The sequence below is a fragment of the Martinezella rhizogenes genome, from assembly GCF_000799715.1.
GTDB lineage: Bacteria > Pseudomonadota > Alphaproteobacteria > Rhizobiales > Rhizobiaceae > Rhizobium > Rhizobium rhizogenes_C.
Genome location: NZ_JUHG01000003.1, coordinates 57124 through 114434, shown reverse-complemented (window position 1 = coordinate 114434; position 57311 = coordinate 57124). Strand labels below are relative to the sequence as shown.

Below are 57311 nucleotides of genomic sequence, written 5' to 3'. Positions count from 1 at the left end.
GGCCGCGTCGTCAAGGGCGTCAACTTCCTCAATCTCGTCGATGCCGGCGATCCGGTGGAAGCTGCCAAGGCTTATGATGCCGCCGGTGCCGACGAGCTTTGCTTCCTCGACATCACCGCCTCTTCCGACAATAGGGAGACGATCTTCGATGTCGTCGCCCGCACCGCCGAGCAATGCTTCATGCCGGTGACGGTCGGCGGCGGCGTTCGCGCCATCGCAGATATCCGCAAGCTGCTGCTCTGCGGCGCCGACAAGGTGTCGATCAACTCGGCGGCGGTGAACAATCCGGATTTTGTCGCTGAAGCGGCCGACAAGTTCGGCAATCAATGTATCGTCGTCTCGATCGACGCCAAGCGGCGGCGCACCGAGGCCCTCGGCGGCGACAATCAGAGCGCCTGGGAAATCTATACCCATGGCGGCCGTAACGCGACCGGCATCGACGCCGTCGATTTTGCCCGCAGGATGGTCGAGCGCGGCGCCGGCGAACTGCTCGTCACCTCGATGGACCGCGACGGCACCAAGGTCGGCTACGACCTGGAGCTGACGCGGGCGATTGCGGATGCGGTGCGCGTGCCCGTCATCGCATCGGGCGGCGTCGGCGATCTCGACGATCTCGTTGCCGGCATCAAGGAAGGCCATGCGACCGCCGTGCTCGCGGCCTCGATTTTCCACTTCGGCACCTATTCGGTCGGCGAAGCAAAACGGTATATGTCGGAACATGGCATCGCCATGCGGCTCGACTAGGGAGGACAACGACGGATGAGCGGATTTACCCTTTCCGACCTCGAAAGGATCGTCGACGAGCGCTCCAAGGCGCCGCCGGAGGAATCCTGGACGGCTAGGCTATGCGCCGCCGGCCAGCCGAAAGCCGCAAAGAAGCTGGGCGAGGAAGCGATCGAGGCCGTGATGGCCGCCGTGACCGGCGATCGCGACAATCTCACCTATGAGGCAGCCGATTTGCTTTATCATCTTATGGTCGTATTGAAGATAGCGGGCATTCCGTTGCAGAATGTCATGGGTGAGCTCGAAAGGCGCACCGCTCAATCCGGCCTTCAGGAAAAGGCAAGCCGGTAGAACGCGATGACAATAGCGACCAAAACCCCGACCACACCCGAGACGCTCGATATTTTTCAGGCGAAAGCCTATTCGCCCTATTACTTCTTCTCCACGGAAGAATGGGCGAAATTCCGGGCCGATACGCCGCTGACCCTGACCGCCGACGAAGTGACGCGGCTGCGCTCCATGGGCGACCCGATCGATCTCGACGAGGTCCGGCGCATCTATCTTTCGCTATCGCGGCTTTTGTCTTCGCATGTCGAATCCTCGCAGATCCTGTTCGAACAGCGCAACCGCTTCCTCAGCCTCAACGGTGTCGCCAAGACGCCTTTCGTCATCGGCATCGCCGGCTCGGTCGCCGTCGGCAAATCGACCACGGCCCGTATTCTGAAGGAACTGCTGCGCCGCTGGCCGTCGAGCCCGAAGGTCGACCTGATCACCACCGACGGTTTTCTCTATGCGAATGCCGAATTGCAGCGCCGCAACCTGATGCAGCGCAAGGGCTTTCCGGAGAGCTACGATACTGCCGCCCTGCTGCGCTTTCTCTCGGCGATCAAGGCCGGGCAACCGGATGTCAAGGCGCCCTGCTATTCGCATCTCGTCTATGACGTGCTGCCCAACGAATACAAAACCGTCGACCGGCCGGATATCCTGATCTTCGAAGGCATCAACGTGCTGCAATCGCGGCACCTGCCGGCGGACGGCAAGATCGTGCCGATGGTCTCGGACTTCTTCGACTTCTCGATCTATATCGATGCGGACGAAGATCTCATCCACAATTGGTATGTCACCCGCTTCATGCGGCTGCGCGAAACTGCCTTCCGCGATCCGCACTCCTTCTTCCACCGCTATGCCTCGATCACCGAGGAAGAGGCTCTCGGGATTGCCGAGGGGCTCTGGAAGAACATCAACCTGAAGAACCTGCGCCAGAACATCCTGCCGACCCGCCCGCGCGCCGACCTGATCCTGCGCAAGGGCAAGAACCATCTGATCGAACAGGTGGCGCTCAGGAAGCTTTAAGTCGCGGCTCTTCTGCCGCAACCGTCATTTCGGCGTCTGGCGACCGTTTGTCGCGCAGGATGCGTGTAAGCATCCATGCGGCGAGCCCCGCAGGTATCAGAACCCCGAGCGAAGCTATCTGCCCGGCAACCTGATGATTGAACAGCGGGTAAAGCCAGGCGATACCGAGAAAGACCAATGAGCTCCGGTAGTTGAAGAAAAAATACGCGATGGCGACACTCATGGGAATCATGTCGTAGGAATAGCCATAGGGTGTGGTGATCAGCGTCAAGATAGCGGTGAGGCAGACTTTGGTCGGATGATCGACGGCGGTCTTGCCGCGCCAGAGCCATAGGGTTGCGGCGATGGCGGCGACGGAAAAGACCGCTTGAAATGAGTAGGAAGCGGCAAGGCCGAGCCCCAGGGACCGTGCCAGCATGAAGAATGTCGTGGCGTTGACCTGATAGCCTTGCGGATAAGGCGCTTCCAGGATCGCCGTCATCAGCGGGCGCGTCTCGGTCAAAAACAGCAACCAGACATTGAAGCCGAATAGCAGGCCTGTCACGATCACCAGGACAAGCGCCGTCACGGCAGCCGAAAGAATGGCGCGGTAATTTCCGCTGGCAAGCAGGCAAAAAGGCACAAGGATGCCCAATTGCGGTTTGACGGTTAGCAGGCCAAAGAGAATACCGGCGATGATTGGCCGGCCCGGAGCAAGAAGCAGCCCGGATAGCAGAAGTGCTGCGGTCAGCGCGCCGTTTTGCCCGAAGATCGCGTCCATGACGGCCGCTGGCGAAACAATGATGAGCATCCGCGCCCACCAAGCCAGATTGAGCGGTTTCGTCGCCAGGAAGAGCAGGAACAGCGTTCCTAGTGTCCAGAAGAGATAGGCGACGAAAATCGGCAATCCGGCGAAGGGGATACCGATCAACAGCATGGAAGGCGGGTAGCTCCACTCTTGATTCGGCAACAGGGGCGACAGGAGCATACGAAGCTCCTGCCGATAGGCCTCGACATCAAAGAGATGGGCCACATCGCCCTTCAGCGCCATCAGCGTGCCAGCCCAGAGATTGGTGAAATCCCAATAAGGCAGACGGCCGGAGATGATGGAGAATCCGTCCGGCGTCAGGGTCCATTGGGATATCTCGAAATGAAGACTGCGCGCCAATCCCAGGACAACGATTAGAGCCGCAAAAATCAGCTCCGATCTTGTTCTCAACCTTACCACGATCGCCCCCAAATCGCTTCGTTTTTCAAATACGCTTATGAGGTCACTCGCCTTAACGTCAGGTTTATACGACCACCGCTTTTCAGTAGCGTCGAAGTTGCAGGATGGATGCGGTCGACGCCATGGAAACAGAGCCTGCCCTCGCCACCGAGGACGACAATATCGCCGCTGGAGAGCTTGAAGGATAGCGTGCGATCATTGCGGTTGAGCCCGCCAACGCGGAAGAGGCAGGTGTTGCCGAGCGAGATCGACAGCACAGGTGCCGCCAGATCCTGTTCGTCGCGATCCTGATGCAGGCCCATGCGGGCATCGTCATTGTAGAAATTAACAAGACAGGCTTCGGGCGGCTTTTCATAGCCGGCTATGTTGAACCAGAGATCGAGCAATTGCGGTGGCATCGCCGGCCATGGCTTGCCTGTTGCAGGATGGTTCGGCTGATAGCGATAGCCGCGCTGCTTGTCCGTCACCCAGCCAAGCGCCCCGCAATTGGTCATCCGCACCGACATCTCCTTGCCGGTGCCGGGCATTGCCGGCGTGTAGAGCGGCGCCTCGGCCACGACGGCGCGGATGGCTTCGACCAAGGCTTCCTGTCTGGGGCGGTCGAGATAGCCGGGCAGATGGCGAATTCCGTTGGGAAGAAGCATCGATGTGTTCCTGATGATGCCGGTCAGGTGAGTATGCCGACGCCGCACCTTTGTGCCTGGCCCCTCACCCCCGCCCTCTCCCCGCAAGCGGGGCGAGGGAGTCTATCTTGCCTCAAGCCAGTCTCACTATTTCGCACGGTCGTCCCTTCTCCCCGCGTGCGGGGAGAAGGCTAGGATGAGGGGCCAGGCAGAGAGTTGCGGTGACACAAGACTCACCTGACAAGCCCCTACTTTACCCCAGACAAACCAAAACCACAGCCCGAAAGCCTAGTCACCACCCGGCTTGCCACGCATCTTCTTGACTTCCGACCGGCCGGATTTTTCCTTCAGGCGCCGCTCGATCGAGCCTTTGGTCGGCTTGGTCTTCTTACGTGGCGGTGGCGGCGGAGCAGCGGCTTCGAGGATCAGCTCTTTCAGCCGTTCGCGCGCATCCTCGCGATTGCGGTCCTGGCTGCGGAAACGGCTGGCCTCGATCATCAGCACGCCGTCCTTGGAGACGCGGCGACCGGCGAGCCTGACGGCATTGGCCTTGACGCGATCGTTAAGCGACGGCGAATTCACGAGACCGAAGAAGAGCTGGACTGCGGTTGCGACCTTGTTGACGTTCTGCCCGCCGGGACCGCCCGCCAGAACGAATTGTTCCGTCAGTTCCCAGCCGGCAATGGTGATCCGGTCGTTGATGTAAAGCGCGTCGCTGGCCATGGTTTTCTCCGCGCCTGTCTATCCCATATTGTTCGGCGGTTGAAAACAGCATGGCCGCAAAATGAAACCCCGGCAGACCAGCTGCCGGGGTTTCACGTGAGTCATCAATGCGGTGCGACCGATTATTCCGCCGCGACAGGCATGCCGGGTGCTGCGTCGCGGACGTTTCCGTCGACGTGATCCTCGAACTTGGCGAAGTTCGACACGAACATCTGCACAAGCTTGGCCGCCTGCGCATCATAGGCCTGGCCGTCGGCCCAGGTGGAACGCGGGTCGAGAATGGCAGTGTCGACGCCTTCGACGGCGACCGGGACGGCAAAACCGAAATTCGGATCGATGCGGAACTCGGCGTTGTCGAGGTCGCCCTTCAAGGCTGCGGCCAACAGAGCGCGCGTCGCCTTGATCGGCATGCGGCGGCCGGTGCCGTAGGCGCCGCCGGTCCAGCCGGTGTTGACGAGCCAGCAACCGGCGCCATGGCGAGCGATCAGCTCCTTCAGCAGATTGCCGTATTCGGTCGGGTGGCGCGGCATGAAGGGGGCGCCAAAGCAGGTCGAGAAGGTCGCTTCCGGCTCGACGACGCCCTTTTCCGTGCCGGCAACCTTGGCGGTGTAGCCGGAGAGGAAGTGGTACATTGCCTGGTCTGGCGTCAGCCTGGCGATCGGCGGCATGACGCCGAAGGCATCGGCCGTCAGCATGATGATCGTCTCGGGATGGCCGGTCATGCCGGACGGCGAGGCGTTCGGGATGAAATCCAGCGGATAGGCGCTGCGGGTGTTTTCCGTCAGCGAACCGTCGTCGAGATCCGGTACGCCATGCTCGTCGAGCACGACATTTTCCAGCACCGTGCCGAAGCGACGGGTCGTTTCATAGATTTCAGGCTCTGCCTCGGCCGACAGGCGGATGGTCTTGGCGTAGCAGCCGCCTTCGAAGTTGAAGATGCCGTTTTCGCCCCACCCATGCTCGTCGTCACCGATGAGCGTGCGGGTCGGATCGGCCGACAGCGTCGTCTTGCCGGTGCCAGACAGGCCGAAGAAGATCGCGGCATCCCCTTCCGGGCCGACATTGGCCGAGCAGTGCATCGGCATGACGCCGCGCTCCGGCAGAAGATAGTTCAGCACGGTAAAGACCGACTTCTTCATTTCGCCGGCATAGGACGTGCCGCCGATCAGGACGATGCCGTTGACGAGGTCGCAGGCGATCACCGTTTCCGTGCGGCAGCCATGACGCTCGGGATCGGCACGGAAGCTCGGCAGGTCGATGATGGTCAGCTTCGGTGCGAAGCTTTCCAGCGCCGAGCGCTCGGGGCGGATAAGGAGGTTGCGGATGAACAGCGAGTGCCAGGCGAATTCGGTGACAACCCGCGTCGGCAGTGCGTAGTCATGATCGGCGCCGCCGATCAGGTCCTGAACGAACAGATCCTTGCCGTGCACATGCGCCAGCATGTCCTTGTGCAGCAGCGCGAAATGCTCCGGCGACATCGGCTTGTTGTTGTCCCACCAGATCTGGTCTTCGGTGGTTTCGTTGCGGACGACGAACTTATCCTTCGGCGAACGGCCGGTATGTTGCCCGGTCAATGCCCGCAGCGCGCCATGAGCGGTCAGATCAGCTTCACGCCGACGAATCGCTTCCTCGTAAAGATGGGACTCCAGGAGGTTATAGCGCACGCTGGCGGCGGCTCCCAAACCGATCGAGTCGAGTTCGATTGCGGGATTACGGACGCCGAATTGCTCCATCGCTTCATTCCTCTACAGGGCCGTGGCCGTTAAACTAAATGAAACCTAGTGGCGTCTTTTTAAAAGCACAAGAGCAAATATCGAGAAATATCGAATGATATCAGTCATTTAATCGATTTAGATAAATATCAATAATTTTAAATCGTTTGAATGTGCGCCATCGAGACGTTTGGTCGCACAACTCCAGGTCAGGGTTTTTCCCGTTCAACAATCCACCCCTTTATCTTTGCCACAATTTGTTCCACCTTTATCCCCATAAGCGCGCCAGGTTATCGCCAACCGAGCTGGCAACCCACCTGGGCTGGTTTCCAAATCCGGGAGACGCGCAATAATGACGGAGACGAACACCATGTTGACAATCGCGCTCGTAGACGACGACCGCAATATCCTGACTTCCGTGTCGATTGCCCTGGAAGCTGAAGGATATAAAGTCGAAACCTACACCGACGGCGCTTCCGCGCTCGATGGTCTGCTCGCCCGGCCGCCGCAACTGGCGATCTTCGACATCAAGATGCCGCGCATGGACGGCATGGAGCTTCTGCGCCGCCTGCGACAGAAGTCCGATATACCGGTGATCTTCCTGACCTCGAAGGATGAAGAGATCGACGAGCTCTTCGGCCTGAAGATGGGCGCCGACGACTTCATCACCAAGCCCTTCTCGCAGCGCCTGCTGGTCGAGCGCGTCAAGGCCGTGCTTCGCCGCGCCTCCGCCCGCGAAGCGGCAAACAATGCCGGCGGCAGCGCAGCGCCGAAGCCGGGCGCCACCCAGCAGGCCCGTTCGCTGGAACGCGGCCAGCTTGTCATGGACCAGGAACGCCATACATGCACCTGGAAAGGCGAACCGGTGACGCTGACCGTCACGGAATTCCTGATCCTGCACTCGCTGGCGCAGCGCCCAGGCGTCGTGAAGAGCCGCGATGCCCTGATGGATGCCGCCTATGACGAGCAGGTCTATGTCGACGACCGCACCATCGACAGCCACATCAAGCGGCTCCGCAAGAAATTCAAGATGGTCGATCTCGATTTTGATATGATCGAAACGCTGTATGGCGTCGGCTATCGCTTCCGCGAAGCTGCCTAGAGCCAGGTGATTTTAGGTCGAATAGACCTAAAATCTGAATCCGCTCTAGAGAAAAATAGAGCATGATGGCGTCCGAAAACCGCTTACACTTTTCGGCATCATGCTCGAATAGTTAACTGGACCATGCGGCAGGCAATGGAATAAGAGCATGCGGGCGGGATCGGCGATCCCGCTCTTCGAAAGGGCCGTTGGCTTGGCACAGCTGGTGCAGCACAGAGATATCGACGATGCGGAAAACTCGAGCGGTGCCAAAATCGCCCGCCGCCGGTGGACTCACCCCTTTACGCTGATCCGCCGTATCTTCGGTAATGCCGTCTTTTCCAGCCTGACGCGGCGCATCCTGTTTTTCAATCTTGCCGCTCTCGTCGTTCTCGTCGGCGGCATCCTCTATCTCAATCAGTTCCGCGAGGGCCTGATTGACGCGCGCGTCGAAAGCCTGCTGACCCAGGGCGAGATCATCGCCGGCGCGGTCTCGGCATCCGCCTCGGTCGACACCAACTCCATCACCATCGATCCGCAGAAGCTGCTGGAGCTGCAGGCCGGGCAGAGCATCACCCCCGTCCCGAACGACGAGGACCTGGAATTCCCGATCGATCCGGAAAAGGTAGCACCTGTACTGACGCGGCTGATCTCGCCGACGCGCACCCGCGCCCGCATCTTCGACGCCGACGCCAACCTGCTGCTCGACAGCCGCCATCTCTATTCCCGTGGCCAGGTGCTGCGCTACGACCTGCCGCCGGTCGACGACGAGAAGCAAAGCTGGTCGGACTGGTTCAGCGGCCTGCTCAACAAGATGCTGCAGCCGGGCAACCTGCCTGTCTATAAGGAAGCACCCGGCGGCGACGGCTCGATCTATCCGGAAGTGATGAATGCGCTGACCGGCGTGCGCGGTGCTGTCGTGCGCACCACGGAAAAGGGCGAGCTGATCGTTTCGGTCGCCGTGCCGATCCAGCGTTTCCGCGCCGTCCTCGGCGTGCTGCTGCTATCCACCCAGGCCGGCGATATCGACAAGATCGTCCATGCCGAGCGTCTCGCCATCATGCGCGTCTTCGGGGTAGCGACGCTGGTCAACGTTGTCCTGTCGCTGCTTCTGTCGTCCACCATCGCCAATCCGCTGCGCCGGCTTTCGGCCGCCGCCATCCGTGTCCGCCGTGGCGGCGCCAAGGAGCGTGAGGAAATTCCGGATTTCTCCGCCCGCCAGGACGAGATCGGCAACCTGTCGATCGCACTGCGCGACATGACCTCGGCGCTCTACGACCGTATCGACGCGATCGAGAGTTTCGCCGCCGATGTCAGCCATGAATTGAAGAACCCGCTGACATCGCTGCGCAGCGCCGTCGAGACGCTGCCGCTTGCCAAGAGCGACGATTCCAAGAAGCGGCTGATGGACGTAATCCAGCACGACGTGCGCCGCCTCGACCGGCTGATCAGCGACATTTCCGACGCATCGCGTCTCGATGCCGAACTCGCCCGCTCGGACGAGAAATCCCTCGACCTCGAAGTGCTGCTGCGCGACATGATCGATATTTCCCGGCAGGTCGGACACAGCAAGAAGTCGGTCGAGATCGAGTATATCGTCGACCGCAAGCCTGGGGCGAAAACCAAATTCACCGCCAACGGCCATGACCTGCGCATCGGCCAGATCATCACCAATCTCATTGAAAATGCCCGTTCCTTTGTCGCGAAGGAGACCGGAAAGATCACGGTCCGGCTGACGCGCACGAGAACGCGTTGCGTCATCTATATCGAGGATAACGGCCCGGGCATTCAGGCTGAGAATATCGACCGCATCTTTGAGCGCTTCTATACAGACCGGCCGGAAGTGGAAGATTTCGGCCAGAATTCAGGCCTTGGCCTGTCGATCAGCCGGCAGATCGCCGAAGCGCATGGCGGATCGCTGCGCGCGGAAAACATCGTCGACGGCGACGGCGCGACGCTGCTCGGCGCCCGCTTCATCCTGTCGCTGCCCGCCGAAACACCGGCATGAGCACCGAGACGACCAATATCCACGCGACCGCAATCGTCGTCGGCAAGACCGGCCTTCTGTTTCTTGGGGCCTCGGGCAGCGGCAAGTCTTCGCTTGCCTTTTCCTGCCTCGCAGCCGCCAAGCCGCTCGGCCTAGCTGCGGCCCTTGTTGCCGACGATCAGGTTTTTATCACGAGTCGGGACGGCGCCGTCATCGCCGAATGCCCGCCTTCGATCGCCGGCCTGATGGAGATCCGCTACACCGGTATCGTGCGGCTTCCTCATGTTTCCGAGGCCGAAATGCATTTCGCCATACGCCCGGTCGATCCGGCAACGGCCGAGCGGCTTCCGCCCGAGAATGAGCAGGTCGATGTCACCGGATCCATCCGCCTGCCGCTGATCCGGCTCTCGGCAATATCGATTAATCCGCTCGCCGCAATTATGGCAAAAATCGCTGTGGATTTAGATTAATCGGCTATTCTCGCCTCTACAGCCGCGCAATTATCGTATTTTAAGCTTGCACTTCGTCTTTTCATCGCCAAGATGTCCCCCCACTGGTGGACGACATTGCTGCATTGCGATATGGCCCACCTGTTTGCGTGTGCGATGGGAGCAGTAATATCATGATCGGACTTGTGCTTGTCACTCATGGCAAGCTAGCTGAAGAGTTTCGGCATGCGGTCGAGCATGTCGTTGGTCCGCAGAAGTTCATAGAGACGGTATCGATTGGTCCCGAAGACGACATGGACAAGCGGCGGCAGGATATCCTGCAGGCCGTGACCAGCGCTGACGATGGACATGGGGTCATCATTCTGACCGACATGTTCGGCGGTACTCCCTCCAATCTCGCGATCTCCGTCATGAATAGCGGCCATACCGAGGTCATTGCCGGCGTCAACCTGCCGATGCTGATCAAGCTCGCAGGCGTGCGCGGCGACAACAACATGGAGAGAGCCCTGGTCGAAGCTTCCGAGGCCGGGCGCAAATACATCAACGTGGCCAGCCGCGTGCTCAGCGGCAAATGACGAGACAAACATCCTACCCATGACCGCGCTCTCCCGGGAACTTCTGATCATCAACAAGCGCGGCCTCCATGCCCGCGCCTCCGCAAAATTCGTCCAGACCGTAGAAGCCTATGACGCCACCATTACCGTCTCGAAGGACGGGACCACGGTGGGCGGCAACTCGATCATGGGCCTGATGATGCTGGCGGCCAGCCCCGGCTGCAGCGTGGTGGTAACCGCCAGCGGCAAGCAGGCCACCGAAGCACTCGAGGCGCTGGACAGACTTGTCGCCGACAAGTTCGGCGAAGAGATGTAAACCCTTAGGGCTTAGCCCCACATTGGGATATAAAGACATAAAGACTTCTTTATATCATTATTGATTTCCGGCCTGAAGACTGCTACACGGCATCATCCTGCACGCAATAACGTGCAATTTTGTTGCCTTCGGCCGAGGTATTCGCCTTCGGTACGATTGCATCGTTCAGGCTGGAGACCCTTCATGAGCACTGAAAACGACTACGTCGTCGCGGATATCGGCCTTGCCGACTTCGGCCGCAAGGAAATCACGATCGCCGAAACCGAAATGCCGGGCCTGATGGCTTGCCGCACAGAATTCGGCGAAACGAAGCCGCTCAAGGGCGCGCGCATCACCGGCTCGCTGCACATGACGATCCAGACCGCCGTTCTCATCGAGACGCTGGTCGCTCTCGGCGCCGAGGTTCGCTGGGCCTCGTGCAACATCTTCTCGACCCAGGACCATGCCGCCGCCGCAATCGCCGCTTCCGGCGTTCCGGTCTACGCCATCAAGGGTGAAAGCCTCGAAGACTACTGGATCTACACCGACAAGATCTTCCAGTGGGCCGACGGCGGCCTCTCCAACATGATCCTCGACGATGGCGGCGACGCCACCATGTATATCCTGCTCGGCGCCCGCGCCGAAGCCGGCGAGGATGTCCTCTCCGATCCGCATTCGGAAGAAGAAGAAATCCTCTTCGCGCAGATCAAGAAGCGTCTGGCGGCATCGCCGGGCTGGTTCACCAAGCAGCGCGACGCCATCAAGGGCGTGACCGAGGAAACCACCACCGGCGTCAACCGTCTGTACCAGCTCAGCCAGAAGGGCCTGCTGCCCTTCCCGGCGATCAACGTCAACGACTCCGTCACCAAGTCGAAGTTCGACAACAAGTACGGCTGCAAGGAATCGCTGGTCGACGGCATCCGCCGCGCCACCGACGTGATGATGGCCGGCAAGGTCGCCGTCGTCTGCGGCTATGGCGACGTCGGCAAGGGATCTGCCGCCTCGCTCTCCGGCGCCGGCGCCCGCGTCAAGGTCACGGAAGTCGATCCGATCTGCGCGCTCCAGGCTGCCATGGACGGCTATGAAGTGGTTCTGCTCGAAGACGTCGTCTCCAGCGCCGACATCTTCATCTCCACCACCGGCAACAAGGACGTCATCCGCATCGACCATATGCGTGCGATGAAGGACATGGCGATCGTCGGCAACATCGGCCACTTCGACAACGAGATCCAGGTTGCGGCTCTGCGTAACCTCAAGTGGACGAACGTCAAGCCGCAGGTCGACCTGATCGAGTTCGCCAAGGGCAACCGCATCATCCTTCTGTCCGAAGGCCGCCTCTTGAACCTCGGCAATGCCACCGGCCATCCGTCCTTCGTGATGTCGGCTTCCTTCACCAACCAGACGCTGGCGCAGATCGAACTCTTCACCAAGCCCGACCAATACCAGAACCAGGTCTACGTGCTGCCGAAGCACCTCGACGAGAAGGTTGCGCGCCTGCATCTCGGCAAGCTCGGCGTGAAATTAACCGAGCTTTCTGGCGAGCAGGCTGCGTATATCGGTGTGACGCCGCAGGGCCCGTTCAAGTCCGACCACTACAGATACTGATCTAACGATCTATATCCACAACATCTTGTGGCCCCGGCATTGACAAATGCCGGGGCTTATTTTTTGGCCGGCTCCCTTCCCGGCGATTCCCTTAGGCAGTATTGTTTTTAGACTTGATTCGTGACGAACCGGGGCTTCCTCGGAGCCATGAAATGGGATGTCTTGTCGAGATGCGGCACATTATGGGACGGAGACAGACCGCTTATGTCTGAAGCGAACGACAACCTGCTTGAGTCGGCGATGCCCGAAAAGGCATCCGCGCGGCGGCGGCAGGGCGGCGCATATATGCTTTTACCGTGGATGAAGCGGCGCGGGGATATGCGCCCATTGGCCTCGTTGACGCGCCTGCTGCGCCTCAGCATTTTTGGTGGCATTGCGACCAGCCTGGCGGGTCCTGTTCTCGCACAGACCAGCACAGCTGCGCCGGCGGTGGTCCGTCTCTTCACCTCCTCCGAAATGGCAGTCTTCTCCGTCATCATAGGCGTGATCTCGGCAGCACTGCTGTCGACCGTCTGGATGGTCCGCCAGCGCGGCAATCTGGAAAGCGAGAGCCGCGAAATCCGCACGGCCCTTTCCGATGCCAACCAGCGCATCTCGCAATATCAGGCGCTGATCGCCGACAAGAACCGCCGCATCATCATCTGGGATGGCCAGAACGCGCGACCGGAGCTGCTGGGCCAGCTGCCCGTCGAGACCGGCGCGCCGCAGGACAACGAGTTTCTCGCGTTCGGCCGCTGGCTGAAATCCTGGTCGGCCGGCGAGCTGGAAAAGGCGATCGACAAGCTGCGCGGCAGCGGCCAGAGCTTCGACATCGTGGTCGAAACGAGCCGCGAAGAGATATTGGAGGCCCAGGGCCGCATCTCCGGCGGCCGCGCTTTCGTCCGCTTCATCGCGCTCAACAATCTGCGCGCCGAACTGGCCGAACTGAAGATCGAGCGCGAACGGCTGATGACCTCGATCTCCGCCTTCCAGAACCTGCTCGACGCCATCGACCTGCCGGTCTGGCAACGCGACGCCGACGGCCAGCTCAGCTGGGTCAACCATGCCTATGGCGAAGCTGTCGAGGCCGTGTCGCCGGATGTAGCCATTCGCGAAAGCCGCGAATTTCTGACCACCGTCGCCCGCGAGCGCATTCGCGCCTCCGCGACGCCGGAATCGCCTTTCCACGACAAGATTTCCACCGTCGTTCACGGTAACCGCACCTTCTTCGACGTCATCGACGTCAAGTTGCCGAACGGTTCGGCCGGCATGGCCATCGACGTTTCCGAGACGGAGACAGTGCGCGCCGAGCTGGAACGCACGCTGAAGAGCCACGCCGAAACGCTCGATCATCTGGCAACACCGGTTGCGATCTTCGACGGCGACCGGCGGCTGCAATTCTACAATCAAGCCTTCGTCCAGCTCTGGGAACTCGATATCGCCTTCCTGGAGAAGAAGCCCGACAATAGCGAGCTGCTCGACCGGCTTCGCAGCGCCAAGAAGCTGCCGGAACAGCTGAACTGGAAGACCTGGAAAGACGGCGTTCTCTCGGTCTACCGCGCGCTCGACACGCAATCCGATCTCTGGCACCTGCCGAACGGCCAAATCCTGCGCGTCTTCGCCACGGCCCATCCGCAGGGTGGCGCCACCTGGGTGTTCGAAAACCTGACCGAACAGGTCGATCTCGAAACGCGCTACAACACGCTGGTCAAGGTGCAGGGCGAGACCATCGACCACCTTTCCGAAGGTGTGGCCGTGTTCGGCCCCGATGGCCGCATTCGCCTCTCCAACCCGGCGTTCCGCATATTGTGGAACATCACCGAAGTTCAGGCAAAGCCCGGCACGCATATTCAGACGCTGGCCGAAGCCTGCACGCCCTCCTATGACCGGCCGGACGGCTGGAAGCGGTTTGCCGAGCAGATCACCAGCTTCGACGACGAACGTCCGTCGTCTCAGGGAACACTGGAGCTCTATTCCAACCTCGTCCTCGACTATGCCGTCATTCCGTTGCCGAACGCGCAGACCATGCTGACCTTCGTCAACAAGACCGACAGCGTGCGGGCCGAACGAGCGCTCACCGAAAAGAACGAAGCGCTGCTGAAGGCCGACGAGCTGAAGAACGATTTCGTCCAGCATGTGTCCTACGAGCTGCGCTCGCCGCTGACCAACATCATCGGCTTCACCGATCTCCTGAAGACACCCGGCATCGGCTCGCTGAACGACCGCCAGGCGGAGTATATCGACCATATCTCCACCTCGTCCGCGGTCCTGCTGACGCTGGTCAACGACATTCTCGATCTGGCGACCGTCGATGCCGGCATCATGCGGCTGAACTATTCCGAGATCGCGCTCGACGACCTTCTTGACGAAGTGTCGATGCAGATCGCCGACCGGCTGCAGGAAAGCGGCGTGACGCTAGAAATCACCGTCCCGGCTCATCTTGGCTCGGTCGTCGCCGACCAGCAGCGGCTGAAGCAGATTCTGCTCAAGCTTCTGACCAATGCCGCCAATTTTGCCCCCGAGGGATCGACCATCGCGCTCAAATGCGGACGCGATGGCACGGATTTCATCTTCTCGGTAGCCGACAAGGGTCCGGGCATTTCAGAAGAGATCATGCGCACGGTGTTCAACCGCTTTGCCTCCAGCGGCAAGGGCGGTAAGCGCAGCGGCGCGGGCCTCGGCCTCTCCATCGTCGAAAGCTTCGTCAGCCTGCATGACGGCCAGGTCTCGATCGAAAGCCAGCCAGGCAAGGGAACCACGGTCAACTGCCGGATCCCTTCCGCCGAATCGCCACGCTCCGTCGCAGCAGAATGATAGCAGAAAACACCAGCATCTCCCTTTTCCTGACAGACGACGCGGCGACCACACGGCTCGGCGAGGATCTGGCGCTGGCATTGAAGGCCGGCGATTGCGTGGCGCTGTCGGGTGATCTCGGCGCGGGCAAATCCTCACTGGCCCGCGCACTCCTGCGCGCCATGGCAGACGACGCCGAACTGGACGTTCCGAGCCCGACCTTCACGCTGGTACAATCCTACGAACTGCGCATTCCGGTCTCGCATTTCGATCTCTATCGCCTGGGCGATGCCAGTGAGCTTGCCGAACTCGGCTTCGATGAGGCGCTGCAAACCGGCATCTGCCTGGTCGAATGGCCGGAAATGGCAGAAAGCGAGCTGCCGAAGGAACGCATCGACCTCAAGCTGGAGCATGAAGCCGAAGGACGAAGGGCGACAATCACGGCGCCTGCCAGGCAATTGGCCCGCATCCAGCGCGTTTTGGCGATTCGCGCCTTCCTTGATGCCAACGGTTATGCGAAAGCCGAGCGCCGGTTCCTCACCGGCGATGCGTCGCTCCGCGCCTATGAATCGATCTATCCGCAGGGCGGCGGCAAACGCGTGATCCTGATGGACTGGCCGCGCCTGCCGGAGGGACCGGCAGTGCTCGACGGCAAGCCCTATCCCAAGGTCGCGCATCTGGCCGAAGACGCCTATCCCTTCGTCGCGATCGCCGATGAGCTACGCAAAAACGGCTTTGCCGCGCCGGAGATCTTCGCGGTCGATTACCACCAGGGCATCCTGCTGATCGAGGATCTCGGCATCGACGGCGTGCTCGACGATGACGGCAGGCCAATTGCCGAGTGTTACCGCGCCAGCGTCGCCTGTCTCGCCCATCTGCACGGCTTGACCATTCCGAGGGACATTCCCGTCACGCCGGACCATATCCATCATGTGCCCGATTTCGACCGCACGGCCATGAAGATGGAAGCGCGGCTGCTGATCGACTGGCATCTGCCCTGGAAACGCGGCACGCCGGCTAGTGACGAAGAGCGCGCCGACTATCTGGCGATCTGGGACGCTCTGATCGATCAGTTGGACGGCGCTGAAAAGAGCCTGCTGCTGCGCGATTTCCACTCACCGAACATTATCTGGCGGGCGAAGGAAAAAGGCATCCAGCGTATCGGCCTTATCGATTTCCAGGATGCAATGGTCGGGCCAACGGCCTACGACCTCGCCTCGATCATCCAGGATGCGCGTGTCACCATCGAACGGCCCCTGCATGACCAGCTGATGGACGATTACCTGTCGCTCCGGCGTGCCCAGGGCAATTTCGATGAAGCCAAGTTCCTGAAGAGCTGGGCGATCATGTCGGCGCAGCGCAATTGCAAGCTCGCCGGCCTCTGGGTACGGCTGTTGCAGCGCGACGGCAAGCCCGGCTATCTGAAGCATATGCCGCGCACGCTCGGCTATCTCGCCATCGCTTTCGAGCACGAAGCGCTTGCCCCCTTGCGCGACTGGTGCGCGAAGGCTGGAATAAGCGAAGCATAGCGCCCGAGACCGGGCGACGGTTTTCCGGCGGTATGCTAAAGGAAGACAGCCAACGAATCACGAGTTCGAGACGAGATGACCATCAGACAAGCCATGGTGCTGGCCGCGGGGCTCGGGACCCGCATGCGACCGATCACCGACACCATTCCAAAGCCGCTGGTGAAGATCGCCGGCAAGCCGATGATTGATTACACCCTGGATGCGCTGGCCGAAGCTGGCGTCGAGCGGGCGGTCGTGAACGTGCATCACCATGCCGACCAGATGGAAGCGCATTTGCGCAACTATCGTGGACTCGAGATCCTGATATCCGACGAGCGCGACGCGCTGATGAACAATGGCGGTGGGCTGGCCAAGGGGCTGAAGCTTCTGGGCCGCGACCCGGTTTTCGTCATGAATTCGGATCTCTTTTGGATCGGTGAAACACAGGGGCGCCCCACAAACCTGCAACGCCTAGCCGGACTCTTCGATGCCGAGCGCATGGACATGGCTATGCTCTGTGTAGCGCTCGAAAAGACCACCGGCCATAATGGCAAGAACGATTTCGGCCTGGCTGACGATGGCCGGCTTTCGCGCTATCGCGATGTCGCTCAGAATGGCGTCGTCTATGCGGGTACGCTGGTCATGACCCCAGCCGTTCTCGACGATGCGCCTGATGATGCCTTCAACGTCAACACCTATTACGACAAATCGATTGCCACGGGCCGGCTCTACGGCACCATGCTCGACGGGCATTGGCTAACGGTCGGTACGCCGGAGGCGGTCGGCGAGGCGGAGGAGACGATCCGGACTTTCCGGGCGTTTGCGTGAGACGATGACGGGCGGCCACCGGCAACGCATCCTGACGATCCCGGCGGGCCTGCCTTTCCTGAAGACCCTTGCCAGCGCCCTTTGCGACGGCCGGCTGACCGAGCATTTCCGCCATGATCCGAGCGATCCGCTGTCGCTCGCCAAGGTCACCATCTTCCTACCGACACGGCGCGCGGCGCGCGTGCTGCGCTCGGAATTCGTCGACCTCCTCGGCGGCCGTTCCGCCATCCTGCCGGTCATTCGCCCGCTCGGCGAGACCGATGACGACAGTGGTTATTTCGAGGAGGCGCTGCCGGCGACCGCCGATCTGGCGCAACCGCTTGCCAACACCGCCCGACTGCTGGAACTGGCGCGGCTGATCCTTGCCTGGCGCAACAAGCTGCCGCAGATCGTCCGTGACATCCATTCGGACTCGCCGCTGGTCGCGCCCGCAAGCCCGGCGGATGCCATCTGGCTCGCCCGCAACCTTGCCGAACTGATCGATTCCATCGAGACCGAGGATCGCGACTGGGCAGCGCTTGCCGATCTTAGCGCCGACGACCATGCGCTCTGGTGGCAACTGACCGCCGAATTCCTGCAGATCGCCAGCGCCTTCTGGCCGGCTCGACTGGAGGAGCTCGGCAAATCCTCGCCCGCACGCCACCGCAACGCTATCCTCCGCGCCGAGGCGCAACGGATCGCCACGATGCAGCATGCCGGTCCGATCATCATCGCCGGCTCGACCGGTTCCGTGCCGGCAACGGCGGAGCTGATCGCGGCTGTCGCCTCCCTGCCGCAAGGAGTCATCGTCCTGCCCGGGCTCGATCTGTCCATGCCGGAAGAGGACTGGCAGCTGGTGGCACCGGAAACCGGTATCGGCGAAAGGGTCGATCCGACGACGCGCAGCCATTCGCAATATGGTCTGTCGCTGCTGCTGAAGAGGCTGCACACGCCCCGGAGTGATGTCGAAACCGTTGCCGATGCGACTGGGGACATGCAGATGCGCGCTGAGATCCTGTCGCGTGCCCTGGCGCCGGCGAAAGCGACCAGCGGCTGGGGAGCGTGGCAGCAAACGCTTGCTCCTGACGCAATCAGCAACGCCTTTGCCGATGTCGCACTGATCGAGGCGGCCAACGAGCGCGAAGAGGCAACGGCGATTGCTATCGCCTTGCGTTTAGCTCTCGAAAAACCCGGACGGGATGGTGGCGAAAGCCAGGCGGCGCTGATCACACCGGATCGCAATCTGGCGCGGCGGGTGACGGCGGAACTGGCGCGCTTCGGCATCACCGCCGACGATTCGGCCGGTACGCCGTTGACTGCGACGCCGCAGGGCGCGCTCTTGCAATTGCTGCTCGAAGCGACGCTTCGCCCCGGCGATCCCGTAGCCATCGTTTCGCTGCTCAAGCATCCCCTCGCCCGTTTTGGCCTTCCACAGGGCGCGCTGCAGCTCGGCGTCGACGCGCTGGAAATCCTGGCGCTCAGAGGCGGCATCGCCGATGTCGATATCGGCGCGCTGGAACCGTTGCTCGACCGCCAGCTTGCCGAACAGGCGAAGAACCGCCATATGCCGCAATGGCGCAAATCGCTGCCTCCCGAAGCGGTGGACCGGGCGCGCGAACTGGCCGGGCAAGTTACCAAGGCATGCGAACCACTGACATCCGCGCTTCAGCCTTCCGATGCGCTTCCCACGCTTTCCGACTGGGCCGATCACACTGGCCGGGCGCTTGAAGCCGTGGCCGCCGACGAACGCGGCAATCTGGCGACACTCTGGTCCGGCGAGGCAGGCGATACACTCGCCACCTTGCTGAAGGAAGTGATCGGCACCGACGGCCAACTGGAAGCGGATGGGTCGCAATGGATCGATATCGTGGCCGCACTCTGTGCAGGTCAAGCCGTCAAGCCGCGCGCCTTGAGCCATCCGCGCCTGTTCATCTTCGGCACGTTGGAAGCCCGCCTGCAGAGCGTCGATACGCTGATCCTCGGGGGCTTGAACGAAGGCTCCTGGCCGGGACAGACCGCCAACAATCCCTTCATTTCCCGCACCATGAAAACCGAGATTGGCCTGGAGCCGCCGGAGCGGCGCATCGGCCAACTCGCCCACGATTTCGAAATGGCGAACGGCACGCGCGACCTGATCTATTCGCGCGCGTTGCGCCAAGGCTCGACACCGACCGTGGCGTCGCGCTGGCTGCAGCGGCTGATGGCGCTGGGCGGCAAAGCTTTTGCAAGCGAATTGAAGGCGCGCGGCGATCAATACCGTCATTGGGCCGGAATGATCGATCAGGGCGAGAACCAGGCCCCGGCGCAAAGACCGGCGCCGCGACCGCCCGCCGAGCTGCAGCCGAAAAGCTATTCCTTCAGCGAGGTCGGCCGTCTCCGCCGTGACCCTTACGCGATATATGCCCGACGCGTGCTGCGGCTCGATCCGATCGATCCGTTCAACCGCGATCCCGGTCCGGCCGCGCGCGGCACGCTCTATCACAAGATCATCGACCGCTTCATTCGCGAGGGCCACATTGCCGGCACGCCGGATGCATCGCTGGCTATGGACCGTATCCTCACCGAACTGTTCGACGCCGAGCAATTGCCTGTTCATATCGACAGCGTCTGGCGGCCGCGCTTCCGTGAAGTCGCGCGCGCTTTCCTTATCTGGGAAGCGGAGCGACGGCCGGAGATCCGCAAGACGGCAACGGAAGTGCCGGCCGGTGTCCAGATCGAGCCGATCGGCATCCGGCTGACCGGCGTCGCCGACCGTATCGACTTCAAAGGTGGCAAGGCTGCCGATATCATCGACTATAAGACCGGCTACAATCCCTCGCCGGCGCAGGCCCGCACGCTGCTCGATCCGCAATTGGCGCTGGAAGCCTATGCGCTCAAGGCCGGCGCCTTCCGTGATATCGACGCGCTCGTCCCGGAAAACCTGCTTTATGTCCGGTTGAGGCCCGGAGATCGCTTCAAGGTCGATCAGGTCAACAACGAGCTCTCGAGCCGTGGCGGCAAGACGGAAACGAAATCGGCTTTGGATCTGGCGCAAGAGTCGATGGACCAGCTCGTCAAATTCGTTTCCCTGCTCCAATCCGGCGAAAAGGGTTTCTCCTCGCGGCTGATCCCGGCGCAGCAATTCGAATATGGCGGTGACTACGATCACCTCGCCCGCGTCTCGGAATGGTCGACGGCGGAGACCGAGCAGGAGGGTGGCGGCGATGAGTGACCTTCCCGTAAGCGAACTGGCCGCCCTGCCCGATAGCGACGATGCCGGCGCGTGGATCGGCTGGACGACGGTGCAGCAATCCATCGCCTCCGATCCCGAGCGTTCCGCCTGGGTCTCGGCCAATGCCGGTTCGGGCAAGACGCATGTGCTGACACAGCGCGTTATCCGCCTGCTGCTCGCCGGCGCGCATCCCTCGGCCATTCTCTGCCTGACCTATACCAAGGCCGCCGCCTCCGAAATGTCGAACCGTGTCTTCGACCGGCTTGCCGCCTGGGCAACCTTATCTGATGAGGAATTGAAGGCCCGGATCGCCGAAATCGAAGGTGTGGCGCCGGATCTGTTCAAGCTCGCCGAGGCTCGGCGGCTCTTTGCCAAAGCGCTGGAAACGCCGGGCGGGCTGAAGATCCAGACAATCCACGCCTTCTGCGAGGCGCTACTGCATCAATTTCCGCTGGAAGCCAATGTCGCCGGCCATTTCTCCGTGCTCGACGACCGCGCCGCCGCGACCCTGCTGGAGGATGCCCGCCGGTCGTTGCTGACCGCGACGACGCCGCAGCGGGATGCCGAACTTGCGGAAGCCTTTTCCTACGTTCTCAATCTCGGTGATGAATCGGGCCTGGAGACGCTGTTTGGCGATATCGTCGCCAAGCGCAACGCCATTCGCCGCTTTACCACGGATGCAGAGCGGAAAGACGGTATCGATGCCGCGCTGCTTGCCCGGCTCGGTCTTTCAGCCGATGATACAGAGACCGGCATTGCGGAGCAATATTGGCCGCTGCCCGGCCTCTCCGGCGCGACGCTGGAACTTTATCTCACGCTTGCCGACCAGAAGGGCGGCGCGAAGGCGCAGGAGGTTGCCTATGCACTGCGTCTCGCCAAACGTGAGGCGAATCCGGTCGCCCGTGCGGACATCCTCGAAAAGGTGATGCTGACGGGCAAGGGCGAGCCGAAGTCGGACAGCCAGTTCTTCGTCAAGGCGATGCTGGCGGACGCGCCCACGCTTGCCGAGGCCGTGGCTGCTGCCCGCGCCCATGTCGTCACCTGCCGCGACAGACTGAAGCTGATGCGGATGTATCGCGCCACCCGCGCGGCGCTCGTTCTGGCCGACCGGCTGAACCGCGACTATGAAGAGCTGAAGAAACGCCGCAGCCAGCTCGATTTCGAGGATCTGATCACCCGCACCGCCGATCTCCTGACCAAGAAGGATGTCGGCCCCTGGATCCACTACAAGCTGGATCAGGGCATCGACCATATTCTCGTCGACGAGGCGCAGGATACCAGCCCGATCCAATGGAGTGTCATCCAGTCTCTGGCGGAGGATTTCTTCTCCGGCGAAAGCGCCCGACAGACGCTGCGAACCATCTTCGCGGTCGGCGACGAGAAGCAGTCGATCTATTCCTTCCAGGGTGCGCGGCCCGAACGTTTTTCCGAGGAGAGTGACCGGACGCGGCGGCGGGTGGCGACCAGCGGCCAGCAGTTTTCCTCGATCCGCCTGCCGCTCTCCTTCCGCTCAACCGCCGATGTGCTCGCCGCCGTCGACCATGTCTTCACCGCGCCGGAAAATGCCCGGGGGCTGAGCGCCGTCGATGAACCGGTCGTGCATCGCTCAAGCCGCATCGGTCATCCCGGCGCCGTCGATCTCTGGGAGATGATCGCGCCGGAGCCGGCGGCGAAGGAAGAGGATTGGACGGCACCCTTCGATTCGACACCGGAAAGCGCACCGGCAGCGATCCTGGCGCGGCGGATGGCGCAGACGATCGGCAATCTCATCGGCCGCGAGACGATCGTCGACAAGGGCAAGGCCCGTTTCATCGAGGCCGGCGACATTCTCGTCTTGGTGCGCAAGCGCGACAGCTTCGTCAATGCGCTGACCCGCGCCCTGAAGCGACGCAACAATATCCCCGTCGCCGGCGCCGACCGCCTGGTGCTGACCAGCCATATTGCCATTCAGGATCTTCTAGCGCTCGGCCGTTTTCTGCTGCTACCGGAAGACGACCTTTCGCTCTCGGCTCTTTTGAAAAGCCCGTTGTTCGATCTCGGTGAAGACGACGTCTTTGCGGTCGCCGCCCTTCGCGACAGCAATGAAAGCGTGTGGACCCACCTGCAGAAATTCGCCGATGACGGCAATGAGCGGTTCCGATATGCGGTCGACCGGCTGAAAACCTTCCTCGCTTTGTCGAAAAGCCTGTCCGTTCATGATTTCTACGCCCGCGTGCTCGGCAGCTTCGGCGGCCGGCGACAGTTTCTGGCGCGGCTCGGCACCGAGGTCAGCGATATCCTCGATGAATTCCTGACCTTCACGCTCGACCACGAGACCTCCGGCCTGCCGGGCCTGCAATCCTTCGTCTCGACGCTGGAGCTGGAAGCGCCGACGGTGAAGCGCGAGCAGGACAAGGGCCGCAACGAGGTGCGGATCATGACCGTGCACGCCTCCAAGGGTCTGGAGGCGCCGATCGTCTTCCTCGTCGATGGCGGCGGCAAGGCCTTTACCCATACGCATCTGCCGAAGATGCGGCTGATCGAGACCGGCAAACAAGATATCCCGCTGCCGGTCTGGGTGCCGGTCTCGGCACTGGCCAATTCACTGACCCAGGCCGACACCGCCAGGCTGCAATCGCTGACGGAAGAGGAATATCGCCGCCTGCTCTATGTCGGCATGACCCGCGCCGCCGACCGGCTGATCATCTGCGGCTATCGCGGCATCCGTGAGAACGCCGATACATGGCACGCCATGATTTCCGCGGCGCTGCGGCAGGACGGTGAACGCTGCACGCCCGTCAGCTTCTCGGGGCCGGATGGCGAGTGGCAAGGATTGAGTTGGCGCGTCACCCAGGTCGAGCGTAGTTTCGAGCGCATGGAACAGGCGGAAACGATCATCGATCGTGGCGCGCTGCCCGCCGGGCTCAGCCGCCCGCTGCCGCCGCAGCAAAACCTGCCGCGGCCGCTCAGCCCCTCCGGCGCCGGCACCGTTATCGACGACGAGGCCGACAATCTGCTGGTCGCCTCGCCGCTGTTTACCGAAAAGGCCAAATCGGATCGCTCGCTGGAAAAGGGCCGCTTCATTCACCGCATGCTGCAGACATTGCCGGAGATAGCGCCGGCGGATCGTACCGAGGCGGCGCGGCGCTATGCCGAACGGGCCGCACGCTTCTGGCCGCAAGCGGAGCGCGATGTGTTGATCGAATCTGTCATGGCGCTGCTGGCGCACCCGGAATTGCAGGGCGTTTTCAGCGCCCATGCTCAGGCCGAAGTCTCGATCATGGGCACGTTGACGCTCGATGACCAGGCCTATGCCGTCTCCGGCCGCATAGACCGGCTGACCGTGCTCGACGACCGCGTCGTCATCCTCGACTACAAGACCAACCGCGTGCCGCCGCGCTCAGCCGAACAGATTCCGTTCGCGCATCGGGCGCAGCTTGCCATCTATCGCGAGATCCTGTCGCCACTCTATCCGGGCAAACGTATCGATTGCGTGCTCGTCTATACCGAGAATGCCTCGATCCACACGCTCTCCGGCGAGGCGCTCGCATTGGCGCTTGCAGAGCTCAAAACAAAGTGAAATACCACATATTGAAATTGAAGGGCGACACGCTCACATATCTAGCAACAGCAAATCCTGATAAGGAGCAGCCTATGGCTACCGTTAAAGTCGATAATGCCAACTTCGCCTCCGAAGTTCTTCAGTCCGCAGAGCCTGTCATTGTTGATTTCTGGGCCGAATGGTGCGGCCCGTGCAAGATGATCGCCCCGTCTCTCGAAGAGCTCGCCGTGCAATTCGAAGGCAAGGTGAAGGTCGCCAAGCTCAACATCGATGAGAACCCGGAACTGGCTGCCCAGTTCGGCGTTCGCTCGATCCCGACGCTTGCCATGTTCAAGGCCGGCGAAGTCGCCGACATCAAGGTTGGCGCCGCTCCGAAGTCGGCTTTGGAAAACTGGATCAAAGGCGCTGCCGCTGCCTGATCAGGTATCGATTGAGTGAAACAAAAAGCCCGGCTCGTCCGGGCTTTTTTATTGACCGGATGCATTACTTCGGCGGCGTGCCGTTGTCGGCAAGGACATCGCCGACGAGATAGAGCGAGCCGCCGATCAGGATGCGCGGAGCCGGCATGTTGGGCACGGCGAGTTCCCTGATTTCATCCAGCGCCTGACGGACCGTCGACATCGGTTCGGCCACCAGACCGGCATCATAAGCCGAATTGGCCAGGATGACCGGGTCGATCATCGACTCGCTACCACGGATCGGCACGCAATAGACCTTTTCCGCCAAACCGGTGAAAGCCTTGAAGTAACCGACGGGATCCTTTGTGTTGATCATGCCGATGATCAGGAATAGCGGGCGCGGCTGACGCTCCTCGAAACTGGCCATGGCTTCGGCGATGACCTCGCCGGCACCGGGATTATGGCCGCCATCGACCCAGATTTCCGCGCCTTCAGGCGCATGCGGCAACAGCGCGCCCTCCGTCAGGCGCTGCAGGCGGCCCGGCCATTCGACCGAGATCAGCGCTTTTTCCATCATCGCCTCGGTGACGGTAAAGCCTGCGGCCTTGACGGCGCGAATGGCGGCGGCGGCATTGGCATATTGATGCCGGCCCGGCAGGCGCGGCAGCGGCAAGTCTGCGAGGCCGAATTCATCCTGATAGACCAGCCGGCCATATTCCTCATGGGCGGAAAAATCCTGGCCGAAGACGGCGGTCGGGCAACGCAGCCGCTCGGCCGTCGATATCAGCACGTCCAGGGCCGCATCATAGTCCTGATGGCCGATGACGACGGGCCGGCCGGCCTTCATGATCCCGGCCTTTTCGGCGGCGATCAGCTCGACCTTGTCTCCGAGATAGGGCTGGTGATCGAGCGAGATCGGCATGATCACCGAGGCGGCCGGATCGGAAATGACGTTGGTGGCATCGAAACGGCCGCCGAGGCCGACTTCGATCACAGCGGCATCGGCCGGATGCTCGGCAAACAGGATGAAGGTGGCGGCCGTCAGGATCTCGAACACCGTGATCTTCTCACCGCCATTGGCGTCGGCGATGCGCCGCAGCACTTCGGCAAAGACCGCGTCGGCGACCAGTCCGCCACGGCCGCCCTTGACGCCGATGCGGTAGCGCTCATGCCAGTTGACGAGATGCGGCGAGGTGTGGACATGCACACTGTAACCGCCTGCTTCCAGAAGCGCGCGGCAGAAGGCCGTCACCGACCCCTTGCCATTGGTGCCGGCGACATGGATCACGGGCGGTAGCTTCGCCTGCGGATTGCCGAGGAGGTCGAGGAGACGAGTGATCCTGTCCAGCGAGAGATCGTAGCCCTTGGGGTGCAGCCCCATCAGCTTGTCGATCTCCTGCGCTGCCTCGCTCACTGCGGATTGATCCATCGCCGTCACCCCGCACCTCCGCTTTTAAGTCATGTGTTCAGGTCAGCCCTTCGCCACCAATGGCACAGCCGCGCCGTTCAGGCTTTTCGCGGACACATCATTTGCCGGAGCCTTGGTCAGGATCTTCAGAAGCCTCGCCAGCGTATCGGGGATATCGTGGCGCTTGATGACCATGTCGACCATACCATGCTCGAGCAGATATTCCGAGGTCTGGAAGCCTTCCGGCAGCTTTTCGCGGATCGTCTGTTCAATGACGCGCTTGCCGGCAAAGCAGATTTCCGCGCCCGGCTCCGCCAGGTGGACATCGCCGAGCATGGCATAGGAGGCGGTAACACCACCGGTCGTCGGATTGGTCAGGACGACGATATAGGGCTGGCCGGCTTCCTTCAGCATGTCGACGGCAACCGTCGTCCGCGGCAGCTGCATCAGGGACAGAATGCCTTCCTGCATGCGGGCGCCGCCCGAAGCCGGGAACATCACCAGCGGGCATTTCTCGGCAATGGCACGTTCAAACGCCTTGACGATAGCCTCGCCGGCGGCAATGCCGAGCGAACCGCCCATGAAATTGAACTCATGGACGACGGCCACAAGCTTCAGGCCGCGAACCTTGCCGACGCCGGCAACGATCGTGTCTTCCTGATCGGTCTTGACGCGGCTGTCCTTGAGGCGGTCGGCATATTTCTTCGAGTCGCGGAACTTCAACGGGTCCTGCGCGACCTTCGGCTGGACCAGCGCTTCATATTCGCCCTTGTCGAAAAGATCGGCAAGGCGGGCCTTGGCCGGCATCTTCATATGAAAGCCGGAAGCAGGAATGACCCACTTATTGTCTTCCAGATCCTTGTGAAAGACCATCTCGCCGGTCTCCGGGCACTTGATCCAGAGATTTTCCGCCACTTCGCGGCGGCCCAGCATGGAATTGATCCGCGGGCGGACGTAATTGGTGATCCAGTTCAATTCGAAAACTCCTGATCGACTGACTTAATCGATATCGTAGTCGTCACCTAATGCCCATAGGCCTTTTCTTCAACCGTTTCCGGTCGAAGGGTCCAGCCTTTGTGGGAAAACTATTCGGCGGCAACAAGGCGCGCCGAGCGCGTTCCCGTCGACAGGCCTCGCACCAGCGTCGCAACAGACTGAATAGTGTCGGGCCCGGCCTTGCCATCCTTGGTCAGGCTGGTGGCGATCTGGTTGACAATCGCCGTGCCGACGACCACGCCATCCGCGGAGCCGCCGATGACCTTGGCGTGCTCGGCCGTCTTGACGCCGAAGCCGACGCAGACCGGCAGATCGGTATGCTGCTTGATGCGCTTGACGGCGCCGGACACCAGGGACGGATCCGGCAAGGCCGAGCCGGTGATGCCGTTCATCGAGACATAATAGACGAAACCGGATGTGTTTTTCAGCACGGTCGACAGGCGCTTTTCGTCAGTAGTCGGCGTCGCCAGACGGATGAAGTTGATGCCCTTGCGGATCGCAGGGATGCAGAGCTCGTCATCCATTTCCGGCGGCAGGTCGACAACGATCAGGCCGTCGATGCCAGCGGCGATCGCGTCATCGAGGAAGGTCTCGACGCCGTAGATATAGATCGGATTATAGTAACCCATCAGTACGATCGGCGTCTCGACATCCGTCTTGCGGAAGTCGGCTGCGAGCTGCAGCGTCTTCTTCAGCGTCTGCCCGGCCTTCAGCGCGCGCTGGCCAGCGAGCTGGATCGCCGGGCCATCGGCCATCGGATCGGAAAAGGGCATGCCAAGCTCGATGACGTCGGCGCCGGCTTCCGGCAGCGCCTTCATGATGCCGAGCGAAGTATCATAATCGGGATCGCCACCCATGAAATAGGTGACGAGTGCCGGGCGGCCTTCAGCCTTCAGAGCGGCGAAGCGTTTGTCCATACGTGCGGTCATGGTGTCTAACTCACATTCCCAGAATCTTGGCGACGGTGAAGATGTCCTTGTCGCCGCGACCGGAGAGGTTCATCAGGATGATCTCGTCCTTGCCCATCTTCGGCGCGCGCTTGATGACTTCGGCGAGCGCGTGGCTCGGCTCCAGCGCCGGGATGATGCCTTCAAGGCGCGTCAGCGTCTGGAAGGCTTCCAGCGCCTCATAGTCCATGATCGGCACATATTCGGCGCGGCCGATATCATTCAGCCAGGAATGCTCCGGGCCGATGCCGGGATAGTCGAGGCCAGCCGAAATCGAATGCCCCTCTTTGATCTGACCGTCGCCGTCCTGCAGCAGGTAGGTACGGTTGCCGTGGAGGACGCCGGGCGAGCCGGCGGTGATCGAGGCGCAATGCTCGTCGCCCTGCAGGCCCTTGCCGCCGGCTTCGACGCCGACGATCTTGACGCTCTCGTCATCGAGGAAGGGATGGAAAATGCCGATCGCGTTCGAACCGCCGCCGACGGCGGCGATGACGAGATCCGGCAGGCGGCCTTCGGCTTCCAGCATCTGCTGCTTGGCTTCTATGCCGATCACGGCCTGGAAGTCACGGACCATCTCCGGATAGGGGTGCGGGCCGGCGGCCGTGCCAATCAGATAATAGGTGTCGTCGACATTGGTGACCCAGTCACGAAGCGCTTCGTTCATCGCGTCCTTCAGCGTGCCGCTGCCAGCCGTCACCGGGATGACCTCGGCGCCGAGAAGCTTCATGCGGAAAACGTTCGGCGCCTGGCGCTCGACATCGGTCGCGCCCATGTAGACGACGCAGGGCAGGCCGAAGCGGGCGGCAACGGTCGCCGAAGCGACACCATGCTGGCCGGCGCCGGTCTCGGCGATGATGCGGGTCTTACCCATGCGCTTGGCGAGCAGGATCTGGCCGATGCAATTGTTGATCTTGTGCGAGCCGGTATGGTTCAGCTCCTCGCGCTTGAAATAGATCTTGGCGCCGCCAAGCTCGGCCGTCAGGCGCTCGGCGAAATAAAGCGGGCTCGGGCGACCGATATAATGGGTGCCGAGCGATTTCAGCTCCGCCTGGAAGGCCGGATCGTTCTTCGCCTTTTCCCATTCTTCCTGCAGGTCCAGGATCAGCGGCATCAACGTCTCAGCGACGAAGCGGCCACCATAAATACCGAAACGGCCGTCTTCATCGGGACCGGCGCGGAAGGAATTCAGCTTTGGCGTCTGGTTCACTCTTAACTCCCTGCTGCCGGTTCCGGCAGGCATGCTTCTGCAAAAGCGTCGAAAAATTGGTCGATCTTGTTCAGATCCTTCACACCCGGCGCGCTTTCGACGGCGGATGAAAGATCGATGCCGGTGGCCTTGGTGGAGGCAAGCGCTAGCGCGACATTGTCCTTGTTCACGCCGCCGGACAGCATGTAGTCGACGCGATCGTCGAGCCAGCTCAAAAGGCTCCAGTCGAAGGACACGCCGTTTCCGCCCGGCAACTCAGAACCGGCCGGCGGCTTGGCGTCGAGTAGGAAGCGGTCGGCAATGCCGATATAGGCTTCGACCCGCTTCAGATCGTCGGCGTCCCGCACGGCAAGCGCCTTCATCACAGGCACATTATAGACTGCTTTGATCGTCAGCACACGCTCCGGGCTTTCATTGCCGTGGAGCTGAAGAATATCCGGACGCACCAGCGAGATAATCTCATCAAGATCGTCATTGGTCGGATTGACCGTCACCGCCACGATCTTCGCCTTGCCGCGAGCGCGCTCGGCAAGCTTGCCGGCAAGATCCGGCTCGATATAGCGGGGGCTCTTTTCAAAGAAGATAAAACCGACATGCGTGGCGCCGCGCTCAAGCGCACGATCCATAGCTTCCGGCGTTTTCAGACCGCAAATTTTGATATCGGGGTTCATGGCAGCGGAGTGACATGAAAATTCAAAAGAGTCGAGCCTAAACGCGACGTGCGCGGGAATTTTACGCGTCTCTTGCGGAGCCGAATATGGCTCAATCGAAGTCGATCGCATGCAGGTGACTGCCATGGCGCTTCAGCCAGGTCTTGGCCTCGTCCATATCAGGGCAGAGCTTGCGGCAGAGCGCCCAGAAGCGCGGGCCGTGGTTCATTTCGCGCAAATGCGCGACCTCGTGGGCGGCGAGGTAGTCGATCACCAGCGGCGGCGCCATGACGATGCGCCAGGAGAAGCTCAGATTTCCCTCGGACGAGCAGGAGCCCCAGCGGCTGCGGGTATCCTTCATGCTGATCGAGGAGACGGGCGCGCGGATCGCTCCCGCATGCACCGCCACCAGCCTTTCCAGATCGGCGCGGGCCTCTTTCTTGAGGAAGATGGCGATGCGCCGGCCGGCATGTTCCGGCATGCCGCTGACGCGCAGGACCGGTACGCCGTCGATAGTGGTCGCCTCGGTCAGGCCGCGCAGGGTGCCGGTGTGCTCGATGCGATGGCGGATGCCGCGCAGAAGGATTTCGCCGCCGCTCCGCAGGCTGCTTTCGGTGGAGAATTTCGCGAGCTTGGTCAACAGCCAGCCCTGATGCCGATCGAGGAAGGCGTTGATCTCGCGCGCGGCAAGACCGCGCGGAATAGTCATCTTCAGCGCCCGCCCGCCGGGCTCGATCCGCAGCGTGATCCGTGTCGCCCGCTCATTCTGGCGAATTGTCAGCGGCATCAGCCGGCCGGCAACGTCCAGCGTGCGCGTTTCCGGCGCGGGCGGTTGGGGAGCGGATCGGCGGGATCTGGACAGAAGCGGAAACATGAAAGGCAGTTTTATACGATTCGCTCGGGTTTCTGGCAAAGAAAAACCGGCATCGTCGGATGCCGGTTTTATGGGGGAGTTGGCTGTCGATTACGACGTCTGGAATTCCGGAGCCGGGCCGTTATCGTCATTGCGCTTGACGTTGTTACGGTCGCGCATGAAGCGGTCGAACTCGTCCTGATCCTTGGCGCGGCGAAGCTCGCGGACATAGGTGTCGAACTCGGCGCGCATTTCATTGAGCTTGCGGCGTTCCTCTTCAAGGCGCTCCAACTCTGCCCGGCGCCAATCGTCGAAGGCGACGTTGCCAGTGGAGAAATGGGCGCGGTGACGGCCACGGTGGCGACCACAGCCGGAGAAGCCGTTAAACACGCCGTCGGCCTTCTCGTTCACATCTCGTTTGAAATCCCTCAGGCGTTCGCCGAAGAGAATATAGGCAAGCATGGCGAGACCGAGCGGCCAGAAGACCACGAAGCCAAGCACCATCAGAGCAATGGTAGCCGGAGTCCAATCCGGGCGAAGCAATGCTGACTGGTTCATCGTGAGGTATCCTCGCAGTAAGTCGGTTCGACCACATGCCGAACCGCTGGAATCGAGATGGTTACCTCGTCTCGGGCCTTCAATGGTATTTGCCCGGGAAATCGGACAAGTGCTTGAATCCGGCCCGATAATTCAACAAAAGCTAATTGTTTGCAATCTTGGGGCCATCTCAGGCGGATTTGCCGCCCTTGATCACACGCTTGACGACCGGCTTGCCGCTGCGCGCGTGCTCGCGGGCGAAGGCAAGAATGCGCGGCGCGATCTCGCGGCGGAAGCGCGAACCGTTGAAGACGCCGTAATGGCCGACATCGGGCTGCAGGTAGTGCATCCGCATGTCGTCGGGAATGTTCGTGCAGATGGTCTGCGCCGCTCCGGTCTGGCCGACGCCGGAAATGTCATCGTTTTCGCCCTCGACCGTCAGCAGCGCCACATTGCGGATGGCTGAGGGATCGACGGGCTGGCCGCGATGCATCAGCTCGCCCTTCGGCAGCGCATGCTTGATGAAGACCTCATCGACGGTCTGCAGATAGAATTCCGCCGTCAGATCCATGACCGCCAGATACTCGTCATAGAAGTCGCGGTGCTTTTCCGCCGGCTCGCCGTCGTTCTTGACGAGGTGCATGAAGAAGTCCTTGTGGGCGATCATGTGCCGGTCAAGGTTCATCGACATGAAACCGGAGAGCTGCAAAAAGCCGGGATAGACCGGCCGCATGAAGCCTGGCTGCGGCCAGGGCACGTTCATGACGACATTGTCGGCGAACCATTCCAGCGACTTGTCCTTGGCGAGCTGATTGACCGCCGTCGGATTGATGCGCGTGTCGATCGGGCCGCCCATCAGCGTCATCGAGGCAGGCGAGAGGGGATCGCCGGCCGCTTCCATCACCGCGGCCGCGGCCAAAACCGGTACCGAGGGCTGACAGACGGCGACGACATGGGTGTCGGGGCCGAGATGATGCAGCATCTCGATGACGTAATCGATGTAATCCTCGAGATCGAAGGTGCCCTCGGTCATCGGCACCATGCGGGCATCGATCCAGTCGGTGATGTAGACATCGGCGCCCGGCAGCAGCGCTTCGACAGTGCCGCGCAGCAGCGTCGCATAATGGCCGGACATCGGCGCGACGATCAGGATGCGCGGATCGCTGCCGTGACCGGCGGGCATGCTGCGCTCGAAATGGATCAGATTGCAGAAGGGCTTCTTCCACGCGATCTTTTCGTAAACCGAAACCGGCCGGTCGTTGATTGTGGTTTCATGCAGCCCGAATTCCGGTTTGCCATAGCGCCGCGTGGTGCGCTCGAACATCTCGAGACTTGCCGTCATCGTGCGGCCAAGCATCGTATGGGATAGAGGATTGAGTGGATTGGCATAGGCCAGGCGCATCATGTCGGCGGCGGCGCGGAATGGCGCGAGGGCGGCATGATTGAGTTCATAAAGCTGATAAAACATCGGAAAGCGTCTCCTCTCGAGAAGCTGGTGCCAAGCCTCGAAAATCAATGATTTCCAGAAAGCTTAAATGCGCCTTTAAGCGTTACTGCGTCCTCCGCAACGTGCTCCCGAACACGCTACACATCAGATAACGACCGCTCCCCACGCGTGATCCTCATCCTTCAAGCCAAGATAGCATCTTTTGCTGCAAAGCAACATAAATTTTGCGTCGCACCAACCGGCAAAAATGCCGAGGAACAAATTCCCCGGCACCCAGAATGGTCTCAAAACCTTAACGCACCGATTATCAGGCGTCGGCAAGGAAAGTCTGGCGCTGCGCGCCGAGGCCTTCCATGCCGAGCTCGACGACATCGCCGGCCTTCAGGAACTGCGGCGGCTTCATGCCCATGCCAACGCCTGGAGGCGTGCCGGTGGAGATCACGTCGCCCGGATGCAGCGACATGAACTGGCTGAGGTAGGAGACGAGATAGGCAACGCCATAGACCATGGTCTTGGTCGAGCCGTCCTGCATCGTCTTGCCGTTGACCTTAAGCCACATGCCGAGATTCTGCGGATCGGCAACTTCGTCCTTGGTGACGAGCCACGGGCCGATCGGGCCGAAGGTGTCGCAGGACTTGCCCTTGGTCCACTGTCCGGAACGCTCGGTCTGGAAAGCACGCTCGGAGACGTCATGCGAGACGCAATAGCCGGCGACATAATCCAGCGCATCGGCTTCGCTGACATATTTAGCCGTCTTGCCAATGACGACGCCGAGTTCGACTTCCCAGTCGGTCTTTTCCGAGCCGCGCGGGATCAGCACATTGTCGTTCGGGCCGACGATGGCCGACGTCGCCTTCATGAAGATGATCGGCTCGGGCGGCACCGCGGCGCCGGTTTCGGCGGCATGGTCGGAGAAATTGAGGCCGATGCAGATGAACTTGCCGGTGCCGGCAACGCAGGCGCCAATACGGCCTTCAGCCAATTCCGGCAGGCTCTTCGGATCGAGCGCGGCGATCTTCGCGAGGCCCGCGGGCGAAATCGCCTCGCCGCCGATATCGGCGACATGCGCGGAGAGATCGCGGATCTTGCCATCGCTATCCAGAAGCGCCGGCTTTTCCTTGCCGGCTACGCCAACACGCAACAATTTCATAGGTCTTCCTTCCCTGCATTTTAAAAGACGAGATTGATTTCATCATATATGAACGAATTATTCACCAGTGTCATCAATCGATTTCGAAGCATAGCACGTCCTGTTTGTCCGTATCGGAACAACAGCTTTTCCTATGTCGACGGCAAAGACCGCGCAATCTCGACAATCGTCGCGAAGGCCACATCGATATCTTCCGCCGTGGTTTCGAACTGACCGGCCTGGAAACGGATAACCAGCCGGCCAGCGACACGGGTCTGTGTTAGATAGATACGGCCGTCATTGTTGATCGCCGCGATCAGGCGCTGGGTATGGCTTTCCTGATCGACACCGTCGGGCGCCTTGTGATCGAAGGAGAAGAGCGACAGGAACGGTTCCGTGACGATCTCGAAATCCGACTGCGCCGCCAGACGCTTAGCCAGATTTTGCGACCAGGCGACGTGATTTCGGATCATCGCCCGCAGGCCTTCAAGCCCATGATAACGCAGCAGAAACCAAATCTTCAACGCCCGGAAGCGTCGACCAAGCGGCACCGACCATTCGGAATAGTTGGTGATGCCGTCATGACCGTGGGTGCGGAGAAACTCCGGATGGATCGCTAGCGTGCGCACCAGGGATTCCGGATCGCGGATGAACTGGACCGAGCAATCGAACTGCGCGCCGAGCCATTTATGTGGATTGAAAACGATGGAATCGGCCTGCTCTACGCCCTGCCACAGCGTGCGGAATTCCGGGCAGATCATCGCTGAACCGGCCCAGGCGGCGTCGACATGCACATAGAGACCGTAACGATGCGCCACCTCGACGACCGCGGCGATATCATCGCAGGCACCGATGCTGGTGCCGCCGACACAGGCAATCACGCCGGCCGGCAATAGGCCGGCCGCACGATCCCGCTCGATCGTCGCCGCCAGCGCCTGCGCATCCATGGCGCTGCTCGGCCCGCTGGAGGGGATGCGGACCAAGTTGTCCCCGCCAATGCCGGATATCCAGATGGCGCGGTCGATCGAGGTGTGGACCTGGTCGGTGGAATAGATCCGGACCGTCTTGTTGGCCACAAGGCCTTGCTTGTTGCCCTGCCAATCAAGCGCCTTTTCTCGCATCACCAGCACGGCCGCGAGCGTCGCCGTTGAGGCGGAATCCTGGATGACGCCTGTAAAATTGTCGGGCAGACCAAGCGCCTGGCGCAGCCAATCGACGACCTTTGTTTCCAGTTCGGTGGCCGACGGCGAGGTCTGCCAGAGCATACATTGGGCGGCGATGGCGCTGACCAGATATTCGGCGACAACCGAGACCGGGGCCGCATTGGCGGGGAAATAGGCGAAGAAGCGCGGATGCTGCCAATGGGTCATCCCAGGCACAAGAATATCCTCGAAATCCTTGAAGATATCCTCCATGGATTCGCCGGATTCGGGTGGAAAATCAGCGATATGCGCCGCGATTTCGCCGGGCGCCGTCTGTGCTCTGACCGGTCGGTCGCGGAGCGATGCGCGATAATCCGCACCCCAATCCGCCGCTTTTCCCGACCAGCGCCGAAACTCCTCCCAGTCCATGACGGCCTCCGTTCCACCGAAACGAGGCGGACCTTAGACCGGTTTTGGGAGATGGTCGAGTATCAGAAAAGCCCTATAACTGGCCACCGCCGAGATCGGCTCTCCTTAAAATAACGGAATGTTGAAGCAGACTGTCTACCTGGCGGAGCCGGATGCGCCTATGTAGGAAAACCTGTCGTTCAAATTCCAGTTATTGGAGTGTCCCATGCCCACCTCCGTTTCCTCCGTGAAAACCGACCATGCCAGCCGCTATCTGCAGCAGCTCTGCAAGCATTGGAGCCACAAATTCACCATTGAATTCAACGAGACCGCCGGCACGGTGCCCTTCAACCCCGGGGCCTCGCTTGAATTGGCGGCGGATGCCACCTCGCTGCTGATGACCCTGCATGTCGAGAATCCGCAGGACCTTGACCGCATGCAGACTGTCGTTGCCGATCACCTGAAGCGTTTCGCCTTCCGCGAGGAGCTCGACGTGGTCTGGACTGCGGATACGAGCAAGGTATAGATTTCACGCGTATTCCCCCAGGGCTTGTCGTCGACCCTCCCCCACAGCTCCGCGGCGGCCTCCTTCAGATGAAAGACTCCCGATGACATCCAGCAACAACCGCGAATCGCAATATCCAATCGACAAGCTCTTCCTTGATCGCTGGTCGCCCCGCGCCTATTCCAACGAAACCATGCCGGAAGCCGACCTGCTGACCATTCTGGAAGCCGCCCATTGGGCGCCGTCCGCCTCCAATGTGCAGCCCTGGCGTTTCGTCTATGCGCTGCGCGGTTCGGAGAACTGGGACAAGTTTCAGAGCCTGCTGATTGAATTCAACCAGGGCTGGGCCAAGTCTGCCGCCGCCCTGCTTTTTGTCGTCTCGCGCACGCATAGCGGCGAGCTTGGTTCCGCCGAGCAGAAGCCCAGCTACAGCCACTCCTTCGATGCCGGCACGGCTTGGGGTTTCCTGGCAATCCAGGCGCACCTGGCTGGCTATGAGGCCCACGGCATGGGCGGTTTCCATGTCGAGAAATCCTATGAGGTTCTCGGCATTCCCGAAGGCTTCCGCGTCGAGACAGCCGTTGCGATCGGCAAGATCGGCGACAAGAGCCAGCTCCCGGAAAAGCTCCAGGAACGCGAAACCCCGAACGACCGCAAGCCACTTTCCGAACTTGCCTTCAACGGTACCTTCATCGCCAAGTAATTGATCTTGAAATGAAAAGGCCCGCCTGAAAACCAGGCGGGCCTTTTTCGTTCGTCGGTATTCCGACAATCAGATGTCGAGGTTTGCGACGTTCAGCGCATTGTCCTGGATGAATTCGCGCCGCGGCTCAACCTCGTCGCCCATGAGCCGGGCAAACAGACCATCGGCATCGGTCGCGTCAGGGACTCTCACCTGCAGCAGCGAGCGTGCGTTCGGATCAAGCGTCGTTTCCCAAAGCTGCTCGGCATTCATCTCGCCGAGACCCTTGTAGCGCTGCATCGTGAGACCCTTGCGGCCAGCGGCAAAAACCGCTTCCAGCAGCATGCCCGGACCGGAAATCTCGATCTCGCCGTCCCGGCGCGCGAGTTTCGGCGGCTGGTCGTAGACCTCCTTGAGGCGCGAGCCGACCTGATCGATCAGACGCGCGTCCTGCGAGCCGATCAACGCCATGTCGAGAACGACGACTTCCTTGACGCCGCGCACCATGCGTTCGAAGCGCAAGCCGCCTTCGCTGGTCACGGTACCGCCCCAACCGCGTTCGGTTTCCTCGGCAATCATATCCAGCCGCCGGGCGACATCGTTCACCAGACCTTCGGCGCGCGCCGGGTCGCTGACGAGTTCGGCGTTAAGAGCGCCGGCAATTGCCGCCTGCTCGACGACAGCGCGGTTGTAGCGCGAATGCAGATTGCCGAGCAGCGTGCGCAGACGCAGGGCATCGGAGATCAGTTCATGCAGATCCTCGCCGGCACGAACTTCACCTGTGCCGAGCCGCAGGCTGGCATCGTCCAGACCCTGGCCGATCAGATATTCCTCGAACGCCTTTTCATCCTTCACGTACTGAACGGACTTGCCGCGCGTCACCTTATAGAGCGGCGGCTGAGCGATGTAGAGATGGCCACGCTCGATGAGAGCGGGCATCTGGCGGAAGAAAAAGGTGAGCAACAGCGTGCGAATATGGGCGCCGTCGACGTCTGCGTCCGTCATGATGATGATCTTGTGATAGCGCAGCTTGTCGGCGTTGAACTCATCCTTGCCGATACCGGTGCCGAGTGCCGTGATCAGCGTGCCGATTTCCTGGCTCGACAGCATCTTGTCGAAACGGGCGCGCTCGACGTTGAGGATCTTGCCGCGCAGCGGCAGGATCGCCTGGTTTTCACGCGAACGGCCCTGCTTGGCCGAGCCACCTGCCGAATCACCCTCGACGAGGAAGACTTCGGACTTCGCCGGATCGCGTTCGGAGCAATCGGCGAGCTTGCCGGGCAGCGAGGCGATGTCGAGAGCGCCCTTGCGCCGGGTCAGTTCACGCGCCTTACGGGCGGCTTCGCGGGCAGCAGCGGCTTCGACAACCTTGCCGACCAGCACCTTGGCATCGGCCGGATGTTCTTCCAGCCAGGTGCCAAGCGCTTCATTGACGAGGCTTTCGACCACCGGACGGACTTCCGAGGAAACCAACTTGTCCTTGGTCTGCGAGGAGAATTTCGGGTCGGGAACCTTGACCGACAGCACGGCCGTCAGACCTTCGCGGCAGTCGTCGCCGGTCAGTGTTACCTTTTCCCTTTTGGTGATGCCCGATGACTCGCCATAGGAGGTGATCTGACGCGTCAGAGCGCCACGGAAGCCGGCCATATGCGTGCCGCCGTCGCGCTGCGGGATGTTGTTGGTGAAGCAGAGCACGTTTTCGTGGTAGCTGTCGTTCCACCACATCGCCACTTCGACGGTGATGCCGTCCTTTTCGCTGCGGATGGAGACCGGCTTGTCGACCAGCGGCTTCTTGGCGCGGTCAAGATATTTGACGAAAGCCTCAAGGCCGCCGTCGTAGAGCATCTCTTCCTGCCTGACGTCGGAATGGCGCTTGTCGGTGAGCAGGATACGGACGCCGGAGTTCAGGAACGCGAGCTCGCGCAGGCGATGCTCCAGCGTACTATAGTCGAACTCCGTCATGGTAAAGGTTTCCGTACTCGGCATGAAGCTGACTTCGGTACCGGTCTCGGTACCGGCATCGCCCGTCACCTTCAGCGGCGCATCGGCGACGCCGTGCGTAAAGCTCATTTCGTTGACCCTGCCCTGACGGCGGATCTTCAGCTTCAGCCAGACGGACAGCGCGTTGACGACGGAGACGCCGACGCCATGCAGGCCGCCGGAGACCTTGTAGGAGTTCTGGTCGAACTTACCGCCGGCGTGGAGCTGGGTCATGATGACCTCGGCAGCCGATATGCCTTCGCCGGTGTGGATATCCGTCGGGATGCCGCGACCATTGTCGGTGACCGTCACCGAACCATCGGGATTGAGCGTGACAGTGACGAGATCGGCGTAGCCACCCAGCGCTTCATCGATAGCGTTGTCGACGACTTCGTAAACCATGTGATGCAGACCGGAACCATCATCCGTATCGCCGATATACATGCCGGGACGCTTGCGCACAGCGTCAAGACCCTTCAGGACCTTGATGCTGTCTGCGCCATACTCGGCATTGCCGTCGTTTTCGGTTACGGATATGTCGGTCATTTATTGAAGTCTTTCCAGTGTTTTAGAGAACACCGCCGATCGTTAACGAATCAGCAGTTTTTCTTTCCCTGAATATAGGATGTTTCGTCCGCAACTTCCAAACGGAAGGCCCCTATATGGGGTATAAAACAGGGGATTAAGGCGGTTTTCAGCCCCTTTTTCCGGCATTTTCCAGAACCAAGGACAGTTCCCTGATGGTGGTCGCGTCGAGATTGCGAATCCGGTCCGCCAAGCGGTTGACAAAGGCCGTATATTCTGGTGCCAGCCCCGAGGTATCAACCACGATGCGCGGGTCGGAGAAGCGCGCCAGAAGGAACAATTCCTCGGCTTCGTCCCAGATGATGTTGAAATATCCGGCGATGCGCTGCAATAGATCGAAGGTCGGCGTGCCGCGCTTTCCGTGCTCCAGGGCGGATAAATAAGCCGGCGTCACATTCAGCGCCGCCGCCATGTCCTTTTGCGAGACACCCTTGCGTGCCCTGAGTTTTCGGACCGCTTCGCCAAACGGAGTCACGGCCTGTCCCCCTTTGGCCGCGACAGGCGGATATAGAGGGCGCCCTCGCCGCCATGGTGCTGCGCCGCCGTCTCGTAGGAGGAAATCAGGAAGCGGAATTCCGGCTTGGAGAACCACAGCGGCACGGCGCGCTTCAAGGCGCCGTCGCTGCCCATGGAGCTGCCCTTGCCGGTGATGACGAGCACATGGCGAAGACCGCGCTCATGCGCCCGGAACAGGAAATCCAGAAGCATTACATGCGCCTCGCTCTGGATCAGCCCGTGAAGGTCGATACGCGCCTCCAGCGCCAGCCGGCCCTTGGCAATCTTGCGCTTGACCGGCCGTTCCAGCGGATGATGCGTGCCGGAGGGCTGTTTTGCCATCGAGGGCGGGTTTTGCTTATCGGCGGGTGTCGGAGCAACCTTCGCCTTTTCGGCGCGTGCGGTCTCCTCCGCCCTTGCCTCTGCAGCCAGAACCTCGTCGAAAGCTTCCATGTCGGCATGCCGTCCTGGCATGGGCCGGGTACTTTTCGCCACCCTGCCCCAGAGGACACGTTCATCCGAACTGAGCTTTCGCTCCTTGCTTTTGCGTTCTGGGGCCATCAGCCAAACCTCTGAGCTGCCGCCTTTGGAACCAGTATATAAAAATCCGCGTCGTTGCGCACGGTACCGGCAAGCTCCCCAGCATCGTAGCCGGAACCGGTGAAGATATCTCCACGGGCCGGGCCGACGATCGCCGAACCGGTGTCGAGCGCCAGCATCAGCCGCCCGAAGGGCTGGCCGGCGTCGAGATGGGTCAGGCTTTCCGACTGGATGAAGAAGGGAAAACCGAATGTGTGGATCAGCCGGTCGACGGCCAGCGAACGGCCAGCGACCAGCGGCACTTTCGCCGCCGCGATCGGCCCGAGCACGGGATCGCTGACATCGGCCTCGCGGAAAAAGATATAGGACCTGTTGTGCCACAGGACTTCGTCGACCTCTTGCGGATGGGCGTAGAGCCAGTCGCGGATCGTCTGCATCGAGATCGTGGCACGGTCGAGCAGGCCGCGCTCGATGAGCAGGCGACCAACGGCCGAGAAAGGATGTCCGGCCTTGGCGGCGTAGGTGATGCGGCCCATGCGTCCATCAGGATATCGCAACCTGGCGGCACCCTGCACATGCACGAAGAAGACATCGACCTTGGATTTCGCCCAGGCGATCTCCAGGCCCCGGTCCTCCAGATAGCCGCGATCAATCTCGCCCCGGTCGGGATAGGCGGAGATAACGCCGTCGTTTAGCCTGCCGAACATATAGGACGGATCCAGCTCGGCGGGCCTGTTGGCATCGTCTAGATCGATCAAGTCATTCGGCCGAGGATAGAAGGGATAGCGATAGGTTTCGTCCGGCGTCGCGGAAACGGTAATTTCCGGCTCGAAAAAGGCGGTGACGAAACCTCTGCCGCCATCGCCGCGGCGAACGAAAAAGGGCTGGCAACGCTCCTCAAAGAAAGCGCGGGCTTCGGCTGCGTCGCGAGGCTCGTAATCTTCGGCATCGTCAAGCAGGGTCAGCAGGTCATTCGCAGTCAGACCGGCGGCACCGGTGCGGTAGGGCTTTATGTCCCTGACATGGGTCCGACAGTCCCGCATGGCACGAAAAAGGCTGGAGGGATCATCATCCCTCCAGCCCTTCAGATCGGCGAAGGTTGCCGGCTCCAGCCTGAAATCCTTCGATGCGGTCGTCATTGCTCGGATTCGGTCGCCACGAGTTTCCAGTTGGGATCGCGAGAGCGGCTGTCACGGGCAAAGGTCCAGACATCGCTGATCTCCACCACGGACTCGGCATCGCCATCGATCAGCGTACCGGCCTTGTCGTAGGTCGCCGAAATCATCTGGCTGACGATGCGCATCGTCACCGTGGCTTCCGTGTCCTTCATCTCGGCGCTGACGATATCAGCCTTGTCGATGCCGACGAAGGTGGATTTCACCTTTTCACCCTTGGTCTCGCGATCGGTAATGGCCGCATCGAAGCCCTCATAGACCTCACGCGACAACAGACCCTTCAGCGCATTGCGGTCGCCATCTGCAAAAGCCATGACGATCATCTCATAAGCCATGCGGGCGCCGTTGACGAATTCCTTCGGATTGAAGCTCGGATCGGCCTTGTTCAATTCGCGCAGCGAATCATTGAGCGGCGTGCCGGCGGGCGTGAAGGCATCGATGGCGGCGAAGCGATCCTCATCCTCGCTCGCATCGCGGCGCGGCAAGGTCACGACCTTGCCGGCATCCGGCGCAGTCGGGCCGTTGGCCTGATCAGGCGAACCATAGAGATCGCGCGGCGGCTTCTCATTCCCCGTGCGGCGGCCAAGGACGCTGCGCAGCTGAAAGAAAATCAGCACCGCTGCCACCAGGAAAAAGATCGTCACAAAGTCGTTTGCACCCATCTCGTGTCGGAACCACCATTAAAATTAAGAGTTTCATTCCCCATATAGTCCGCATCCATCTATCATTCAAATAGCGGACCGGTATCTTTATTATATGCGATGGACTAACGCTTTAGCATGATCCCCTAAAGTGTGACGCGGTTTTCGAGCCAAATCATGCTAAGTCAAAGACACGCCCGCTTTCAGGACACCGTAACATGCGCCTATCCCTTGTTCCTATCTTCGTCTTTCTAATGCCGCTTGCCGAAATCGCCGGATTTATCGTCGTCGGCAAGATGCTCGGTGTGTGGGCGACATTGGCGCTGGTCATCCTGAGCGCCGTCCTGGGCGCAGCTCTTCTGAGAATTCAGGGCATCGGCATTCTGCAGCGCATTTCGGCCGAAAGCCGCAATGGCGGTGACCCCGGCCGCGAGATGGTGCATGGCGCCATGATCGTTGTTGCCGCCTTTCTCTTGATGCTGCCCGGCTTCCTTTCTGATATCATCGGCCTGCTGCTCTTCATTCCCGCCGTGCGCGATCTCGCCTGGAAGGTTCTGCGCAAGCGTATCGTCGTTCTCGGCAGCACGCGCCCCTTCCGACGCGGACCGGGACAAGGACCCGGCCCGAATGCGGGTCCCGGTCCTCAGCCCAAGCCGGCCGGGCCTGGGCAGGTCGTCGATCTGGACGAGACCGATTTCCATCGCGAGCCCAATCGCAGCTCGCCCTGGTCGGACCGGAAACGCCTTGAAGAGTAGGGCAAAAGGGTCAGGATCGCCTAGGCCTTAAGGGTTGTAAGCCCTTATTCGAAATGCTAGATGGCGACACCTATTGACGTCAGAGGAAACCCCATGGCCAACGAAAACAGCAACGGCGCAGCCAGCCCGAGCCTTACCATCCTTGCTCAATACACCAAGGATCTTTCCTTCGAAAATCCAGGTGCACCGCGCTCGCTGCAGGCCCGGGAAAACGCTCCCGATATTAACATCAATGTCAACGTCAACGCCAATCCGCTGTCGGATTCCGATTTCGACGTCGTGCTGACGCTGAATGCCGACGCCAAGGATGGCGACCGGGTTCTCTTCCATACCGAGCTGGTCTATGGCGGCGTCTTCCGCATCACCGATTTCCCGCAGGAACATATGCTGCCGCTGCTCTTCATCGAGTGCCCGCGCCTGCTGTTCCCCTTCGCCCGTCAGATCATCGCCGACATCACCCGCAACGGCGGCTTCCCGCCGCTGATGATCGACCCGATTGATTTCGCGCAGATGTTCACGCAGCGCATGGCCGAGGAACAGGCCCGCGCCCAGGTCTCGTCGGTTCCGAACTAAGCCTTCGGGCATTCCATCGATGGAAATGAAAATGCCCGGATCAATGTCCGGGCATTTTCATTTGACGGATTGAATTGTGGCCTTCAATTCGAGACGCGATATTTCGACCAGATGCCTTTTTCGCCGAGCTTGGCCACGAGGGCAGCATGCGCGGCCTCTTCCTCTTGGCTCACCCGGCTTGGCAGGGGTTGAGGCCGCGCCAGAATATCCGTGATAATGTCCTGCATATCCTCGTCCCGACGCGAGCGCGCGGACGAACCGTTGCTGCTGCCGAGCCCGAGCGCCGTCTGCCTGCCGCCAATCATTTCGATATAGACGTCTGCCAGCAATTCGGAGTCGAGAAGCGCGCCGTGGCGCGTGCGGTGGGAATTGTCGATACCGTAGCGCCGGCAGAGCGCATCCAGCGAGTTCGGCCCCATCGGATGCTTGCGCCGCGCCATGGCCAGCGTATCGATCACCATATCAGGCAGGATCGGCGGCCGGCCGAGCCGGTTAAATTCGGCATTGACGAAGCCCATGTCGAAGGTGGCGTTGTGGGCGATCCACTTGGCTCCCTCGAAAAAAGCAAGGATCTCATCGGCGACATCGGCAAAGGGCGGCTTGTCCTTCAGGGACTCGTCGGTGATGCCATGCACGGCCAGCGCGTCCGGATGAACCTTGCGGTCGCCGGGATTGATATAGAGATGCAGGGTCTTGCCGGTCGGAAAGTGATTGAAGAGCTCAATGCCGCCGATTTCGATGATGCGGTCGGCCCTGTTGTCGAGCCCGGTGGTTTCCGTATCGAAGATGATTTCGCGCATGTCAGGGCTCTCCGCCTGTGGGTTCATCGTCCACCGGCTGACGCCGGAGGTCCGCAATGATGTCTCTTATCTGCTCCCGCGTCGTGTCGATGCTGTGGCTGGTATCGATGATATAATCGGCCCGAGCCCGCTTCTCCGCATCCGGCGTCTGGCGGGAGAGAATCATATTGAATTTTTCCTCCGTCATGCCCGGCCGGGCAAGCACTCTTTCCCTTTGAATCTGTGGATCGCAACTGACGACGACGATCTTGTCGACCCTTTTATCCGCGCCGGTCTCGAACAGCAGCGGAATATCGAGCACGACGATATCCGCGCCTGCCGCGAGCTGATGATCCAGAAATATTCGCTCGCGCTGCCGCACCAGTGGATGGACGATCGCCTCCAGGCGCTTGAAGCCTGAGGGATCAACCGCCAATTGCCGGCCAAGCTCCTGCCGGTCGACGGTACCGTTCTTTGTCGTCCCCGGAAAAGCGGCCTCGATCAGGGGAACGGCTTCACCGCGATAAAGATCATGCACCACCGCATCGGCATCATTGACGGGAATCCCCGCCTCGGCGAACAGCTTGCCCGAGGTCGACTTTCCCATGCCGATCGAACCGGTGAGGCCAACGTACATCATCAGTGCTTATCCATATCGGCAATAATCAAAGCCCGCAGCGCCGCGTCGACCACGGGGCGCTTGCCGAACCATTTTTCAAAACCCGGCACGGCCTGATACAGCAGCATGCCGAGACCATCGACAATGGCAAAGCCCTGTTCCTTGGCCTGGGCCAGCAACGGGGTTTTCAGCGGCACATAGACGATGTCGGTGACGACGGCATTTTCAGCAAGCGGTGAAAAATCGATTGTTGGCGCGACTTCGTTTTCCATGCCGAGCGAGGTCGTATTGACGAAAAGACCGGCGCCTTGCATCACCTCACCCAGCGCCGCCATGGGATGTGCATGGATATGCACGCCGAAACGATCGGACAGTTCCCGCGCTCGCTCAATGGTTCGGTTGACGACATGGATCTCGTTGACGCCACGGTCACGCACCGCCTGGATGACGGCACGGCTGGCGCCGCCGGCACCGAGGATCACCGCCTGGCCAGTTTGGTCCCAGCCGGGATGACGCTCATCGAGATTGGACGTGAAGCCGCGGCCATCCGTGTTGGTTGCGTGCAACAGACCATCCTCGAGCCACAGCGTGTTCGACGCGCCGAGCTCCGCGGACAATTCGTCGGGCCGGTCCGCCAGCTTGAAGGCAATTTCCTTGTGCGGGATCGTGACATTGCCGCCAATGTAGCCGCTTGAGCGATCTTTCAAGGCCGCGATGAAGGCCGGAAAAGCATCCGGTGTCACTTCGACAGCACGATAGCTGCCCGCGAGATCGAGCGTGCGCAGCCAGTGACCGTGGATCAACGGGGAGCGTGAATGCTTGACGGGATAGCCGGTGACGAAGGCATTCAAGCCGTGTGTTTCACGTGAATCACCCATCGATCGCCCTCAATTCGCGAAGTTTTTGCAGGAGCGGCAACATCGGCAATCCGAGAATGGTGAAATAATCACCGTCGATTTTCGAGAAGAGCTGGATCCCCTCTCCCTCGAGCTGATAGGCACCGACGCTCGAAAAAGCCTTGTCGCCGACGCGGGTCAGATAACGGTGGATGAACTCAGCGGAAAGATCGCGCATGGTCAGTTCGGCGTGGGACACATGCTCCCATATGATATCGCCGTTGAGCGCCAGCGCGATGCCGCTGTTCAGGCGGTGGGTCTTGCCCGACAGGCTTTGCAGATGGTTCTTCGCCTCTGCCATCGTCTTCGGTTTATGGAAGACTTGGCTGCCGAGCGACATGGTCTGATCCGAGCCGATGACGAGCGATCCTGGAAAGCGATCGCTCACCTCTTTCGCCTTCGCCTTGGCCAGCACCAGCGCCACGGCATCCGGCCCGGCGCCATCCTGCTCCAAGGGAGCCTCGATCGCGCGCTCGTCGATATCAGCCGCGATCGCCTGGAAATGCAGGCCGGCATTTTCCATCAGCATCCGCCGGAACGGGCTGGAGGAGGCGAGGATGAGCGGCATTGTCATGATCGGACGAACCTTGGAAATAGAATGCTATGCAGCGCTTAGCGCAGCTTCGGTCGCAGGGCAACAATGGCGGCGGCGGTCTCCTCGATCGAGCGGCGAGTGACATCGATGATCGGCCAATTATGCCGGGCGCAGAGCGAGCGGGCATATTTCAGCTCTTCGGAGATGGTGGCGCGATCGGTGTAACCGCCACGATCGAAGCCGGTGGTGGCTCCCAGAATGCGGTTTTCACGCACTTGCGATATCCGATCCGTGGTCGCCACCAGCCCGACGATCAACGGCTTGGTGGCCTCTATCAGGCTTGCGGGCAAGGGTACGCCAGCAATGATCGGGATATTCGCGGTCTTGATGCCCCTATTTGCCAGGTAGATGCTGGTCGGTGTCTTCGATGTCCGGCTGATGCCGATAATGACGACATCGGCATCATTATAATCATCCTGCATCTGTCCATCATCGTGATCCATGGTGAAGTTCAGGGCTTCGATGCGGGCAAAATAATCGGCGTTCATCACATGCTGGGCGCCGACGCGGCGGCGCGATACCGTGCCGAGATAGGTCTGGAAGACGTTCATCACCGGTTCAAGCACATTGACGCAGGGTACACCCATCTCCCGGCAACGCTCGTCGATGAAATCGGCAAGCTCGCGATCGACGATCGTATAGAGGACAATGCCGGGGCTATGGTCGATCGCTTCGAGAACCGGCAGCAGCTGCTTGCGATTCCTGATCAGTGGGTAGACGTGCTCAATCGGCTGGCTGGCATGGAATTGCACGGATGCGGCACGCCCGGCAGAGATTAGAGTCTCGCCGGTTGAGTCAGAAATCAGATGAAGATGAAAGAAGCTTGTCCGGTTTTCCACGCTACTTTCCATCACCTGTTGATATCCTGGGAGAAAAGAGAGGTACGGGAACCGCCCGGTCGGGGGCAAGTGGAAAACCTCCGACTTTTCCACATTTCGGTTTTTCGGGAAGGCTCTCACCGGGGCTTGTGGGTAATGTGGATAAGCTATTTTAAGCGGCGCGTCTCCCCAGTTTATCCCCAGACCGGGTCGAAACGGAATCTGCGCCAAGCACTTAGAAAGATTGATCTAACGTTTTTCTTTTCCACATATCCCTGGGAGAGGCTGATCTTTTTGCAAAGCCGCGGATGGATGCGCGACAAATTGGATCAGGGGTGGATGAATTTTAATCCTTGATAGTCACAGACTCTAAGAAATAGAAACTTAAGATATATCTTTGTTTTTATATGGGATGATGACTGTGAACAGTGCCAGCCGGAAGATTTTAAGGGTACTCAGCGGGGAAACGCTGACCCCTCCCCCCATCTGGCTTATGCGCCAGGCGGGACGCTATCTTCCGGAATATCGGGAGACGAGAGCGAAGGCCGGAAGCTTCCTCGATCTCTGTTACAGCCCGGAGCATGCGGTCGAAGTGACGCTGCAGCCGATCCGGCGTTATGGCTTTGATGCAGCCATCATGTTTTCAGATATCCTGGTGATCCCCGACGCGCTGAACCGCAATGTCCGTTTTACCGAGGGGCATGGCCCTGAAATGGATCCGATCGATGAGGCCGGTATTCTCGCGCTAAAGCCCGAGGGCGTTCTTGAGCATATCGCTCCGGTCATGGAAACCGTGCGGCGTTTGCGCGGTGAACTGCCGGACGAAACAACTCTTCTCGGTTTCTGCGGCGCGCCCTGGACGGTTGCGACCTACATGATTGCCGGCCACGGTACGCCGGATCAGGCTCCCGCCCGACTTTTTGCCTATCGACATCCGAAGGCGTTCGAACATCTGCTGATGCTGCTTGCCGACATATCCGCCGCCTATCTGGTGGCGCAGATCGATGCCGGCGCTGATGCCGTGCAGATCTTCGATTCCTGGGCGGGCGTGCTTGGCGAAAAGGAATTCGAGGCCTTCGCCACCAAGCCGGTGGCAAGGATCATCGCTTCGGTCAAGGCACAGCGGCCGAATGCGCGGATCATCGCCTTTGCCAAGGGAGCTGGATATCAGCTGAAGACCTATCGACAGAAGACCGGTGCCGATGCGATCGGGCTCGACTGGTCGGTGCCGCTCGCCTTTGCCAGGGAGTTGCAGCAGGAAGGACCGGTGCAGGGCAATCTCGATCCGATGCGTGTCGTTGCCGGCGGTAAGGCGCTGGAAGACGGAATCGACGAAATCCTGCAGCAACTGGGCCAAGGGCCGCTGATCTTCAATCTCGGCCACGGCATCACGCCACAGGCCGATCCGGCCAATGTCACCGCGCTGGTCGAGCGCGTGCGTGGATGGAAGGGCTGAGGCCATGAGCGAGCAACCGATGGAAAAGCAGACGGACGCGGCTCCGGGCGCCCGCGCCAGCCGGCGTTCCTATTTTGTGATCCTGCTGTTTGTGGCGCTGGCGATCGGCCTGTTCGCCTGGCATCCGGACGATCTCTACCTCTGGGTCAAGGCGCTGCATATCATCGCGGTGATCTCGTGGATGGCGGGGCTGCTCTACCTGCCGAGGCTGTTCGTCTATCACACCGATGCCGAGCCCGGCTCGCAGCAATCAGAGACCTTCAAGGTGATGGAGCGGCGGCTCCTGAAGGGAATCATGACGCCGGCGATGATGCTGACCTGGATCTTGGGGCTTTATCTCGCCTGGTCGGTCTATGGTTTCCATGGCGGATGGCTGCATGCCAAGATCGGACTTGTGGTGCTGCTGACGGGGGTTCACATGTACCTCAGTCGCGCGGTGCGGGCTTTCGCACGGGATGACAACCGCCATGCGGCCCGTCATTGGCGGCTTGTCAACGAAGGACCGACGCTGTTGATGATCCTGATCGTCATTCTGGCGGTGGTGAAGCCCTTCGCGTGAAATCGGCGGAATCGGGCGCTCAAGTTAAATTTCCTTCATTTTGCTTGCCCCCCTTGCGGGGCGCTGACTGAATCGCTATTTTCCCGCCATCTCTTCGTGGCATGTATCAGTTCTATCGCCCGCGACATCCCCCATCGCGGCTCTGAATACGACCAACATTGCCTTTCCCCTTCTAAAATAGAGTAATTCCCTTCATGGCTGAAATGAAGCTTCAAGAACTTAAGAACAAATCCCCGACCGAGCTCCTGGCTTTTGCTGAATCGCTCGAGGTCGAAAACGCCAGCACGATGCGCAAACAGGAACTGATGTTTGCCATTCTGAAAGAGCTTGCCAGCCAGGACGTTGAAATTATCGGGGAAGGTGTTGTCGAGGTTCTGCAGGACGGGTTTGGTTTCCTGCGTTCCGCCAATGCCAACTATCTTCCGGGTCCGGATGATATCTACATCTCGCCGTCGCAGATCCGCCGCTTCTCGCTGAAGACCGGCGATACCGTCGAGGGACCGATCCGCGGACCGAAGGAAGGCGAGCGTTATTTCGCGTTGCTTAAGGTCAACACTATCAATTTCGACGATCCGGAAAAGATCCGTCACAAGGTCCATTTCGACAATCTGACGCCGCTCTATCCGAACGAACGTTTCCGCATGGAGCTCGACGTTCCCACCACCAAGGATCTGTCGTCTCGCGTCATCGATCTGGTGGCGCCACTTGGCAAGGGCCAGCGCGGGTTGATCGTGGCACCGCCGCGTACCGGTAAGACCGTCCTGCTGCAGAACATCGCCCATTCGATCACCGCCAACCATCCAGATTGCTATCTGATCGTCCTTTTGATCGACGAACGTCCGGAAGAAGTGACCGACATGCAGCGCTCCGTGCGCGGTGAAGTCGTTTCCTCGACCTTTGACGAGCCGGCCGTGCGCCACGTCCAGGTCGCTGAAATGGTCATCGAGAAGGCGAAGCGCCTTGTCGAACACGGCCGTGACGTTGTCATCCTACTCGATTCAATCACCCGCCTTGGCCGCGCCTACAACACCGTTGTTCCCTCCTCTGGCAAGGTCCTGACGGGCGGTGTCGATGCCAACGCCCTGCAGCGTCCGAAGCGCTTCTTTGGTGCGGCGCGTAACATCGAAGAAGGCGGCTCGCTGACGATCATCGCCACGGCATTGATCGATACCGGTAGCCGCATGGACGAAGTGATCTTCGAAGAATTCAAGGGCACGGGTAACTCAGAAATCGTCCTTGACCGCAAGGTCGCGGACAAGCGCATCTTCCCGGCCATGGACATCCTCAAGTCCGGCACGCGTAAGGAAGACCTGCTGGTGCCGCGCCAGGACCTGCAGAAGATCTTCGTCCTGCGCCGTATCCTCGCGCCGATGGGCACGACCGATGCGATCGAATTCCTGATCGACAAGTTGAAGCAGACGAAGAACAATCCGGATTTCTTCGACTCGATGAACACGTAATCCTTAACCGGATTGACCGTCGCTCATGGGTGGCGGAGGCTGGATAATACGGATCGGGTCGCGTTTGCGGCCCGATTTCGTTTATAATCTTCAGAGCATGCATTAAGATCGAGCTGGTGTTGATAGGTAGCTTTGTAGGCACAACGGTTGCTTCGATGACGGGATATTCTTCGCCCTCGTCGTCGATATATCGTGAAACATCTAACGGCTTTAAGTTAGATCGACGGAAGACGATTAGATCGGATGATAGTTAGAAATCGACCCTTGCTGATAAAGGCCGGGAATCGATTCGGATGCGGATCAATTGGATGAATGCAATCGGCGATACGATCTTTGCGCTTTCCAGCGGCGCCCTTCCGGCCGGCGTCGCGGTAGTGCGGATTAGCGGCCCGGAAGCGCTTGCCGCGATAGCCACGCTTACCGGCACTTTACCGAAGCCGCGACAAGCAGCTTTGAAAACGATTCGGACTCGTAACGGTTTAACGATCGACCGGGGCCTGGTTTTGATTTTCCCGGCGCCGGCTTCCTTTACAGGCGAAGACTGTGCAGAAATTCAAGTTCATGGCGGCAAGGCCGTTGTTGCGGCGCTTCTCGATGAGCTTGACGGCTTTAATGGATGCCGCCTGGCTGAGCATGGTGAATTCTCCCGTCGTGCCTTGGAGAGCGGCAAGATGGATCTTGTCGAGGTTGAGGGCCTTGCCGATCTCATCGCCGCCGAGACGGAAATGCAGCGCCGTTTGGCGGTGGAGCATGCGGCTGGTGGCTTGTCGAAGCTTTATGAGGGATGGGCCGATCGCCTGACGCGCGCCCGTGCCCTGATCGAAGCGGAGCTGGATTTTGCCGACGAGGACGACATCCCCGGTTCTGTATCTGATATGGTCTGGGACGATATGGCAAAGCTGCGCGCGGAGCTGTCGGCGCATCTCGCCGGCGCCGGCTTTGGTGAGATCGTGCGAGATGGCTTGAAAGTTGTTATCGCCGGCGCACCCAATGCCGGCAAATCCAGCCTGATGAACGCGCTGGCGCGTCGCGAGGTGGCGATCGTCACAGACATCGCCGGTACGACGCGCGATGTCCTGCATGTCGATCTCAATATAGAGGGTTATGCGGTTCGGCTCTACGATACCGCCGGATTGCGGGAAACTGAGGAAGTCATCGAGCGCGAAGGGATCAAACGCGCGCTGAGAACCGCAGCCGAGGCCGATGTCATCCTCTCCCTCGCCGAGATTGGCACTCAGGCGCAGACCGACTTCCCCGGTTTTGGCGGCCGGATTGTTCGCGTCGGTACCAAAGCGGATATTCATCCGGCGGACGGAACTGAGTATGATCTCTGCATTTCTTCGAGCACCGGCTCCGGCCTGGGGGAATTGCATCAGCTATTGGTCGAGGATCTACAGGAGCGCTCCACGTCTTTATCGTTGGCGCTGCCGAGCCGGTTGAGACATCGGACTTTGCTGGCCGAGAGCCTGGATGCGCTGACTCAGGCGGTCAGCGCCACCTCAGCGGGGTTGGATATACGCGCGGAATATCTTCGCCAGACCGGGCATAGTCTCGGTCGGATCACCGGAAGGGTCGATGTCGAGGATCTTCTCGATGTAATCTTCTCCGAATTCTGCATCGGTAAATGATTCACGTGAAACACGACCCACGAGATGGGCCATTCAAAACGTTTCACGTGAAACCTTCTTGACTCCTGAAATTGGTGTGCCAAACAGGCGGCAACACTGAGGGCTTGGCAATGCTCGAGACTATATATGATGTGATCGTCGTTGGCGGCGGACATGCGGGCAGCGAAGCTGCGGCCGCAGCTGCGCGGCTGGGCGCGAAAACGGCGCTGGTCACCCACAAACGCGACACGATCGGCGTGATGTCCTGCAATCCGGCGATCGGCGGTCTCGGCAAGGGCCATTTGGTTCGGGAGATTGATGCGCTTGATGGTTTAATGGGTCGGGTTGCCGATGCTGGTGGCATTCAGTTTCGCATGCTGAACCGGAAAAAAGGTCCCGCAGTTCGCGGGCCGCGTACCCAGGCAGATCGCAAGCTCTATCGCTTGGCCATGCAGGCGGAGATCGGCGCGATTGAAAATCTTGATATTGTCGAAGGTGATGCCTTCGATCTGACCATTAGCGACGGCCGCGTCTCGGCGGTGGTTTTGAAAGATGGCCGGACATTCCGCTGCGGCGCCGTTGTTCTGACGACCGGTACCTTTCTGCGTGGCCTGATTCATATTGGCGATAGGAAAATTCCTGCGGGCCGTGTCGGTGAAGACCCTTCGGTTGGTCTGTCGGGGACGCTGGAGCGCTATGGGCTCGCGTTGGCCCGTCTGAAAACCGGAACGCCGGCGCGCCTTGATGGCTCGACGATCGATTGGAATGCGGTTGGACGCCAGGGTGCGGATGATGAACCGGTGCCCTTCTCCTTCATGACCGATCGCATCGTGAATCCGCAGATCGAATGTGGGGTAACGCGGACAACGCCCGCGACGCATAAGATCATTGCCGATAATCTCATGCGTTCAGCGATGTATTCCGGGCAGATTGAGGGTGTTGGGCCGCGCTATTGTCCGTCGATCGAGGACAAGATTGTTAAGTTCGGCGAGCGCGATGGCCACCAGATCTTTCTGGAGCCGGAGGGGCTTGATGATACGACGGTCTATCCCAACGGCATATCGACTTCCCTTCCGGAAGATGTTCAGGATGCCTTCATCCGGACCATTCCGGGTCTGGAACGAGTCCGGATCTTGCAATGCGGCTACGCCATTGAATATGATCATGTTGATCCGCGCGAATTAAAGCCCTCGCTCGAGGTAATGAAGATCCCCGGTCTTTTCTTGGCCGGGCAGATCAATGGCACCACTGGCTATGAGGAAGCGGGAGCGCAAGGACTGATCGCCGGTCTCAACGCGGCGCGATTGGCTGCGGGCGGTGATGCGATCCAGCTTAGCCGAACCGAATCCTATATCGGCGTGATGATCGACGATCTCACCTCGCGCGGCGTCGCCGAACCCTATCGTATGTTTACTTCGCGCGCCGAATATCGCCTATCGCTGCGCGCTGATAATGCCGATGTTCGCCTAACGCCGTTGGGTTTGACCATTGGCTGCGTCGGCACTGCCCGCGCGAGCCGCTTCAGCGATTATATGAAGAAGCTCGAGTATGCGCGTATCCAGCTGAAAGCACTGAACGTGACGCCGAACGAGGCTGAGAAGGCTGGGTTGCATCTCAACAAGGATGGGCAGCGCCGGACGGCTTATGATCTTCTGTCCTATCCGGAGCATTCGATCGATTCGCTGTCCGGTCTGTGGCCGGAACTGCGGTCGATCGATCACCGGGTGGTGGAAGCGGTTGAAATTGAGGCCGCGTATGCGGTTTATATGGATCGGCAGACCTCGGATATCGTCCAGGTTCGGCGCGAGGAAGAGCGACTTATCCCCCAGGATTTCGATTTCTCGGTATTGTCAGGTCTGTCGAACGAGCTGAAGCAGAAGCTGGCGAAGGCGCAGCCAAAGAATATCGCCCAGGTGTCACGGATCGATGGGATGACACCGGCTGCGATCTCGCTGCTGCTCGCGCATCTGCGCAAGCTGACGGTGGTGGACGAGCGCAAGCTTGTTTCGTAATATCAAGGCATTGCAAGGTGTGAGAGTCCTGCCATGGAATTAAACGGTGTGCGTGTTTCACGTGAAACACAGGGGCGGCTACAGCACTTTGCCGAGCTCTTCCAGAAATGGGCGAAGACCATCAACCTGGTTGCGCCGTCGACCATCGATGATCTTTGGCGACGGCATATTGCCGATAGCGCGCAGATTTTCCAGCTTCATCCAAAGCCGGCGCGCTGGGTGGATCTCGGAAGTGGCGGCGGTTTTCCAGGCATCATCACCGCGATTCTTCTGGCCGAGCAAAAGGACGGACATGTCGATCTGGTGGAAAGCAACCAGAAAAAGGCTGCCTTTCTAAGGGTTTGCCTCCGGGAATGCGAGGTTCGCGGTGCTGTGCATGCGGTGCGTATCGAAGAGGCGCCGAAGATCATTGCTGATTGCGATGTGATCTCGGCGCGGGCGCTTGCCGAGCTGGATATGCTGCTCGATTACACAGCGCCATGGGTTGAGCGCAATGAAAACCTGCGTTTGCTGCTGCATAAAGGCAGGGATTACGAGCGCGAGGTCCAGAAAGCCCGTGGTCGTTGGGAATTCGATCTGTTAAAACACAATAGTGTTGTCGAGAGCGATTCCGTGATCTTAGAGTTAACTCGCCCTCGTCGTCGAATTTAACCATAATGGATATGCGGCAAATGATCGGCGAGCGAAACCGGATTATTACTATCGCAAACCAAAAGGGTGGTGTTGGCAAGACAACCACCGCGATCAACTTGGCTACGGCTCTAGCCGCTATTGGCGAGCGCGTTCTGATCGTCGATCTCGATCCACAAGGAAATGCCAGCACGGGCCTCGGCATAGACCGACGCGACCGAAAAGTGTCATCCTATGATCTTCTGGTCGGTACGCATACGATCCTGGATACGGTTCAGGAGACGGCTGTGCCGAACCTCTACATCGTCCCCTCGACGATGGACCTGCTTGGTGTCGAAATGGAGATTGCGCAGCAGCCTGACCGCGTTTTCCGGCTGCGCCGGGCTTTGAACGGTGCCGGTGCGACGGCTTTCTCCTATATCTTGGTGGATTGCCCGCCTTCGTTCAATCTGCTGACGATGAACGCCATGGCGGCCGCGCATTCGGTTCTGGTGCCGCTGCAGTGCGAATTCTTCGCGCTGGAAGGCCTCAGCCAGCTACTGGAGACGGTCGACCAAGTGCGTCGTACCGTCAATCCGACCCTGGATATTCAGGGGATTGTGCTGACGATGTTCGATTCCCGCAACAATCTCGCGCAGCAGGTCGTCAATGATGTGCGGACGCATCTCGGCGAAAAAGTCTACCATACGTTGATTCCGCGCAACGTCCGCGTGTCCGAGGCGCCTTCCTATGGCAAGCCGGCGATCCTTTACGATCTGAAATGCGCGGGCAGCCAGGCCTATCTGCAACTGGCGTCGGAAGTTATCCAGCGGGAGCGGCAGCGGAAGGCTGCCGCCTGATAGTGTGTTTGTTCTGGAGTGAGTATTACGATGAACGATGATCTTTCGAAACGGCGCCTTGGGCGCGGTCTGGCGGCTCTTATCGGAGAGATGGATCAGCCGACGCCCGTGGAAACCGGCAGACCGGGCGTAAACCCGGATCGTATGGTGCCGATCGAATTCATTAGCCGCAATCCGAAGAATCCGCGCCGCTATTTCGATGAAACCGAGCTGCACGACCTCGCTAGCTCGATTCGCCAGCACGGCATCGTGCAGCCGGTCGTCGTGCGTACGGTCTCGACCGAACGTTATGAGATTATCGCTGGTGAAAGACGCTGGCGTGCGGCGCAACTGGCTGGTTTGATTGAGATTCCGGTCATTGTCCGCGATGTTGACGATAAGACGGCGTTGGAAATTGCTATTGTCGAAAACGTTCAGCGCGCCGATCTCAACCCGCTCGAAGAAGCGCTGGGCTATGAGCAGCTGATTGCCGAACACGGCTATACGCAGAACGATCTCGGCGAAATCATCGGTAAAAGCCGCAGCCATGTCGCCAATTCGCTGCGCCTGCTGAAGCTGCCGGAGCCGGTACGCGATATGCTCGCCGGTGGCAGCCTTTCGGCCGGTCATGCGCGCGCGCTGGTCTCTACCTCCGACCCGGCGACGCTTGCCCGCACGATCGTCTCCAAGGGTATGTCGGTGCGCGATGCCGAGCGCCTGGCGCAGAACGATATCAAGGCGCAGAATGATCCCCGACCTGCAGCCGCGCGCAAGGATGACAAGGATTCGGATACGCTGGCGCTGGAGCGCACCCTCTCCGACACACTCGGGCTTGATGTCGCGATCAACCATCGCGGCAATGGTGGCCAGGTGAAGATTTCCTATAAGACTTTGGAGCAGCTGGAAGAAATTTGCCGGTTGCTTGAGCGGCGTTGAGCTGTTTCCCGTGAAACACTGGGACATCCGCTTTCGGACGGTATCGTTTGAAAGCGGATAATATTATTTAAAATCAATATGTTAAAGAGACCACCTCGCCTTCAATGAAGGCGGTGCTCTAGCCCTTTCGGGCAGATTGCAGCGTGGTCGCCAGCAATGTTTGCGTGGCGATCGTATCTTCGAGGCTGGCGCGCTGTCTGGTCTGAAGGATGGCTGACTGCAGACGGTTCATTTCACGGGCGATTGCCGGCGCCGTCCAGCTCCGGAGGGCTTGCTCGATGATGGGCTTGCGGCGGAAATGCAGGTGCCGGCCAAGCGTCTGCATGACCTGCGCCGGCGGCACACGTTTCTCGTCCATCTCCGTACGCATGACGTCCAAAAGCTGAAATTGCCTCAGGCAGCCCTGCAGCACCAGAAACATCGACGTCTTGGAGGCAGCGATCTTTTGCATGGCATGCAGAAAAGCATCCGAATCGCCCTTCAGGATGGCGTCGACGGCGTCATCCGCGGAAATGGCGCTGGCGTCTCCGATAATGTCGGCGACATGACTCTCCTCGATCGTCCCCTCCCCGCGGCAATAGAGTGCCAGCTTGCGCACCTCGTTGCGCGATGCGATCCGGTCGCCGCCCAGCAGCTCGAGGAGCATCTGCCGCGCGGCGGGCGAGATACGCAGATTTTCACTCGCAAGCTCGGTGTCAATCAGGCTATTCAGCGCGCGGCCATCATCGGCGTAGCAAGGGATGGTCGCGATCTTGCGAGATGCCTCCGCTACCTTGCGCAGGCCGGAGCCCTTCTTGAGGTCGCCGGCCTCGATGATGACGAAACTGGCGTCGGGAGGATTGTCGGCGATGATCTGCAGCGAATCGATCAGCGCCTTTTCGTTGGCCGCACCGCGAATCCACACTAGTTTCTCACCGCCGAA

At 60.3% G+C, this 57311-nt stretch carries 52 protein-coding genes (2 of these 52 only partly in view); 27 read left to right on the top strand and 25 right to left on the bottom strand.

Annotated elements, in window-relative coordinates:
• The 3 genes in view from hisF to coaA are tightly spaced (at most 15 nt apart) and all read left to right on the top strand, a layout consistent with a single transcriptional unit that may run on beyond the window.
• A protein-coding gene (gene hisF / locus EX00_RS02775; RefSeq protein ID WP_007698552.1) for an imidazole glycerol phosphate synthase subunit HisF crosses the window boundary here: on the top strand, positions 1-744 show its 3' portion. The gene continues 45 nt to the left of window position 1, outside the view; the window shows 744 of its 789 coding nt (coding positions 46-789); the start codon falls outside the window, past its left edge; the stop codon is at positions 742-744.
• Between the two features lie 15 nt (positions 745-759).
• Positions 760-1074, top strand: coding sequence for a phosphoribosyl-ATP diphosphatase (locus EX00_RS02770; RefSeq protein WP_047453900.1), 315 nt, complete (start codon positions 760-762; stop codon positions 1072-1074).
• Between the two features lie 6 nt (positions 1075-1080).
• Positions 1081-2076, top strand: coding sequence for a type I pantothenate kinase (gene coaA / locus EX00_RS02765; protein WP_047453898.1), 996 nt, complete (start codon positions 1081-1083; stop codon positions 2074-2076).
• Here the strand turns inward: coaA and EX00_RS02760 are convergent.
• From EX00_RS02760 to EX00_RS02745, 4 genes are all read right to left on the bottom strand, one after another.
• Complete coding sequence (locus tag EX00_RS02760; protein ID WP_234708956.1) at positions 2063-3223, bottom strand: glycosyltransferase family 87 protein; 1161 nt, start codon at positions 3221-3223, stop codon at positions 2063-2065. The two genes, coaA and EX00_RS02760, sit on opposite strands and share 14 nt — an antisense overlap.
• Positions 3224-3318: 95 nt before the next feature.
• Complete coding sequence (locus EX00_RS02755; protein ID WP_047453896.1) at positions 3319-3927, bottom strand: alpha-ketoglutarate-dependent dioxygenase AlkB family protein; 609 nt, start codon at positions 3925-3927, stop codon at positions 3319-3321.
• Positions 3928-4194: 267 nt separating this feature from the next.
• A complete protein-coding gene (gene arfB, locus EX00_RS02750) occupies positions 4195-4629 on the bottom strand; it encodes an alternative ribosome rescue aminoacyl-tRNA hydrolase ArfB (protein WP_047453894.1) in 435 nt (144 codons plus the stop codon).
• Positions 4630-4751: 122 nt separating this feature from the next.
• Positions 4752-6362, bottom strand: coding sequence for a phosphoenolpyruvate carboxykinase (locus EX00_RS02745; protein WP_047453892.1), 1611 nt, complete (start codon positions 6360-6362; stop codon positions 4752-4754).
• 349 nt (positions 6363-6711) lie between these two features.
• Here EX00_RS02745 and EX00_RS02740 point away from each other — a divergent pair, with 349 nt between their 5' ends.
• The 12 genes from EX00_RS02740 to trxA all read left to right on the top strand — a co-directional run bounded on the left by EX00_RS02740 (position 6712) and on the right by trxA (position 24570).
• Positions 6712-7443: a response regulator transcription factor gene (locus EX00_RS02740; protein ID WP_193561730.1), complete on the top strand. Its 732-nt coding sequence runs from the start codon at positions 6712-6714 to the stop codon at positions 7441-7443.
• Between the two features lie 148 nt (positions 7444-7591).
• On the top strand, positions 7592-9430 hold the full coding sequence (locus EX00_RS02735; RefSeq protein WP_047453889.1) for a sensor histidine kinase: 1839 nt from the start codon (positions 7592-7594) through the stop codon (positions 9428-9430).
• Positions 9427-9879 (top strand): HPr kinase/phosphorylase, encoded by a 453-nt coding sequence (locus EX00_RS02730; RefSeq protein WP_047453887.1) that lies wholly within the window; start codon positions 9427-9429, stop codon positions 9877-9879. The genes EX00_RS02735 and EX00_RS02730 overlap by 4 nt, the downstream gene beginning before the upstream one ends.
• A 152-nt stretch (positions 9880-10031) precedes the next feature.
• Positions 10032-10433, top strand: a complete 402-nt coding sequence (locus EX00_RS02725; protein ID WP_042475150.1) for a PTS sugar transporter subunit IIA — start codon at positions 10032-10034, stop codon at positions 10431-10433.
• 19 nt (positions 10434-10452) lie between these two features.
• Complete coding sequence (locus EX00_RS02720) at positions 10453-10728, top strand: HPr family phosphocarrier protein (protein ID WP_047453884.1); 276 nt, start codon at positions 10453-10455, stop codon at positions 10726-10728.
• Positions 10729-10911: 183 nt separating this feature from the next.
• On the top strand, positions 10912-12312 hold the full coding sequence (gene ahcY, locus EX00_RS02715; RefSeq protein ID WP_047453882.1) for an adenosylhomocysteinase: 1401 nt from the start codon (positions 10912-10914) through the stop codon (positions 12310-12312).
• A 285-nt stretch (positions 12313-12597) separates the two neighbouring features.
• The gene (locus EX00_RS02710) at positions 12598-15105 is read left to right on the top strand and encodes a PAS domain-containing sensor histidine kinase (RefSeq protein ID WP_404944004.1); all 2508 of its coding nucleotides are present in this window, start codon (positions 12598-12600) and stop codon (positions 15103-15105) included.
• A complete protein-coding gene (gene tsaE / locus EX00_RS02705; protein WP_047453880.1) occupies positions 15102-16613 on the top strand; it encodes a tRNA (adenosine(37)-N6)-threonylcarbamoyltransferase complex ATPase subunit type 1 TsaE in 1512 nt (503 codons plus the stop codon). The genes EX00_RS02710 and tsaE overlap by 4 nt, the downstream gene beginning before the upstream one ends.
• 75 nt (positions 16614-16688) lie before the next feature.
• Positions 16689-17420, top strand: coding sequence for a nucleotidyltransferase family protein (locus EX00_RS02700; protein WP_047453878.1), 732 nt, complete (start codon positions 16689-16691; stop codon positions 17418-17420).
• A gap of 4 nt (positions 17421-17424) precedes the next feature.
• Complete coding sequence (gene addB / locus EX00_RS02695; RefSeq protein WP_047453876.1) at positions 17425-20610, top strand: double-strand break repair protein AddB; 3186 nt, start codon at positions 17425-17427, stop codon at positions 20608-20610.
• Positions 20603-24169: a double-strand break repair helicase AddA gene (gene addA / locus EX00_RS02690; protein ID WP_047453874.1), complete on the top strand. Its 3567-nt coding sequence runs from the start codon at positions 20603-20605 to the stop codon at positions 24167-24169. Before addB ends, addA begins: the two co-directional genes overlap by 8 nt.
• 74 nt (positions 24170-24243) lie before the next feature.
• Positions 24244-24570, top strand: a complete 327-nt coding sequence (gene trxA / locus EX00_RS02685) for a thioredoxin (RefSeq protein WP_047453872.1) — start codon at positions 24244-24246, stop codon at positions 24568-24570.
• Positions 24571-24634: 64 nt separating this feature from the next.
• Here trxA and EX00_RS02680 read toward each other — a convergent pair whose 3' ends face one another.
• From EX00_RS02680 to EX00_RS02635, 10 genes are all read right to left on the bottom strand, one after another.
• The gene (locus EX00_RS02680) at positions 24635-25930 is read right to left on the bottom strand and encodes a bifunctional folylpolyglutamate synthase/dihydrofolate synthase (RefSeq protein ID WP_047453950.1); all 1296 of its coding nucleotides are present in this window, start codon (positions 25928-25930) and stop codon (positions 24635-24637) included.
• Positions 25931-26020: 90 nt separating this feature from the next.
• Positions 26021-26932 (bottom strand): acetyl-CoA carboxylase, carboxyltransferase subunit beta, encoded by a 912-nt coding sequence (accD, locus tag EX00_RS02675; RefSeq protein ID WP_047453870.1) that lies wholly within the window; start codon positions 26930-26932, stop codon positions 26021-26023.
• 110 nt (positions 26933-27042) lie between these two features.
• A complete protein-coding gene (trpA, locus tag EX00_RS02670; protein ID WP_047453868.1) occupies positions 27043-27882 on the bottom strand; it encodes a tryptophan synthase subunit alpha in 840 nt (279 codons plus the stop codon).
• A 10-nt stretch (positions 27883-27892) separates the two neighbouring features.
• Complete coding sequence (gene trpB / locus EX00_RS02665; RefSeq protein WP_047453866.1) at positions 27893-29107, bottom strand: tryptophan synthase subunit beta; 1215 nt, start codon at positions 29105-29107, stop codon at positions 27893-27895.
• Positions 29108-29109: 2 nt separating this feature from the next.
• On the bottom strand, positions 29110-29778 hold the full coding sequence (locus tag EX00_RS02660) for a phosphoribosylanthranilate isomerase (protein ID WP_047453864.1): 669 nt from the start codon (positions 29776-29778) through the stop codon (positions 29110-29112).
• Positions 29779-29869: 91 nt separating this feature from the next.
• A complete protein-coding gene (locus EX00_RS02655; RefSeq protein ID WP_047453863.1) occupies positions 29870-30631 on the bottom strand; it encodes a M48 family metallopeptidase in 762 nt (253 codons plus the stop codon).
• A 90-nt stretch (positions 30632-30721) separates the two neighbouring features.
• Entirely contained in the window at positions 30722-31168 is a 447-nt protein-coding gene (locus tag EX00_RS02650) for a DUF2852 domain-containing protein (RefSeq protein ID WP_047453861.1), read from the bottom strand.
• A gap of 169 nt (positions 31169-31337) precedes the next feature.
• The gene (locus tag EX00_RS02645; protein ID WP_047453859.1) at positions 31338-32615 is read right to left on the bottom strand and encodes a polyhydroxyalkanoate depolymerase; all 1278 of its coding nucleotides are present in this window, start codon (positions 32613-32615) and stop codon (positions 31338-31340) included.
• A 286-nt stretch (positions 32616-32901) separates the two neighbouring features.
• A complete protein-coding gene (locus tag EX00_RS02640; protein WP_047453857.1) occupies positions 32902-33744 on the bottom strand; it encodes a fumarylacetoacetate hydrolase family protein in 843 nt (280 codons plus the stop codon).
• A gap of 131 nt (positions 33745-33875) precedes the next feature.
• On the bottom strand, positions 33876-35294 hold the full coding sequence (locus EX00_RS02635; RefSeq protein WP_047453855.1) for a pyridoxal phosphate-dependent decarboxylase family protein: 1419 nt from the start codon (positions 35292-35294) through the stop codon (positions 33876-33878).
• Positions 35295-35499: 205 nt separating this feature from the next.
• On the opposite strand from EX00_RS02635, the gene EX00_RS02630 reads away from it, so the two are divergent.
• Together EX00_RS02630 and EX00_RS02625 are read left to right on the top strand one after the other, a co-directional pair.
• Entirely contained in the window at positions 35500-35799 is a 300-nt protein-coding gene (locus EX00_RS02630) for a DUF2218 domain-containing protein (RefSeq protein ID WP_047453852.1), read from the top strand.
• Positions 35800-35881: 82 nt separating this feature from the next.
• A complete protein-coding gene (locus EX00_RS02625) occupies positions 35882-36481 on the top strand; it encodes a nitroreductase family protein (RefSeq protein ID WP_047453851.1) in 600 nt (199 codons plus the stop codon).
• 69 nt (positions 36482-36550) lie between these two features.
• Here the strand turns inward: EX00_RS02625 and gyrB are convergent, their stop codons facing one another.
• From gyrB to EX00_RS02600, 5 genes are all read right to left on the bottom strand, one after another.
• Positions 36551-38986 carry a DNA topoisomerase (ATP-hydrolyzing) subunit B gene (gene gyrB, locus EX00_RS02620; RefSeq protein ID WP_047453848.1) on the bottom strand — a complete coding sequence of 812 codons (2436 nt, stop codon included), beginning with the start codon at positions 38984-38986 and terminating at the stop codon, positions 36551-36553.
• 148 nt (positions 38987-39134) lie between these two features.
• Entirely contained in the window at positions 39135-39500 is a 366-nt protein-coding gene (locus tag EX00_RS02615; protein WP_047453846.1) for a helix-turn-helix domain-containing protein, read from the bottom strand.
• Positions 39497-40081: a Smr/MutS family protein gene (locus EX00_RS02610; protein ID WP_047453844.1), complete on the bottom strand. Its 585-nt coding sequence runs from the start codon at positions 40079-40081 to the stop codon at positions 39497-39499. Before EX00_RS02610 ends, EX00_RS02615 begins: the two co-directional genes overlap by 4 nt.
• Complete coding sequence (gene mltA, locus EX00_RS02605) at positions 40081-41199, bottom strand: murein transglycosylase A (protein WP_047453842.1); 1119 nt, start codon at positions 41197-41199, stop codon at positions 40081-40083. The genes EX00_RS02610 and mltA overlap by 1 nt, the downstream gene beginning before the upstream one ends.
• Positions 41196-41897 carry a Tim44/TimA family putative adaptor protein gene (locus EX00_RS02600; protein WP_047453840.1) on the bottom strand — a complete coding sequence of 234 codons (702 nt, stop codon included), beginning with the start codon at positions 41895-41897 and terminating at the stop codon, positions 41196-41198. Before EX00_RS02600 ends, mltA begins: the two co-directional genes overlap by 4 nt.
• Before the next feature lie 197 nt (positions 41898-42094).
• Between EX00_RS02600 and EX00_RS02595 the strand changes: the two genes are divergently transcribed.
• Together EX00_RS02595 and secB are read left to right on the top strand one after the other, a co-directional pair.
• Positions 42095-42631, top strand: coding sequence for an FxsA family protein (locus EX00_RS02595; protein ID WP_047453838.1), 537 nt, complete (start codon positions 42095-42097; stop codon positions 42629-42631).
• Positions 42632-42724: 93 nt separating this feature from the next.
• Positions 42725-43204, top strand: coding sequence for a protein-export chaperone SecB (gene secB, locus EX00_RS02590; protein ID WP_047453836.1), 480 nt, complete (start codon positions 42725-42727; stop codon positions 43202-43204).
• 83 nt (positions 43205-43287) lie between these two features.
• Here the strand turns inward: secB and dnaQ are convergent, their stop codons facing one another.
• Genes dnaQ through EX00_RS02565 form a run of 5 tightly spaced genes read right to left on the bottom strand, consistent with a single transcriptional unit; the run spans position 43288 to position 46932 of the window.
• Entirely contained in the window at positions 43288-44004 is a 717-nt protein-coding gene (dnaQ, locus tag EX00_RS02585; protein ID WP_047453834.1) for a DNA polymerase III subunit epsilon, read from the bottom strand.
• 1 nt (position 44005) lies between these two features.
• Entirely contained in the window at positions 44006-44623 is a 618-nt protein-coding gene (gene coaE / locus EX00_RS02580) for a dephospho-CoA kinase (RefSeq protein WP_047453832.1), read from the bottom strand.
• Positions 44623-45480, bottom strand: a complete 858-nt coding sequence (locus EX00_RS02575; protein ID WP_047453830.1) for a shikimate dehydrogenase — start codon at positions 45478-45480, stop codon at positions 44623-44625. Before EX00_RS02575 ends, coaE begins: the two co-directional genes overlap by 1 nt.
• Positions 45473-46072: a Maf-like protein gene (locus EX00_RS02570; protein WP_047453828.1), complete on the bottom strand. Its 600-nt coding sequence runs from the start codon at positions 46070-46072 to the stop codon at positions 45473-45475. The genes EX00_RS02575 and EX00_RS02570 overlap by 8 nt, the downstream gene beginning before the upstream one ends.
• Before the next feature lie 38 nt (positions 46073-46110).
• Positions 46111-46932, bottom strand: coding sequence for a pyruvate, water dikinase regulatory protein (locus tag EX00_RS02565; protein WP_047453948.1), 822 nt, complete (start codon positions 46930-46932; stop codon positions 46111-46113).
• 400 nt (positions 46933-47332) lie between these two features.
• Between EX00_RS02565 and hemE the strand changes: the two genes are divergently transcribed.
• From hemE to EX00_RS02525, 8 genes are all read left to right on the top strand, one after another.
• A complete protein-coding gene (hemE, locus tag EX00_RS02560; RefSeq protein ID WP_047453946.1) occupies positions 47333-48367 on the top strand; it encodes a uroporphyrinogen decarboxylase in 1035 nt (344 codons plus the stop codon).
• Between the two features lie 19 nt (positions 48368-48386).
• Entirely contained in the window at positions 48387-48926 is a 540-nt protein-coding gene (gene hemJ / locus EX00_RS02555) for a protoporphyrinogen oxidase HemJ (RefSeq protein WP_047453944.1), read from the top strand.
• 194 nt (positions 48927-49120) lie between these two features.
• The gene (rho, locus tag EX00_RS02550) at positions 49121-50386 is read left to right on the top strand and encodes a transcription termination factor Rho (RefSeq protein WP_155294009.1); all 1266 of its coding nucleotides are present in this window, start codon (positions 49121-49123) and stop codon (positions 50384-50386) included.
• A gap of 293 nt (positions 50387-50679) precedes the next feature.
• Positions 50680-52014, top strand: a complete 1335-nt coding sequence (gene mnmE / locus EX00_RS02545; RefSeq protein ID WP_047453826.1) for a tRNA uridine-5-carboxymethylaminomethyl(34) synthesis GTPase MnmE — start codon at positions 50680-50682, stop codon at positions 52012-52014.
• 110 nt (positions 52015-52124) lie between these two features.
• A complete protein-coding gene (gene mnmG, locus EX00_RS02540; protein WP_047453824.1) occupies positions 52125-54005 on the top strand; it encodes a tRNA uridine-5-carboxymethylaminomethyl(34) synthesis enzyme MnmG in 1881 nt (626 codons plus the stop codon).
• A gap of 33 nt (positions 54006-54038) precedes the next feature.
• A complete protein-coding gene (rsmG, locus tag EX00_RS02535) occupies positions 54039-54656 on the top strand; it encodes a 16S rRNA (guanine(527)-N(7))-methyltransferase RsmG (protein WP_047453822.1) in 618 nt (205 codons plus the stop codon).
• Between the two features lie 20 nt (positions 54657-54676).
• Positions 54677-55474, top strand: coding sequence for a ParA family protein (locus tag EX00_RS02530; RefSeq protein ID WP_047453820.1), 798 nt, complete (start codon positions 54677-54679; stop codon positions 55472-55474).
• A 30-nt stretch (positions 55475-55504) separates the two neighbouring features.
• Positions 55505-56389, top strand: a complete 885-nt coding sequence (locus tag EX00_RS02525) for a ParB/RepB/Spo0J family partition protein (protein WP_047453818.1) — start codon at positions 55505-55507, stop codon at positions 56387-56389.
• Positions 56390-56507: 118 nt separating this feature from the next.
• On the opposite strand, the gene holA is transcribed toward EX00_RS02525, so the two are convergent.
• Positions 56508-57311, bottom strand: the 3' portion of a protein-coding gene (gene holA, locus EX00_RS02520; RefSeq protein ID WP_047453816.1) for a DNA polymerase III subunit delta. The gene runs 234 nt beyond the window's last position; 804 of the gene's 1038 nt are visible here — the last part of the coding sequence; its start codon lies beyond the right edge, outside the window; it ends in the stop codon at positions 56508-56510.

Excerpts from the sequence above, each read along its gene's own strand:
- EX00_RS02625 (WP_047453851.1), top strand. The coding sequence starts at position 35,882 with ATGACATCCAGCAACAACCGCGAATCGCAATATCCAATCGACAAGCTC.
- EX00_RS02655 (WP_047453863.1), bottom strand. The coding sequence starts at position 30,631 with ATGTTTCCGCTTCTGTCCAGATCCCGCCGATCCGCTCCCCAACCGCCC.
- EX00_RS02730 (WP_047453887.1), top strand. The coding sequence starts at position 9,427 with ATGAGCACCGAGACGACCAATATCCACGCGACCGCAATCGTCGTCGGC.
- EX00_RS02595 (WP_047453838.1), top strand. The coding sequence starts at position 42,095 with ATGCGCCTATCCCTTGTTCCTATCTTCGTCTTTCTAATGCCGCTTGCC.
- EX00_RS02575 (WP_047453830.1), bottom strand. The coding sequence starts at position 45,480 with ATGGGTGATTCACGTGAAACACACGGCTTGAATGCCTTCGTCACCGGC.
- EX00_RS02650 (WP_047453861.1), bottom strand. The coding sequence starts at position 31,168 with ATGAACCAGTCAGCATTGCTTCGCCCGGATTGGACTCCGGCTACCATT.
- secB (WP_047453836.1), top strand. The coding sequence starts at position 42,725 with ATGGCCAACGAAAACAGCAACGGCGCAGCCAGCCCGAGCCTTACCATC.
- hemJ (WP_047453944.1), top strand. The coding sequence starts at position 48,387 with ATGGAAAAGCAGACGGACGCGGCTCCGGGCGCCCGCGCCAGCCGGCGT.
- EX00_RS02740 (WP_193561730.1), top strand. The coding sequence starts at position 6,712 with ATGTTGACAATCGCGCTCGTAGACGACGACCGCAATATCCTGACTTCC.
- EX00_RS02710 (WP_404944004.1), top strand. The coding sequence starts at position 12,598 with ATGCTTTTACCGTGGATGAAGCGGCGCGGGGATATGCGCCCATTGGCC.
- EX00_RS02720 (WP_047453884.1), top strand. The coding sequence starts at position 10,453 with ATGACCGCGCTCTCCCGGGAACTTCTGATCATCAACAAGCGCGGCCTC.
- EX00_RS02645 (WP_047453859.1), bottom strand. The coding sequence starts at position 32,615 with ATGTTTTATCAGCTTTATGAACTCAATCATGCCGCCCTCGCGCCATTC.
- EX00_RS02770 (WP_047453900.1), top strand. The coding sequence starts at position 760 with ATGAGCGGATTTACCCTTTCCGACCTCGAAAGGATCGTCGACGAGCGC.
- rsmG (WP_047453822.1), top strand. The coding sequence starts at position 54,039 with ATGGAATTAAACGGTGTGCGTGTTTCACGTGAAACACAGGGGCGGCTA.
- EX00_RS02640 (WP_047453857.1), bottom strand. The coding sequence starts at position 33,744 with ATGAAATTGTTGCGTGTTGGCGTAGCCGGCAAGGAAAAGCCGGCGCTT.
- tsaE (WP_047453880.1), top strand. The coding sequence starts at position 15,102 with ATGATAGCAGAAAACACCAGCATCTCCCTTTTCCTGACAGACGACGCG.
- EX00_RS02610 (WP_047453844.1), bottom strand. The coding sequence starts at position 40,081 with ATGGCCCCAGAACGCAAAAGCAAGGAGCGAAAGCTCAGTTCGGATGAA.
- EX00_RS02755 (WP_047453896.1), bottom strand. The coding sequence starts at position 3,927 with ATGCTTCTTCCCAACGGAATTCGCCATCTGCCCGGCTATCTCGACCGC.
- gyrB (WP_047453848.1), bottom strand. The coding sequence starts at position 38,986 with ATGACCGACATATCCGTAACCGAAAACGACGGCAATGCCGAGTATGGC.
- EX00_RS02530 (WP_047453820.1), top strand. The coding sequence starts at position 54,677 with ATGATCGGCGAGCGAAACCGGATTATTACTATCGCAAACCAAAAGGGT.
- coaA (WP_047453898.1), top strand. The coding sequence starts at position 1,081 with ATGACAATAGCGACCAAAACCCCGACCACACCCGAGACGCTCGATATT.
- EX00_RS02600 (WP_047453840.1), bottom strand. The coding sequence starts at position 41,897 with ATGGGTGCAAACGACTTTGTGACGATCTTTTTCCTGGTGGCAGCGGTG.
- addB (WP_047453876.1), top strand. The coding sequence starts at position 17,425 with ATGACGGGCGGCCACCGGCAACGCATCCTGACGATCCCGGCGGGCCTG.
- EX00_RS02680 (WP_047453950.1), bottom strand. The coding sequence starts at position 25,930 with ATGGGGCTGCACCCCAAGGGCTACGATCTCTCGCTGGACAGGATCACT.
- trxA (WP_047453872.1), top strand. The coding sequence starts at position 24,244 with ATGGCTACCGTTAAAGTCGATAATGCCAACTTCGCCTCCGAAGTTCTT.
- mnmG (WP_047453824.1), top strand. The coding sequence starts at position 52,125 with ATGCTCGAGACTATATATGATGTGATCGTCGTTGGCGGCGGACATGCG.
- EX00_RS02630 (WP_047453852.1), top strand. The coding sequence starts at position 35,500 with ATGCCCACCTCCGTTTCCTCCGTGAAAACCGACCATGCCAGCCGCTAT.
- rho (WP_155294009.1), top strand. The coding sequence starts at position 49,121 with ATGGCTGAAATGAAGCTTCAAGAACTTAAGAACAAATCCCCGACCGAG.
- coaE (WP_047453832.1), bottom strand. The coding sequence starts at position 44,623 with ATGATGTACGTTGGCCTCACCGGTTCGATCGGCATGGGAAAGTCGACC.
- EX00_RS02735 (WP_047453889.1), top strand. The coding sequence starts at position 7,592 with ATGCGGGCGGGATCGGCGATCCCGCTCTTCGAAAGGGCCGTTGGCTTG.
- addA (WP_047453874.1), top strand. The coding sequence starts at position 20,603 with ATGAGTGACCTTCCCGTAAGCGAACTGGCCGCCCTGCCCGATAGCGAC.
- EX00_RS02745 (WP_047453892.1), bottom strand. The coding sequence starts at position 6,362 with ATGGAGCAATTCGGCGTCCGTAATCCCGCAATCGAACTCGACTCGATC.
- mnmE (WP_047453826.1), top strand. The coding sequence starts at position 50,680 with ATGCGGATCAATTGGATGAATGCAATCGGCGATACGATCTTTGCGCTT.
- mltA (WP_047453842.1), bottom strand. The coding sequence starts at position 41,199 with ATGACGACCGCATCGAAGGATTTCAGGCTGGAGCCGGCAACCTTCGCC.
- EX00_RS02700 (WP_047453878.1), top strand. The coding sequence starts at position 16,689 with ATGACCATCAGACAAGCCATGGTGCTGGCCGCGGGGCTCGGGACCCGC.
- arfB (WP_047453894.1), bottom strand. The coding sequence starts at position 4,629 with ATGGCCAGCGACGCGCTTTACATCAACGACCGGATCACCATTGCCGGC.
- dnaQ (WP_047453834.1), bottom strand. The coding sequence starts at position 44,004 with ATGCGCGAAATCATCTTCGATACGGAAACCACCGGGCTCGACAACAGG.
- EX00_RS02635 (WP_047453855.1), bottom strand. The coding sequence starts at position 35,294 with ATGGACTGGGAGGAGTTTCGGCGCTGGTCGGGAAAAGCGGCGGATTGG.
- EX00_RS02525 (WP_047453818.1), top strand. The coding sequence starts at position 55,505 with ATGAACGATGATCTTTCGAAACGGCGCCTTGGGCGCGGTCTGGCGGCT.
- EX00_RS02660 (WP_047453864.1), bottom strand. The coding sequence starts at position 29,778 with ATGAACCCCGATATCAAAATTTGCGGTCTGAAAACGCCGGAAGCTATG.
- ahcY (WP_047453882.1), top strand. The coding sequence starts at position 10,912 with ATGAGCACTGAAAACGACTACGTCGTCGCGGATATCGGCCTTGCCGAC.
- EX00_RS02570 (WP_047453828.1), bottom strand. The coding sequence starts at position 46,072 with ATGACAATGCCGCTCATCCTCGCCTCCTCCAGCCCGTTCCGGCGGATG.
- trpA (WP_047453868.1), bottom strand. The coding sequence starts at position 27,882 with ATGACCGCACGTATGGACAAACGCTTCGCCGCTCTGAAGGCTGAAGGC.
- EX00_RS02725 (WP_042475150.1), top strand. The coding sequence starts at position 10,032 with ATGATCGGACTTGTGCTTGTCACTCATGGCAAGCTAGCTGAAGAGTTT.